The 57,671-nt window shown below is 71.8% G+C and carries 46 protein-coding genes, 1 tRNA gene, 2 rRNA genes and 1 riboswitch (2 of these 50 running past the window's edge); of the genes, 26 read left to right on the top strand and 23 right to left on the bottom strand.

Features of this window, described 5'->3' with window-relative positions:
- Positions 1–47 precede the first annotated feature (47 nt).
- From JOE38_RS08080 to JOE38_RS08060, 5 genes are all read left to right on the top strand, one after another.
- Positions 48–3,167: ribosomal RNA gene (locus tag JOE38_RS08080) — 23S ribosomal RNA — on the top strand.
- Positions 3,168–3,283: 116 nt separating this feature from the next.
- Positions 3,284–3,400: ribosomal RNA gene (rrf, locus tag JOE38_RS08075) — 5S ribosomal RNA — on the top strand.
- Between the two features lie 273 nt (positions 3,401–3,673).
- Complete coding sequence (gene ddaH / locus JOE38_RS08070; protein ID WP_307838847.1) at positions 3,674–5,002, top strand: dimethylargininase; 1,329 nt, start codon at positions 3,674–3,676, stop codon at positions 5,000–5,002.
- A 677-nt stretch (positions 5,003–5,679) separates the two neighbouring features.
- The gene (locus JOE38_RS08065) at positions 5,680–7,446 is read left to right on the top strand and encodes an ABC transporter ATP-binding protein (protein ID WP_239545321.1); all 1,767 of its coding nucleotides are present in this window, start codon (positions 5,680–5,682) and stop codon (positions 7,444–7,446) included.
- Complete coding sequence (locus tag JOE38_RS08060) at positions 7,443–9,251, top strand: ABC transporter ATP-binding protein (RefSeq protein ID WP_204575658.1); 1,809 nt, start codon at positions 7,443–7,445, stop codon at positions 9,249–9,251. Before JOE38_RS08065 ends, JOE38_RS08060 begins: the two co-directional genes overlap by 4 nt.
- Positions 9,252–9,327: 76 nt before the next feature.
- Here the strand turns inward: JOE38_RS08060 and JOE38_RS08055 are convergent, their stop codons facing one another.
- The 3 genes from JOE38_RS08055 to JOE38_RS08045 form a co-directional block, all read right to left on the bottom strand.
- Positions 9,328–9,765 carry a hypothetical protein gene (locus JOE38_RS08055; protein ID WP_239544780.1) on the bottom strand — a complete coding sequence of 146 codons (438 nt, stop codon included), beginning with the start codon at positions 9,763–9,765 and terminating at the stop codon, positions 9,328–9,330.
- A gap of 119 nt (positions 9,766–9,884) precedes the next feature.
- The gene (locus JOE38_RS08050) at positions 9,885–10,205 is read right to left on the bottom strand and encodes an MGMT family protein (protein WP_204575656.1); all 321 of its coding nucleotides are present in this window, start codon (positions 10,203–10,205) and stop codon (positions 9,885–9,887) included.
- Between the two features lie 3 nt (positions 10,206–10,208).
- On the bottom strand, positions 10,209–10,661 hold the full coding sequence (locus JOE38_RS08045) for a GNAT family N-acetyltransferase (protein WP_086517744.1): 453 nt from the start codon (positions 10,659–10,661) through the stop codon (positions 10,209–10,211).
- A 236-nt stretch (positions 10,662–10,897) separates the two neighbouring features.
- On the opposite strand from JOE38_RS08045, the gene JOE38_RS08040 reads away from it, so the two are divergent.
- The 3 genes from JOE38_RS08040 (at position 10,898) to JOE38_RS08030 (ending at position 19,884) form a co-directional block, all read left to right on the top strand.
- Positions 10,898–12,112, top strand: coding sequence for an NADP-dependent isocitrate dehydrogenase (locus tag JOE38_RS08040; RefSeq protein ID WP_204575655.1), 1,215 nt, complete (start codon positions 10,898–10,900; stop codon positions 12,110–12,112).
- A 248-nt stretch (positions 12,113–12,360) separates the two neighbouring features.
- On the top strand, positions 12,361–15,960 hold the full coding sequence (locus JOE38_RS08035) for a S8 family serine peptidase (protein ID WP_204575654.1): 3,600 nt from the start codon (positions 12,361–12,363) through the stop codon (positions 15,958–15,960).
- A gap of 309 nt (positions 15,961–16,269) precedes the next feature.
- On the top strand, positions 16,270–19,884 hold the full coding sequence (locus tag JOE38_RS08030; protein WP_204575653.1) for a S8 family serine peptidase: 3,615 nt from the start codon (positions 16,270–16,272) through the stop codon (positions 19,882–19,884).
- Positions 19,885–19,977: 93 nt separating this feature from the next.
- On the opposite strand, the gene purU is transcribed toward JOE38_RS08030, so the two are convergent.
- Entirely contained in the window at positions 19,978–20,850 is an 873-nt protein-coding gene (gene purU / locus JOE38_RS08025; protein ID WP_204575652.1) for a formyltetrahydrofolate deformylase, read from the bottom strand.
- Between the two features lie 78 nt (positions 20,851–20,928).
- Here purU and JOE38_RS08020 point away from each other — a divergent pair, with 78 nt between their 5' ends.
- The 3 genes from JOE38_RS08020 to JOE38_RS08010 all read left to right on the top strand — a co-directional run bounded on the left by JOE38_RS08020 (position 20,929) and on the right by JOE38_RS08010 (position 24,636).
- Positions 20,929–22,233, top strand: coding sequence for an MFS transporter (locus JOE38_RS08020; protein WP_204575651.1), 1,305 nt, complete (start codon positions 20,929–20,931; stop codon positions 22,231–22,233).
- A 64-nt stretch (positions 22,234–22,297) separates the two neighbouring features.
- Positions 22,298–23,227 carry a hypothetical protein gene (locus tag JOE38_RS08015; RefSeq protein WP_204575650.1) on the top strand — a complete coding sequence of 310 codons (930 nt, stop codon included), beginning with the start codon at positions 22,298–22,300 and terminating at the stop codon, positions 23,225–23,227.
- Positions 23,228–23,385: 158 nt separating this feature from the next.
- Positions 23,386–24,636, top strand: coding sequence for an Nramp family divalent metal transporter (locus JOE38_RS08010; RefSeq protein ID WP_204575649.1), 1,251 nt, complete (start codon positions 23,386–23,388; stop codon positions 24,634–24,636).
- Positions 24,637–24,668: 32 nt separating this feature from the next.
- Here the strand turns inward: JOE38_RS08010 and JOE38_RS08005 are convergent, their stop codons facing one another.
- Positions 24,669–25,349, bottom strand: a complete 681-nt coding sequence (locus JOE38_RS08005; protein ID WP_204575648.1) for a metal-dependent transcriptional regulator — start codon at positions 25,347–25,349, stop codon at positions 24,669–24,671.
- A 118-nt stretch (positions 25,350–25,467) separates the two neighbouring features.
- On the opposite strand from JOE38_RS08005, the gene JOE38_RS08000 reads away from it, so the two are divergent.
- Positions 25,468–26,499 (top strand): aldo/keto reductase, encoded by a 1,032-nt coding sequence (locus JOE38_RS08000; RefSeq protein WP_204575647.1) that lies wholly within the window; start codon positions 25,468–25,470, stop codon positions 26,497–26,499.
- On the opposite strand, the gene JOE38_RS07995 is transcribed toward JOE38_RS08000, so the two are convergent.
- On the bottom strand, positions 26,408–27,874 hold the full coding sequence (locus tag JOE38_RS07995; protein WP_204575646.1) for an MFS transporter: 1,467 nt from the start codon (positions 27,872–27,874) through the stop codon (positions 26,408–26,410). The genes JOE38_RS08000 and JOE38_RS07995 overlap by 92 nt on opposite strands.
- 156 nt (positions 27,875–28,030) lie before the next feature.
- Between JOE38_RS07995 and JOE38_RS07990 the strand changes: the two genes are divergently transcribed.
- The gene (locus JOE38_RS07990) at positions 28,031–28,888 is read left to right on the top strand and encodes a LysR substrate-binding domain-containing protein (RefSeq protein ID WP_012039214.1); all 858 of its coding nucleotides are present in this window, start codon (positions 28,031–28,033) and stop codon (positions 28,886–28,888) included.
- A gap of 8 nt (positions 28,889–28,896) precedes the next feature.
- On the opposite strand, the gene JOE38_RS07985 is transcribed toward JOE38_RS07990, so the two are convergent.
- Both JOE38_RS07985 and JOE38_RS07980 read right to left on the bottom strand, forming a co-directional pair.
- The gene (locus JOE38_RS07985) at positions 28,897–29,400 is read right to left on the bottom strand and encodes a hypothetical protein (RefSeq protein ID WP_204575645.1); all 504 of its coding nucleotides are present in this window, start codon (positions 29,398–29,400) and stop codon (positions 28,897–28,899) included.
- 40 nt (positions 29,401–29,440) lie between these two features.
- Entirely contained in the window at positions 29,441–31,081 is a 1,641-nt protein-coding gene (locus tag JOE38_RS07980) for a DUF3459 domain-containing protein (protein ID WP_204575644.1), read from the bottom strand.
- A gap of 180 nt (positions 31,082–31,261) precedes the next feature.
- Positions 31,262–31,345: riboswitch (ZMP/ZTP riboswitch) on the top strand.
- A 32-nt stretch (positions 31,346–31,377) separates the two neighbouring features.
- On the opposite strand from JOE38_RS07980, the gene glyA reads away from it, so the two are divergent.
- Both glyA and JOE38_RS07970 read left to right on the top strand, forming a co-directional pair.
- The gene (gene glyA, locus JOE38_RS07975) at positions 31,378–32,655 is read left to right on the top strand and encodes a serine hydroxymethyltransferase (RefSeq protein ID WP_043586123.1); all 1,278 of its coding nucleotides are present in this window, start codon (positions 31,378–31,380) and stop codon (positions 32,653–32,655) included.
- The gene (locus JOE38_RS07970) at positions 32,652–33,554 is read left to right on the top strand and encodes a bifunctional methylenetetrahydrofolate dehydrogenase/methenyltetrahydrofolate cyclohydrolase (RefSeq protein ID WP_204575643.1); all 903 of its coding nucleotides are present in this window, start codon (positions 32,652–32,654) and stop codon (positions 33,552–33,554) included. Before glyA ends, JOE38_RS07970 begins: the two co-directional genes overlap by 4 nt.
- A gap of 48 nt (positions 33,555–33,602) precedes the next feature.
- Here the strand turns inward: JOE38_RS07970 and JOE38_RS07965 are convergent, their stop codons facing one another.
- From JOE38_RS07965 to galT, 4 genes are read right to left on the bottom strand one after another with little or no spacing between them, the layout of a single operon-like run.
- On the bottom strand, positions 33,603–34,196 hold the full coding sequence (locus JOE38_RS07965) for a gamma carbonic anhydrase family protein (protein WP_204575642.1): 594 nt from the start codon (positions 34,194–34,196) through the stop codon (positions 33,603–33,605).
- 22 nt (positions 34,197–34,218) lie between these two features.
- Positions 34,219–35,133, bottom strand: a complete 915-nt coding sequence (locus JOE38_RS07960) for a GNAT family N-acetyltransferase (protein ID WP_204575641.1) — start codon at positions 35,131–35,133, stop codon at positions 34,219–34,221.
- Positions 35,134–35,161: 28 nt separating this feature from the next.
- Positions 35,162–36,322: a galactokinase gene (gene galK / locus JOE38_RS07955; protein ID WP_204575640.1), complete on the bottom strand. Its 1,161-nt coding sequence runs from the start codon at positions 36,320–36,322 to the stop codon at positions 35,162–35,164.
- A complete protein-coding gene (galT, locus tag JOE38_RS07950) occupies positions 36,319–37,461 on the bottom strand; it encodes a galactose-1-phosphate uridylyltransferase (protein WP_204575639.1) in 1,143 nt (380 codons plus the stop codon). Before galT ends, galK begins: the two co-directional genes overlap by 4 nt.
- A gap of 93 nt (positions 37,462–37,554) precedes the next feature.
- On the opposite strand from galT, the gene JOE38_RS07945 reads away from it, so the two are divergent.
- From JOE38_RS07945 to JOE38_RS07935, 3 genes are all read left to right on the top strand, one after another.
- Entirely contained in the window at positions 37,555–38,379 is an 825-nt protein-coding gene (locus tag JOE38_RS07945; protein ID WP_204575638.1) for a DeoR/GlpR family DNA-binding transcription regulator, read from the top strand.
- A gap of 10 nt (positions 38,380–38,389) precedes the next feature.
- Complete coding sequence (locus JOE38_RS07940; protein WP_204575637.1) at positions 38,390–39,310, top strand: aldose 1-epimerase family protein; 921 nt, start codon at positions 38,390–38,392, stop codon at positions 39,308–39,310.
- A 92-nt stretch (positions 39,311–39,402) separates the two neighbouring features.
- Entirely contained in the window at positions 39,403–40,287 is an 885-nt protein-coding gene (locus tag JOE38_RS07935; RefSeq protein ID WP_204575636.1) for a hypothetical protein, read from the top strand.
- A gap of 237 nt (positions 40,288–40,524) precedes the next feature.
- Here the strand turns inward: JOE38_RS07935 and JOE38_RS07930 are convergent, their stop codons facing one another.
- Complete coding sequence (locus JOE38_RS07930; RefSeq protein WP_239544779.1) at positions 40,525–40,773, bottom strand: hypothetical protein; 249 nt, start codon at positions 40,771–40,773, stop codon at positions 40,525–40,527.
- A 240-nt stretch (positions 40,774–41,013) separates the two neighbouring features.
- Here JOE38_RS07930 and JOE38_RS07925 point away from each other — a divergent pair, with 240 nt between their 5' ends.
- Positions 41,014–42,390 (top strand): hypothetical protein, encoded by a 1,377-nt coding sequence (locus tag JOE38_RS07925; RefSeq protein WP_204575634.1) that lies wholly within the window; start codon positions 41,014–41,016, stop codon positions 42,388–42,390.
- A 39-nt stretch (positions 42,391–42,429) separates the two neighbouring features.
- Here the strand turns inward: JOE38_RS07925 and JOE38_RS07920 are convergent, their stop codons facing one another.
- Positions 42,430–43,209, bottom strand: coding sequence for an SGNH/GDSL hydrolase family protein (locus tag JOE38_RS07920; RefSeq protein WP_204575633.1), 780 nt, complete (start codon positions 43,207–43,209; stop codon positions 42,430–42,432).
- 187 nt (positions 43,210–43,396) lie between these two features.
- Between JOE38_RS07920 and JOE38_RS07915 the strand changes: the two genes are divergently transcribed.
- The gene (locus JOE38_RS07915; RefSeq protein WP_204575632.1) at positions 43,397–44,437 is read left to right on the top strand and encodes an acyltransferase family protein; all 1,041 of its coding nucleotides are present in this window, start codon (positions 43,397–43,399) and stop codon (positions 44,435–44,437) included.
- A gap of 52 nt (positions 44,438–44,489) precedes the next feature.
- On the opposite strand, the gene JOE38_RS07910 is transcribed toward JOE38_RS07915, so the two are convergent.
- Positions 44,490–44,562 (bottom strand) — tRNA-Lys (locus tag JOE38_RS07910).
- A gap of 102 nt (positions 44,563–44,664) precedes the next feature.
- Between JOE38_RS07910 and JOE38_RS07905 the strand changes: the two genes are divergently transcribed.
- From JOE38_RS07905 to JOE38_RS07895, 3 genes are all read left to right on the top strand, one after another.
- Positions 44,665–45,297, top strand: a complete 633-nt coding sequence (locus tag JOE38_RS07905; protein ID WP_204575631.1) for a DNA-directed RNA polymerase subunit beta — start codon at positions 44,665–44,667, stop codon at positions 45,295–45,297.
- A gap of 555 nt (positions 45,298–45,852) precedes the next feature.
- Positions 45,853–46,455, top strand: a complete 603-nt coding sequence (locus JOE38_RS07900; RefSeq protein WP_086514237.1) for a sigma-70 family RNA polymerase sigma factor — start codon at positions 45,853–45,855, stop codon at positions 46,453–46,455.
- On the top strand, positions 46,452–47,315 hold the full coding sequence (locus tag JOE38_RS07895; RefSeq protein WP_204575630.1) for an anti-sigma factor: 864 nt from the start codon (positions 46,452–46,454) through the stop codon (positions 47,313–47,315). Before JOE38_RS07900 ends, JOE38_RS07895 begins: the two co-directional genes overlap by 4 nt.
- Positions 47,316–47,395: 80 nt before the next feature.
- On the opposite strand, the gene pstB is transcribed toward JOE38_RS07895, so the two are convergent.
- From pstB to JOE38_RS07855, 8 genes are all read right to left on the bottom strand, one after another.
- Positions 47,396–48,175: a phosphate ABC transporter ATP-binding protein PstB gene (gene pstB, locus JOE38_RS07890; RefSeq protein ID WP_043673462.1), complete on the bottom strand. Its 780-nt coding sequence runs from the start codon at positions 48,173–48,175 to the stop codon at positions 47,396–47,398.
- Between the two features lie 44 nt (positions 48,176–48,219).
- Entirely contained in the window at positions 48,220–49,320 is a 1,101-nt protein-coding gene (pstA, locus tag JOE38_RS07885; RefSeq protein ID WP_204575629.1) for a phosphate ABC transporter permease PstA, read from the bottom strand.
- The gene (pstC, locus tag JOE38_RS07880) at positions 49,320–50,324 is read right to left on the bottom strand and encodes a phosphate ABC transporter permease subunit PstC (protein ID WP_239544777.1); all 1,005 of its coding nucleotides are present in this window, start codon (positions 50,322–50,324) and stop codon (positions 49,320–49,322) included. The genes pstA and pstC overlap by 1 nt, the downstream gene beginning before the upstream one ends.
- A gap of 107 nt (positions 50,325–50,431) precedes the next feature.
- Positions 50,432–51,529, bottom strand: a complete 1,098-nt coding sequence (locus JOE38_RS07875) for a phosphate ABC transporter substrate-binding protein PstS (RefSeq protein ID WP_204575628.1) — start codon at positions 51,527–51,529, stop codon at positions 50,432–50,434.
- 202 nt (positions 51,530–51,731) lie between these two features.
- Entirely contained in the window at positions 51,732–52,682 is a 951-nt protein-coding gene (locus JOE38_RS07870) for an NUDIX hydrolase (protein ID WP_204575627.1), read from the bottom strand.
- A 47-nt stretch (positions 52,683–52,729) separates the two neighbouring features.
- Positions 52,730–54,913: an RNA degradosome polyphosphate kinase gene (locus JOE38_RS07865; RefSeq protein WP_086520217.1), complete on the bottom strand. Its 2,184-nt coding sequence runs from the start codon at positions 54,911–54,913 to the stop codon at positions 52,730–52,732.
- Between the two features lie 93 nt (positions 54,914–55,006).
- Entirely contained in the window at positions 55,007–55,927 is a 921-nt protein-coding gene (gene mshD / locus JOE38_RS07860) for a mycothiol synthase (protein WP_204575626.1), read from the bottom strand.
- On the bottom strand, positions 55,890–56,588 hold the full coding sequence (locus JOE38_RS07855; protein WP_204575625.1) for a response regulator transcription factor: 699 nt from the start codon (positions 56,586–56,588) through the stop codon (positions 55,890–55,892). Before JOE38_RS07855 ends, mshD begins: the two co-directional genes overlap by 38 nt.
- A 53-nt stretch (positions 56,589–56,641) precedes the next feature.
- Here JOE38_RS07855 and JOE38_RS07850 point away from each other — a divergent pair, with 53 nt between their 5' ends.
- Positions 56,642–56,908 (top strand): hypothetical protein, encoded by a 267-nt coding sequence (locus tag JOE38_RS07850; RefSeq protein ID WP_204575624.1) that lies wholly within the window; start codon positions 56,642–56,644, stop codon positions 56,906–56,908.
- Between the two features lie 171 nt (positions 56,909–57,079).
- A protein-coding gene (locus JOE38_RS07845) for an FABP family protein (protein WP_204575623.1) crosses the window boundary here: on the top strand, positions 57,080–57,671 show its 5' portion. Its footprint extends 8 nt past the window's final position; only the first 592 of its 600 coding nucleotides appear in the window; it begins with the start codon at positions 57,080–57,082; the stop codon falls past the right edge of the window.
- A protein-coding gene (gene ygfZ / locus JOE38_RS07840) for a CAF17-like 4Fe-4S cluster assembly/insertion protein YgfZ (RefSeq protein ID WP_204575622.1) crosses the window boundary here: on the top strand, positions 57,669–57,671 show its 5' end (the start). 1,152 nt of this gene lie beyond the right edge of the window; only the first 3 of its 1,155 coding nucleotides appear in the window; its start codon is at positions 57,669–57,671; its stop codon lies off the right edge, out of view. Before JOE38_RS07845 ends, ygfZ begins: the two co-directional genes overlap by 11 nt.

Raw genomic sequence — 57,671 nt, 5'->3', positions numbered from 1 at the left:
CAATTCTGTCTCCTCTAGGGGAGGCGAAACGATTCAATCTCATGTGATTTCAAGATTCTAAGAGCAAACGGTGGATGCCTTGGCATCTGGAGCCGAAGAAGGACGTATAAATCTGCGATAAGCCTCGGGGAGCTGATAATAGAGCTTTGATCCGAGGATTTCCGAATGGGGAAACCCCGCCAGGCCCTTTGGGTGACCTGGTGACTCCCGCCTGAATATATAGGGCGGGTAGAGGGAACGTGGGGAAGTGAAACATCTCAGTACCCACAGGAAGAGAAAGCAAAAGCGATTCCGTTAGTAGTGGCGAGCGAAACCGGAAGAGGCCAAACCGATCATGTGTGATATCCGGTAGGAGTTGCATGGTCGGGGTTGCGGGACTTTCCGTACAGTTCTACCGAGCTGTGAGGGCAATGAGCGCGATATAGACGAATGGTCTTGAAAGGCCAGTCACAGAGGGTGCGAACCCCGTAGTCGAAATGTCGTCGCCTGTCCGGAGAGTATCCCAAGTAGCACGGGGCCCGAGAAATCCCGTGTGAATCTGTCAGGACCACCTGATAAGCCTAAATACTCCCAGATGACCGATAGCGGACAAGTACCGTGAGGGAAAGGTGAAAAGTACCCCGGGAGGGGAGTGAAATAGTACCTGAAACCGTTTGCTTACAAACCGTTGGAGCACCCTTGTTGGTGTGACAGCGTGCCTTTTGAAGAATGAGCCTGCGAGTTAGTGATATGTGGCGAGGTTAACCCGTGAGGGGCAGCCGTAGCGAAAGCGAGTCTTAATAGGGCGTATGAGTCGCATGTTCTAGACCCGAAGCGAAGTGATCTATCCATGGCCAGGTTGAAGCGACGGTAAGACGTCGTGGAGGACCGAACCCACTTCAGTTGAAAATGGAGGGGATGAGCTGTGGATAGGGGTGAAAGGCCAATCAAACTTCGTGATAGCTGGTTCTCTCCGAAATGCATTTAGGTGCAGCGTTGCGTGTTTCTTGCCGGAGGTAGAGCTACTGGATGGACGATGGGCCCCAAAAGGTTACTGACTTCAGCCAAACTCCGAATGCCGGTAAGTGAGAGCGCAGCAGTGAGACGGTGGGGGATAAGCTTCATCGTCGAGAGGGAAACAACCCAGACCACCATCTAAGGTCCCTAAGCGCGTGCTAAGTGGGAAAGGATGTGGAGTTGCATAGACAACCAGGAGGTTGGCTTAGAAGCAGCCACCCTTGAAAGAGTGCGTAATAGCTCACTGGTCAAGTGATTCCGCGCCGACAATGTAACGGGGCTCAAGCACGCCACCGAAGTTGTGGCATTTATATTATAGGCAGGCCTTCGTGGTCCAGCCGTATGGATGGGTAGGAGAGCGTCGTGTGGCCAGCGAAGCGGCGGTGTGAACCAGCCGTGGAGGCCACACGAGTGAGAATGCAGGCATGAGTAGCGAAAGACGGGTGAGAAACCCGTCCTCCGAAAGACCAAGGGTTCCAGGGCCAGGCTAATCCGCCCTGGGTAAGTCGGGACCTAAGGCGAGGCCGACAGGCGTAGTCGATGGACAACGGGTTGATATTCCCGTACCGATGAAGAACCGCCCAAGACAATCCAGTAATGCTAAGTGTCTGAATCCTTGATTCGATCCCTTCGGGGTGACGGTCTTGGCCTAGCACACGACCCTACGCTGGCGCGTTTAGCGTATTAACAGGTGTGACGCAGGAAGGTAGCTGAGCCGGGCGATGGTTGTCCCGGTCTAAGGATGTAGGGCAGAAGATAGGCAAATCCGTCTTCTATGTAGCCTGAGACCCGATGGGTAGTCCTCACGGACGAAATCAGTGATCCTATGCTGCCGAGAAAAGCATCGACGCGAGGTTCCAATCGCCCGTACCCCAAACCGACTCAGGTGGTCAGGTAGAGAATACTAAGGAGATCGAGAGAATCGTGGTTAAGGAACTCGGCAAAATGCCCCCGTAACTTCGGGAGAAGGGGGGCCTGAGGCGTGTAGGGATTTACTCCTGAAGCGTTTGAAGGCCGCAGAGACCAGTGGGAAGCGACTGTTTACTAAAAACACAGGTCCGTGCTAAGTCGCAAGACGATGTATACGGACTGACGCCTGCCCGGTGCTGGAAGGTTAAGAGGAACGGTTAGCACGCAAGTGCGAAGCTGAGAATTTAAGCCCCAGTAAACGGCGGTGGTAACTATAACCATCCTAAGGTAGCGAAATTCCTTGTCGGGTAAGTTCCGACCTGCACGAATGGCGTAACGACTTCCCAGCTGTCTCAACCGCGAACTCGGCGAAATTGCACTACGAGTAAAGATGCTCGTTACGCGCAGCAGGACGGAAAGACCCCGTGACCTTTACTACAGCTTGGTATTGGTGTTCGGTGTGGCTTGTGTAGGATAGGTGGGAGACTGTGAAGCTCGGACGCTAGTTCGGGTGGAGTCATTGTTGAAATACCACTCTGGTCACTCTGGATATCTAACTTCGAACCGTAATCCGGTTCAGGGACAGTGCCTGGTGGGTAGTTTAACTGGGGCGGTTGCCTCCTAAAAAGTAACGGAGGCGCCCAAAGGTTCCCTCAACCTGGTTGGTAATCAGGTGTCGAGTGTAAGTGCACAAGGGAGCTTGACTGTGAGACTGACAAGTCGAGCAGGGACGAAAGTCGGGACTAGTGATCCGGCAGTGGCTTGTGGAAGCGCTGTCGCTCAACGGATAAAAGGTACCTCGGGGATAACAGGCTGATCTTGCCCAAGAGTCCATATCGACGGCATGGTTTGGCACCTCGATGTCGGCTCGTCGCATCCTGGGGCTGGAGTAGGTCCCAAGGGTTGGGCTGTTCGCCCATTAAAGCGGTACGCGAGCTGGGTTTAGAACGTCGTGAGACAGTTCGGTCCCTATCCGCTGCGCGCGTAGGAAATTTGAGAAGATCTATCCCTAGTACGAGAGGACCGGGATGGACGAACCTCTGGTGTGTCAGTTGTTCCGCCAGGAGCACCGCTGATTAGCTACGTTCGGAACGGATAACCGCTGAAAGCATCTAAGCGGGAAGCCGGCTTCGAGATGAGATTTCCATCCCTTTTAGGGTGAAGGCTCCCGGCTAGACTACCGGGTTGATAGGCAGGATGTGGAAGCGAGGACTAAAGACTCGTGGAGCTGACCTGTACTAATAAGCCGATATCTTGAAAACACTTTGCTTGCGTCCACTATGTGGTTCCCGATATACGGTCGGGTGCTAATTGAACAACCAGCTTGACTGGTCGATTCATCACAGATTTCATGCCCTGTGGGGTGTGTATGAGGTGTTTCGGCGGCCATAGCGAGAGGGAAACGCCCGGTTACATTCCGAACCCGGAAGCTAAGACTCTCAGCGCCGATGGTACTGCAGGGGGGACCCTGTGGGAGAGTAGGACACCGCCGGACTTAACTTGAGAATGATCGGGGAGGCCCGTCGCACATCGTGCGACGGGCCTTCTCGCGTTAACGAGCGGATACGGGCTCACCGGTGACGGGCCCGCGAGGCGCCTTGGCTCTGCGAACGCGGATGCCCTCTCGTCCACGCTCCCGCCGTCGCGTGCCGTCACCGCTATCGCGTACGGGATCGCGCCCGGTAGTGCTGTGGAATGCGTCCTTCCGCGCGTTGCTGTCAGCCCTCTCACATGGCGGTCATAACAGCTGCCGTTATCGTCGTCGTTCGTGACCGAATCCCGCGAGAACGACCGCACACCCGGCCAGCCCCGAGACCACGCGGCGGGGGACGCGTCCAAGACACCCGCGATCACGCGGAAGCCCGACTCGAGCTCCGCTCGACCGAGTGCCGGTGTCCCGCTCGGCAGGGCGTTGTCCGCGGCCCTCGTGTCCGCGGGTGTCTCCGCGATCCTCGGTCTCCTCTTCAGCGTGCTGACGCTCTTCAGCGCCAACCAGCCGGGCGCGGCTGTGCTGGTGACGCTGCTCGACTACTGGACCGTCCACACGCTGGTGGCCTTCGTGCTCCTCGCCGCCCTCGCGGGCGTCGGGATGCACCGCCGTCTGTGGACGTCGATCCTCGGTTCCGTGGCCGCTGCGGTGGCCGGTGCGCTGATCGGCAGCCTCGTCGGTGCCATGGGCCAGGGCGCCGCCATCTCCGGCGACATCGTCAGCCCGCTGCTGGAGACGCTCCTCGGGCTCAACCTCATGTTCGTCCTCGGGGTCTCGCTGGCGTCCGTCCTCCTCGGTCGACGTCTGTGGAACCGGCTCGGGGGCGCGGGTAGCGACGTGGTCGTCCGGGAGCGCGTGGCACTCGTGCGGATCCCCTCCTCGCGGCTCGCTGAGGGCGAGCTGACGCACCTGGACCGCCGTCCCATCGACTCCGAGCTCGCGGACCAGCAGTGGGAGCGCTACGTGCTCGCCCTCGAGGAGAGCGGATGGTCGACCCGGGAGGTCCCGCCGGCCGACGACCACCCCGACTCGGTCTTCGTGGAGGACGCCGTGCTGGTGCTCGGCAGCACGGCCGTGCTGCTCACCTCCGGGGCGGACTCCCGCCGTGGCGAGCGCGCCGGTGTGGAGCGCGCTCTGGAGGACATGGACCTGGATGTGACATCCATCGACCTGCCCGCGACGATCGACGGGGGAGACGTCCTCGAGGTCGGGCGCACGGTCTACGTGGGTGCCAGCGGACGGACCAACGCCGCGGGGATCCAGCGCCTGCGCGAGATCGCCGGCCCGCTCGGTTACGCGGTGGTGGGCGTCCCGGTCAGCCGCACCCTGCACCTCAAGTCGCAGGTCACGGCACTCCCGGACGGCACCGTCATCGGATACGAGCCGCTGGTCGACGAGCCGCGACTGTTCCCGTCGTTCCTCCCCGTCCCCGAGGCGGAGGGCACGGCCGTCGTCGCGCTCGACGCGCACACGCTGCTCCTCTCGGCTGCCGCACCCCGCACGGCTGACCTGCTCCGGAGCCTGGGCTACGAGGTCGTGGCCGTGGACATCAGCGAGTTCGAGAAGCTCGAAGGCTGCGTCACCTGCCTGTCGGTCCGCATCGGCTGACGCCGGCGACGCTCGCGGCCGCACTGCGGTCCGGCGACGCGCACGCCTCCGCCTCGCATGAGAGCCCGGCCCGCATCCTCGGATGCGGGCCGGGCTCTTGTGCGCGTGGCCCGCGCTCCATATCCTGGAAGGCTGCCTGGGGCGGCCATTCACGTGGTCGATCGGTGCGGCCCACACGTGAATCGCATACGCAGCCAGGGAGGGTGTCATGACCACGACATCGACGACAGACGCACGCACGACCTCGAGCCGGATCGGCACGGCGGCCGTCGCCGTGACCCCGGCGTCCCTCGGTCCGCTCCGCTAGCCCACCGGTCGTGCGCGACGCCGCGGCGTCCCGCGCACGGCCCACGACCGTGACCGGTCGTGCCGGCGACGCCGCTCCTCCTCCCGCATGCAGGACGTCGGGGCACCGGATCTCGATCTCCGCATCACTCGGACGCAGGCGTCCCGCGTCCGATCCACCGATCCCGAGCCGGCGGGCATCCTCTCCTGCTCCCGACCAGATCCCCCCATCCTCCGTCGCGCGCGTCCTGACGCGCGCGGCCGCCCCGCACGTCCGGCCGCGCATCGGCCGACTACCGAAGGAATGACACGTGTCCACCTCACCGCCCGCATCGCCCGACCAGGCGCCGTCCGAGCGGCACGGCCCCCGGCCCGGCACCATCGCCGTGCTCATGCGGCTGCTGCCGTTCGCCCGGCCCGCCATGCCCAGCATCATCGCGGGCATGGTGGTGGCGCTCGTCGGCTCGCTGCTGTCGCTCGTCATCCCGCAGATCCTCCGCGGTCTCGTCGACGGCCCGCTCGGCGACGGCGACTCCGCCGCCGTGGTGCCCGCCGTGCTCCTGATCCTCGGCCTCGGGATCCTCGAGGCCGCGATGATCGCCCTCCGCCGCTGGTTCGTGCTGAAGCCCGGCACGCTCATGGAGGCGGACATGCGGAACGCGTTCTACCGGAAGCTGCAGCGGCTCCCGGTCGCGTTCCACGACCGGTGGCAGAGCGGCCAGCTCCTGTCGCGCATGGTCAGCGACCTCAACCTCATCCGCCGCTGGATGGCGTTCGGCCTGGTGCTGTTCATCGTCAACATCCTCACGATCCTCGTGGGCATCGGGTTCCTGGTCTCCATCGACTGGCGCCTGGGCCTCGGCTTCCTCGTCTGCTCCATCCCGCTCTGGGTCTACGGCTACCTCTTCGAGCAGAAGTACTCCTCGGTGGCGCGGCTCAGCCAGGACCAGTCCGGCGACCTCGCCACGAGCGTCGAGCAGTCGGTGCACGGGATCCGCGTGCTCAAGGCGTTTGGTCGCGGCAAGCACATGCACGACGCGTTCGCCGAGCAGGCGGAGGAGCTGCGCGGCACGGAGATCAAGAAGGCGAAGGCCATCGCCGGCATCTGGCTGTGGCTGCTGCTGGTGCCCGACCTGACCTTCGCGCTCGCGCTGCTCGGCGGCGTGCTGCTCGCCGCGGGCGGGCAGATCTCGGTGGGCGACCTCGTGGCGTTCTTCGCCACCGCCGCGGTGCTGCGCTGGCCGATCGAGTCGGTGGGCTTCCTCCTGTCGATGACCTTCGACGCGCGGACGGCCATCGACCGCTACTTCGAGGTGATGGACGAGGAGGACGTGATCACGGATCCCACGACGCCCGTGCGCATCGCCGAGCCGCGTGGCCACCTCGTGTTCCGCGGCGCGCGCTTCCGCTACCAGGACGCCGTCCCGGGCCAGGCCGACCTGATCGACGGGGTGGACCTCGACCTGCAGCCCGGGGAGACGATGGCGCTCGTCGGCGTCACGGGCTGCGGCAAGTCGACGCTCACGGCGCTGACTACGCGGCTCTACGACGTGACGGGCGGCAGCATCGAGCTCGACGGCGTGGACATCCGCGACCTCGGGCTCGAGGAGCTGCGCCGTCGCATCGCGATGGCGTTCGAGGACGCGACGCTGTTCTCCTCGAGCGTCCGCGACAACGTGCTGCTCGGTCGCCCGGACCTCTCCGACGGCGGGCCCGAGGCGGAGCGGGTGCTGCAGGAGGCGCTCGACATCGCGCAGGCCGGCTTCGTGCACGACCTGCCCGACGGCGTCGAGACGACCGTGGGCGAGGAGGGGCTGAGCCTCTCCGGCGGACAGCGGCAGCGGCTCGCGCTCGCGCGCGCGGTCGCCGCGGCACCCGACGTGCTGGTCCTCGACGACCCGCTCTCGGCGCTCGACGTCGACACGGAGGCGCTCGTCGAGGCGGCGCTGCGCCGCGTGCTTGCATCCACCACCGCGCTGATCGTGGCGCACCGCCCCTCGACCGTGATGCTCGCGGACCGGGTGGCGCTCATGCAGGACGGCCGCATCACCGCGGTCGGCCGGCACTCCGACCTGCTCGCCACGAGCGAGCACTACCGGTTCGTCATCTCGAGCCTGGACGTGGAAGGGAACACCGTGCGCGAGGAGGCCTCAGCATGAGCGTCACCGGGGTCACCGGCGAGGAGAGGGACGACTTCTCCCGTGCCGAGAGCAAGCAGATCCGCCGTCGCTCGACCAGGCTGCTCGTCAGCACCATCCAGCCGGTCAAGCGGACGCTGATCCTCACGGCCGCGACGATCCTCGTGGCCACCGCCGCGAACGTCGCCGGCCCCGCCCTCATCGGCGTCGGCCTCGACCGCGCGCTGCCGTCGCTGCTCGACACGGGCGACGCCACGCTGCTCGCGCTCGTGATCGGCGCGTACGTGCTCGTCGCGATCACGGGCGCCGTGCTGGTGGCGAAGTACCAGGTGATGTCGGCGCGCATCGCGCAGGAGATCCTCCTCGACCTCCGCAAGCGCATGTTCCTGCACACGCAGAAGCTGAGCCTGGAGTTCCACGAGACGTACACGTCCGGCCGGATCATCTCCCGCCAGACGAGCGACCTCGACTCGATCCGGGAGCTGCTGAACGGCGGCATCAACCAGCTCGTGCAGGGCGCGCTCTACATGGCGTTCACCGCCATCGCGCTGTTCTCCTTCGACTGGGTGTCCGGCCTCGTGCTGCTCGCGGCGCTCGTGCCCCTGTTCTTCCTGAGCCTCTGGTTCGCCGTGAAGTCGCAGGCGCTGTTCCGCCAGACGCGCGTGAAGTCGGCGCGACTCATCGTGCACTTCGTGGAGACGATGACGGGCATACGCGCGGTCAAGGCCTTCCGCAAGGAGAAGCGCAACGCGGAGGAGTTCTCCGAGCACGTCGAGGGCTACCGCGACACCAACATGCGCGTGATCCAGGTCTTCGGGATCTTCGACCCGGGCCTCATCCTCATCGGCAACGTCACGGTCGCCGTGGTGCTCCTGGTCGGCGGCCTCCGCGTCGCGGACGGGCAGCTCGGCATCGGCGCGCTGCTCGCGGTCGTGCTCTACACGCGGCAGTTCTTCGGGCCGGCGCAGGACATGGCGATGTTCTACAACAGCTACCAGTCGGCGTCGGCCGCGCTCGAGAAGATCTCCGGCGTGCTCGAGGAGGAGCCGAGCGTGCCGGATCCCGTGAAGCCGGTCGACCTGTGGGAGTCCACGGGCCACGTCTCCTTCGAGGGCGTCGAGTTCGGCTACGGGAAGGGCAAGACGATCCTGCCGCGCTTCGACCTCGACATGCCGGCGGGGCAGACCATCGCGCTCGTCGGATCCACCGGAGCGGGCAAGACCACGCTCGCGAAGCTCATCTCCCGGTTCTACGACCCGTCGGGCGGGCGCGTTGCGCTCGATGGGATCGACCTCCGCGACCTGCACCCGAAGGACCTGCGCCGCGCCATCGTCATGGTGACGCAGGAGGCGTACCTCTTCTCCGGATCCGTCGCCGACAACATCGCGATCGGCAAGCCCGACGCGACGCGGGGCGAGATCCGGGAGGCGGCGGAGGCTGTGGGGGCGCACACGTTCATCGAGTCGCTGCCGGACGGCTACGACACCGACGTGAACAAGCGCGGCGGCCGGGTGTCGGCAGGGCAGCGCCAGCTGATCTCGTTCGCGCGGGCGTTCCTCGCGGACCCGGCGGTGCTGATCCTCGACGAGGCGACGAGCTCGCTCGACATCCCGAGCGAGCGGCTCGTGCAGCAGGGCCTCACGACGCTGCTCGCGGACAGGACGGCGATCATCATCGCGCACCGGCTCTCGACCGTCGCGATCGCGGATCGCGTGCTCGTGATGGAGCAGGGCCGCATCGTCGAGGACGGGACGCCGGAGTCGCTCATCCAGGGCACGGGCCGCTTCTCGCAGCTGCACGCCGCGTGGCGGGAGTCGCTGGTCTAGCGTCGGCGCGCGGACGCGGCCCGGGTGCCTCCCGTCGGGAGGCACCCGGGCCGCGTCGCGTCCGAGCGCGGCGCGATCAGAGGTCGAGCGCGGGGGAGCCCTTCGGCAGCCACGCGTGCACGGCCTCGCCGTCGGCGGCGGCCAGCCAGCCGTCGCCGCACGTCATGCTCGCGGCGGGGGAGGGATCCGGCCACCAGGTGTCCTGCACGGACGGCGCGGCAGCGTCGGCGGGCGCGGCGGCGCAGCCCAGCCGGTTGGCCGGCGTCGCGGAGCGGAACCCGAGGATCGCGCCCTCGCCGCGGAGCGACGTCTTGATGCGGACGTCGGTCGCGTCCGCGGGGATCCACGCCGGGATCCGGCCGCCGGCATCCGCCGCCGTGGCGTAGACCCGCGCGTCCGCCGGGGTGGTCATGCCGCCCACGGTGCTCGCCGCGCCGCAGCCGCCGAGTGCCAGCACGAGGAGGACGGTGAGAGGGAGGGCGACGAGCGGACGGACGGACCGGGGACGGGGCATGCTCCCAGTCCAGCGGAGCGGGGTCCGCCGCGCATCGGCCGCGAGGCCCCGGCCGTGGTCCCGGAGCATGATCCGCGCTCGGCCGCCAGGCGGACGGCGGATCGCCGGGCGTCAGCGGATCACGGGAACCAGCGGGCCGCCTCGAGGTCGACGCGGTACCCGGCGTCGGTCGGGGCGTCGAGGAGCGGGGTGCCCTCGGCCTCGTACCGGGGACGGGCCTCGTCGGCGAGACCGGTCGGCGGGTGCCCGCCCGCGCGGAGCACGCGCCACCAGGGGAGCCCCGAGCCGTGGTAGCGCAGCACCATGCCCACCGCGCGGGCACCGCGGCGGCCGAACACGGCGGCGACGTCGCCGTAGGTCATGACGCGGCCGGCGGGGATCTCGGCCACGACCTCGAGCACGCGGTCGGTGAACTCGCCCGGGGTGGCGAAGACGGCCACGCGCTAGAGCGCCAGCGCGCCGATGGCCTCGCCGTACTGGGTCTCGCCGATGACCTCGAAGCCGACGTGGGTGAAGAACTCCTCCGGGCCGTCCTCGCCCGGCTCCCACACGACCGTGAGGCGGTCGAATCCGCGCGAGCGGGCCTCGTCCGCGAGCGACAGGACCGCGAACCGGCCCACGCCGTGGCCCTGCGCGTCCGCGTCGACGTTGATGCGCCAGATGCAGCTGCGGAAGATCTCCTCGTGGGCCTCGGGGTCGAAGTTGCCCATGATGAAGCCGACGACCTCGCCGTCCTCCACGACCACGCGCGGCCAGGCGGTGGTGGGGTTGACGTAGGCCTCGGCGATGGAGTGCGACACGGGGGCGACGTAGTTCTCCTGCCCCGGCTTGAGCGTCAGCGTGTTGGCCGCCACGATCGTGCGGGCGCTCAGCTCTTCCAGTGTCATGTCGCTCATGGCCACAGGGTATCGGGCGGGCCTCCGTCGGGCCAGGAGCCGCGGGCTCCGTCGCGAGGCGGCGCCGGGAGGCGGTCCGGGGGCGCGGATCCGACCGTGACCCGCCGATGTCTCGATGTCGAGAGACAGGGGCCGCCGGGTAGGCTGGCCCACGGATCCACCGGCGACGAGCCGGACCCGGCGCGCGCCGACGGAGACGCGCACCGGAGGCGACCGACGAGCATGAGGAGGACTTCGTGGAGAAGATCAAGGTAGAGGGGACCGTCGTCGAGCTCGACGGCGACGAGATGACGCGCATCATCTGGCAGTCCATCAAGGACACGCTCATCCACCCGTACCTCGACATCGACCTCGAGTACTACGACCTGGGCATCGAGAAGCGCGACGAGACCGACGACCAGATCACGGTCGACGCGGCCAACGCCATCAAGAAGCACGGCGTCGGCGTCAAGTGCGCCACGATCACGCCCGACGAGGCGCGCGTCGAGGAGTTCGGCCTGAAGAAGATGTGGCGCTCGCCGAACGGCACCATCCGCAACATCCTGGGCGGCACGATCTTCCGCGAGCCCATCATCATCAGCAACATCCCGCGCCTCGTGCCCGGCTGGAACAAGCCGATCATCGTCGGCCGCCACGCGTTCGGCGACCAGTACCGCGCCACCGACTTCCGCTTCGAGGGCGAGGGCACGCTCACGATGACCTTCACGCCGAAGGACGGCTCCGAGCCGCAGCAGTTCGAGGTGTTCCAGAGCCCCGGATCCGGCGTCGCGATGGGCATGTACAACCTCGACGACTCGATCCGCGACTTCGCGCGCGCGTCGCTCTCCTACGGCCTCGCCCGGAACTACCCCGTCTACCTCTCCACCAAGAACACGATCCTCAAGGCCTACGACGGCCGCTTCAAGGACCTGTTCCAGGAGGTCTTCGAGGCCGAATACAAGGAGCAGTTCGACGCCGCCGGCCTCACCTACGAGCACCGCCTCATCGACGACATGGTCGCCGCCTCGCTCAAGTGGGAGGGCGGCTACGTCTGGGCCTGCAAGAACTACGACGGCGACGTGCAGTCGGACACCGTCGCGCAGGGCTTCGGCTCGCTCGGCCTCATGACCAGCGTGCTCACCACGCCCGACGGCAAGGTCGTCGAGGCGGAGGCCGCGCACGGCACCGTCACGCGCCACTACCGCCAGCACCAGCAGGGCAAGCCCACGTCGACGAACCCGATCGCGTCGATCTACGCCTGGACGCGGGGCCTCGCGCACCGCGCCAAGCTCGACGGCAACGACGCGCTGAAGACCTTCGCGGACACGCTCGAGGACGTCGTCATCACGACGGTCGAGAGCGGCAAGATGACGAAGGACCTCGCGCTGCTCGTCGGACCGGACCAGCCGTACCAGACGACCGAGGAGTTCCTCGCGTCGCTCGCGGAGAACCTGCAGACGCGACTGGCCTGATCCCGCGGGCGTCGATTCGACGCCGCCGCACGCCGAGAGGCCCCGCCCCCGTTCCGGGGGCGGGGCCTCTCGCATGCTCGCGTGACCGTCACGTGTGCAGAGGGTCGACGGGGGCCGTGGATTCCTCCCTACGGTTCTCCCCATCGCGTCGACGACGCGACTCCGCGACGGGGGCTCGTGCCGTCCTGCGCATCTCGGGCTCCGCGGATCCACGAGCCGGCCGACGCCGGCGACAGGAGGGAACAGCCATGCCCATCCACCGAGACCCGCTCCGGCCCGATCGGAGGCGGCGCCTCCGCGCGTCCCGCCCGATCGCCGCCTGCGTCGTCGCGTTCGCGCTCGTCGCGGCCGGCACCACGACGGCCAGCGCGGCCGACGCTCCGACCGCCACCCTCCCCGTCGGCGCCGGGGACGGCAGCTACCTCGTGACCCTGCGGGATCAGCCCGCCTCCGCGTACGACGGGACCCTCGACGGGCTCGCCCCCACGCGGGTCGAGCCGGGCGCGCGGCTCGACGCGCAGTCGGACGCCGTGCAGCGCTACTCCGACCACCTCACCCAGCGTCAGGACTCGGCCGCGGAGGCGGCGGGCGTCACGCCGACCAATCGGTACTCCCTCACCGTGAACGGCTTCTCGGCCAAGCTGACGGCGGCCCAGGTCCAGGCGCTCGGCCACGATCGCGACGTGCTGAGCGTGGAGCCCGACCGGACCCTGCACACGACGTCGACGCCGGACTCCCGCTTCCTCGGGCTCGAGGGCGACGGCGGTCTCTGGTCCAAGGTGGGCGGCGTCGACAAGGCCGGCCAGGGCACCGTGGTGGGCGTGATCGACACCGGCATCGCCCCGGACAACCCCTCCTTCGCCGGGAAGCCCCTCGGGTCGGCGCCCGGGGCGGATCCGTACCTCGACGGCTCCCGCATCGACTTCCGGAAGGGCGACGGCACCGTCTTCCACGGGACGTGCCAGACGGGCGACGGGTTCACCGCCGCCGACTGCTCCACCAAGATCGTGGCAGCGCGCTCGTTCGAGGCCGGCCGAGCCGCCTCAGGCGATCCCAACGGGCCGCAGGAGAAGGTGTCCCCCCTCGACACCGCGGGGCACGGGAGCCACACCGCGAGCACGGCCGCGGGCGACGCGGGCGTGGCGGCGACCGCGGGCACCATCCAGCAGACCATCGCGGGCATCGCCCCCGCCGCGAAGATCGCGGCCTACAAGGTGTGCTGGAGCGGACCCGACCCGACGAAGGAGACGGACGACGGCTGCGAGCTGTCCGACATCGTCGCCGGCATCGAGCAGGCCACGGCCGACGGCGTCGACGTGATCAACATGTCGCTCGGCGGCGACGGCAAGCCGGAGGACGCGTTCCAGCGCGCCCTCCTCGGAGCAGCGGACGCCGGCGTCTTCGTCGCGGCGTCAGCGGGCAACAGCGGCCCCGACGCCGGCACGGTCGCGAACACCGAGCCGTGGATCACCACCGTCGCGGCCAGCAGCGTGCCGCGCAACTACTCCGGCACGGTCACGCTCGGGAGCGGGGCGACCTTCGCCGGGGCCTCCGCGACCGTGGGATCGCCCGTGTCGGGCCCCCTCGTGCGCGCGGTGGACTCCGGGGTCACGGGCGCCGCGTCCCCCGAGCTGTGCGGTGCCGGGACCCTGGATCCCGCCAAGGTGCGCGGCCGCATCGTGCAGTGCGACCGCGGCACCGTCACCCGCATGGACAAGAGCACCGAGGTCAAGCGCGCGGGCGGCATCGGCATGGTGCTCACCAACGTCAAGCCCGACTCCCAGGACGACGACCTCCACGCCGTCCCCACGGTGCACCTCGATGCCGACGCCCGTCAGGCGATCGTCGACTACGCGGCGAAGGCGGGCGCCACGGTGACCCTGACGAACGGGAACACGACGGGCGTCGAGCGCCCCGCGCCGCAGGTCGCGGGGTTCAGCTCGCGCGGCGCCTCCGAGGAGGTCGACGGCGGCGACACCATCAAGCCCGACATCACCGCTCCCGGCGTGGGGATCCTGGCCGCGGTCAGCGACGCGGGCGGCAAGCCCGCCTTCGCCCCGTACTCGGGCACGTCCATGTCCTCGCCGCACATCGCGGGATTCGGGCTCGTCTACCTCGGCGTCCACCCCAAGGCGTCCCCTGCCGAGGTCAAGTCGGCGCTCATGACCACCGCGACCGACACGCTCGACGCGAACGGCAAGCCCGCCACGGATCCCTTCGCGCAGGGAGCGGGGCAGATCGCGCCGGACCGGTTCCTGAACCCGGGCCTCTACTACCCGAGCGGCGCGAAGGACTGGGCCGGCTACGCCGCGGCCACGGGGCTCGCGCTGCCGAACCCGGTGGCGCCGGTGGCGCCGTCCCAGCTGAACCTGCCGAGCATCGGCGTCGGCAAGCTCCTGGGATCCACGACCGTCACGCGCACCGTGACGTCGCTGACCGCGGGTACCTGGACGGCATCCGTGCAGGGCGTGTCCCAGGCTGATGTGAAGGTCACGCCCGCCCGGCTGACGTTCACGGCCCCCGGCCAGACGAAGTCCTTCCAGGTGCGCATCACGGCGAAGCGCGGTGCGCCGTCCGACGAGTGGTCCACCGGTTCGCTGACCTGGACGGGATCCGCCGGCACCGTCCGCAGCCCCATCGCGGTGCGGCCCACCGCGATCGTCGCCCCGGCGTCGGTCGACGGCACCGGCACGAGCGGGAAGGCCGACGTGTCGGTCGACGCGGGCACCACGGGCCGGATCCCGCTCACGGCCTCCGGGCTCGCGGCCGGTGAGCTGCTGAGCGACGGCGACACCGGCCACCCCGGCCACTCCGGCAGCGTCACCGCCACCGACGCCGACGGGGCCGAGATCACGGTGAAGGCGGGCGAGAAGGCGCTGGTCCTCGACGCGGCGCCGGTCGACGGGGCATCCGACCTCCTGCTGTACCTCCAGAAGGTGGGCAAGACCGACGACGACCGGAAGCTCATCAGCCTGCAGCAGACGTCCTCGCTGTCGGAGCGCATCGTCGTGCAGGCGCCGGAGGCGGGCGACTACATCGTCGGCGTGCAGGCCTCGAAGCTCGCGGGTTCGGCGACGAGCGTCGACTTCGACCTCACGCGGTACGACGTGCAGGGCACGGGCGGGGAGGGATCCTTCGCGGTCTCGCCGGCTCAGCTCCCCGTCACCGCGGGGAAGAAGGCCACCTACACGGCCTCGTGGTCGGGTCTCGCCGCCGGGAGGTCGTACGTCGGGCTCGTGGGCTACGGCGGCTCGACCGCCACCACGATCGTGGGCGTCACCACGCCCGCGGCCTCCGCGGCTCCCACGGCGACCACGGCTCCCGCCATCACGGGAACGCCGGACGTCGGGCAGACGCTCACGGCGTCGACGGGCACGTGGACGCCGCAGGGCGTCACGCTCGCGACGCAGTGGCTGTCGAACGGCACGCCGATCGCCGGGGCGACGGGATCCACGTTCCGCGTGACCTCCGCGGTCGCGGGCACGGCGCTCGCCGTCCAGGTCACGGCCACCGCATCCGACGGGCAGAAGGGCGTGGCCACCAGCCCGACCATCACCGCCCGGGACGCGGCGACGGTGCACCTGCAGGCGACGCAACCCCAGGGCGCGGCGAGCGGCACCGTGCACGTGCAGGTGTCGGTGACCTCGGCCGCGAAGCAGGCCGCCACGGGCGTGGTGCGCGTCACCGTGGACGGCACGGAGCACGACGTGCCGCTCGACGGCTCCGGCGCGGGCTGCGCGGACCTCACGGGCGTCGCTCCGGGGACCCGCACGGTGCAGGCCTCCTACGCGGGCGACCACCTCGTCGGCGGGGGCACGAGCCGCGCGCAGAGGATCCTCGTGCGCTGATCGTCGTGGGAGACGCGCGGAGGGCGGGTGCCGGCTGGCACCCGCCCTCCGTCGTGCGTGCGGAGCCCGTCACTACACGAGGGGGAGCGGTGGATCCTGAAAGGCTGCCGCACGGTAGGGGATCGCGCTCGGGCTTCGGGGACGCGCGATCGGGCGGGAGCGCTGTCATCGCGGGCTTCCGAGCGCGGCGGGCAACTGTTACACGGCGGTAACAACCGGCCGGTCTCAGGGCGAATACCCGGGGTATGTTGAGGATTCGCGCGTGTCGCATAGGGGTACGCGCGGGCCACTCATCCCCACTCGAAGGACGTGTTCGTGATCCCACGCTCCCCCAGGCTCCGCTCGGAGTCCGACCGCGCATCATCCCTGCGCAGGGCGACGGCCTCCGTCGCCGCCACCGCCCTCGTCGCCGCCGGCCTCGTCACGTTCGGAGCGGGCGGCGCCTTCGCCGCCCCGGCGCCGAACACCGCGACGCCGGCGTCCGAGCTGGAGGACGGCCGCTACATCGTGACCCTCGCCGACGAGGCCGCCGCGACCTACCAGGGCGGGGTCTCCGGCCTCGCCGCCACCGAGGCACGCTCGGGCACGCAGCTCGACGCGCGGTCCGCTCCCGTCTCGGAGTACACGGACTACCTCGAGGGCCAGCAGGAGGAGGTCGCCGCCAGCGTCGGCGCCGACATCGACTACTCGTACTCCCTGACGGTCAACGGCTTCTCGGCCGACCTCACCGCCGAGCAGGCCGCCGAGCTCACGAGCGACCGGAAGGTCCTGAGCGTCGAGCCCGACCGGATCTACCACCCCACCTCCACCCCCGCGGCCGACTTCCTCGGGCTCACCGGCCCGGACGGGGTCTGGGCGAAGACGGGCGGCCAGGAGAACGCGGGCGAGGGCGCCGTCATCGGCGTCATCGACACGGGCATCGCGCCCGAGAACCCGTCCTTCGCGGGCGAGCCCCTCGGGACCGCCGCGGGCGACGAGCCCTACCGCGACGGATCCACGATCCGCTTCGACAAGGGCGACGGCACCCAGTTCGCCGGCGTCTGCCAGACCGGCGAGCAGTTCACCGCGGACGACTGCAGCACCAAGATCGTCGGCGCGCGCTACTTCGTGGACGGCTTCGGCAAGGCGAACATCGGCAACGCGTCGACGGGCGAGTACGTCTCCCCGCGCGACGGCGACGGCCACGGCTCGCACACCGCGTCCACCGCGGCGGGCGAGGCCGGCGTGGAGGCCACCATCGACGGCAACCCGCTCGGCGAGATCTCGGGCGTCGCGCCGGCGTCGAAGATCGCCGCGTACAAGGTCTGCTGGTCGGGCCCCGACAACTCCGTGCAGACCGACGACGGCTGCGCGGGTGCGGACCTCGTCGCCGCCATCGAGCAGGCGACGGAGGACGGCGTCGACGTCATCAACTACTCCATCGGCGGCGGATCCGCGGAGACCACCTTCTCCGCGACCGACGCGGCGTTCCTCGGCGCCGCCAGCGCGGGCATCTTCGTCTCCGCCTCCGCGGGCAACTCCGGCCCCGGCGCCTCCACGCTCGACAACGCGTCGCCGTGGATCACCACGGTCGGCGCGAGCACGGTCGCGGGCAACTTCGAGGCGACCGCGAAGCTCGGCGACGGGCAGCAGTTCGCGGGCTCGTCCATCACCGTGACCGAGCCGGTCTCGGGCGCGTTCGTCACGGCGGCCTCCGTCGCCGCGGCCGGCGCCGTCACGCCGGCCCTCTGCGGTCCCGGCGTCCTGGATCCCGCGAAGACCGCGGGGAAGATCGTGCTGTGCGAGCGCGGCACGTTCGACCGGGTCGCGAAGTCGGCCGAGGTCGAGCGCGCGGGCGGCATCGGCATGGTGCTCGTCAACCCGACGCCCAACTCGATCGACGCCGACACGCACTCCGTGCCGACCGTCCACCTCGACGCCGACGTCTACGCCGCGGTCTCCGCGTACGCGTCCACGCCCGGCGCGACCGTCACCCTGGTGCCCGACAACACGACGGGCGTCTCCGCCCCGACCCCGCAGGTCGCCGGCTTCAGCTCGCGCGGACCGGTCCTCGCGGACGGCAGCGACATCCTCAAGCCCGACGTGACGGCGCCCGGCGTCTCGATCATCGCGGCGACGAACAACGCCGAGGGCGAGGAGCCGACCTTCGCGCTCCTCTCCGGCACCTCGATGGCGGCCCCGCACGTGGCCGGCCTCGCGCTGCTGTACCTGGGCGAGCGTCCGAACGCGTCGGTGTCCGAGATCAAGTCCGCGCTCATGACGACCGCGTACGACACGAAGGACGCGGACGGCGGCACGGTGACGGATCCCTTCACCCAGGGCGCCGGCCACGTCGACCCGACCCGCTACCTCGACGCGGGCCTGCTGTACCTCAACGACCGCAGCGACTGGGTCGCCTACCTCGTGGCCCTCGGCTACGGCACGGGCGTCGACCCCGTCGACCCGTCGGAGCTCAACCTGGCGAGCATCGCGATCGGCACCCTCACGGGCTCCGAGACCGTGACCCGCGAGGTCACCTCCACCGGACCCGGCACCTACACGGCCAGCGTGCAGGGCCTCGCGGGCGTCCAGACGGACGTCACGCCGTCCACGCTCGAGTTCACCGAGGCGGGCCAGACCAAGTCGTTCGAGGTGGCGTTCACGCGCACCACGGCGACGGTCGACGAGTACGCCACCGGCTCGCTCACCTGGACGAGCGCCGACCACGTCGTGCGCAGCCCCGTGGCCGTCAACCCCGTCTCCATCGCGGCCCCGGCCGAGGTGGATGGCACCGGGATCGACGGATCCGTGGACGTCACGGTCACGCCCGGCACCACCGGGCCCATCGCGCTCACCGCCGAGGGCCTCGCCCGCGGCGTCGTGATCCCGGACCCGAAGGACGCCTCGTCCCCGTACACCGGCTCCGGACCCGCGAAGACGTCGGCGACCTACACGGTCACCGTGCCGGAGGGGCAGCTCGCCACGCGGATCGACCTCGACTCCGCGGACGACGCCGCCGACCTCGACCTCACGGTGACGCACGTCGCCGACGGGAAGACGTCGACGTACACGTCGGCCACCGCGTCGGCCGACGAGTCCGTGACCATCGAGACGCCGGCGCCCGGCGACTACGTGGTCAAGGTGGACGTCTTCTCGATCCCGGCGGGCACGACGACGGCGGCCTACACGGTCACGCAGTTCGACCTCTCCACGACGTCGGACGAGGGCGCCTTCACGGTGTCCCCGAACCCGATCGACGCCGTGCAGAGCCGGCCCGTGACCTACACGGCCTCGTGGAGCGACCTCGCCCCCGAGACCGCGTACCTCGGCCGCGTCGCGTACTCGGGCTCCGGCTCCACGACCTACGTGCGCGTCGAGTCCGGCGCGATCCCGGCCCCGGTCGCGACCGCGCCGCCCGTGATCACCGGGACCCCCGTCGCCGGCCAGACGCTCACCGCGTCGCCCGGCACGTGGGACCAGGAGGGCCTGAAGTACTCGTACCAGTGGTTCGCGGACGGCAAGGCGCTCGCCGGCCAGACGCGCGCGACCTACAGGGTCTCGCCGTCGGTCTCGGGCAAGGCGATCACCGTCGTCGTGACGGCGAAGCCGGCCGAGGGCCCCACGGGCACAGCGACCAGCGAGCCCGTCGTGGTCAAGCTGGCCAGCACGGTCACGGTGAGCGTCAAGCCGCCCGTGCTGACGAGCGCGCAGAAGGCGGTCGTCACGGTCAAGGTCGACAGCGCAGCGAAGGCGGCGCCCACGGGCACCGTCACCGTGAAGGTCGGGGCGGACTCGTTCGAGGTCACGCTGGACGCGGCGGGCACCGGCCGCGTCGAGCTGCCGGCGTACGCGAAGGGCCGCTACGCGGTCACCGCGACGTACGCGGGCGACACGGCCAACGCGGCCAAGACCAGCTCGCCGAAGTACCTCTACGTGAGCCGCTGATCCGCGGCTGACCCGGAGTGACCGCCGAGGGGGCGGGTGCCGCGAGGCGCCCGCCCCCTCGTGGCGTCCGCGGCGCGATCCCCGCCGCGCGCGTCAGCGGAAGATGATCGTGCGCGCGCCGTCGAGCAGCACGCGGTGCTCCGCGAACCAGCGCACGGCCTGCGTGAGGGTGCGCGACTCCTCGTCCTGGCCGATCGCCATGAGCTCGCGGGCGCTGCGCGAGTGGTCGACCCGCACGACGTTCTGCTCCACGATCGGGCCCTCGTCGAGGTCGCTCGTGACGAAGTGGGCGGTCGCGCCGATGAGCTTCACGCCGCGCGCGTGCGCCTGCTTGTAGGGATTCGCGCCCTTGAAGCCGGGCAGGAAGGAGTGGTGGATGTTGATGATCCGGCCGCTGAGCCGCGCGCAGAGCTCGGGGGAGAGGATCTGCATGTAGCGCGCGAGCACCACCAGCTCGATGTCGTGCTCCTCCACCGCCCGGATCACGCGCTCCTCGAACGCCCGCTTCGACGCGTCGTCGGCCACGGGCACGTGCTCGAACGGCACGCCGTAGAAGCCCGCGAGGTCGGCCAGCCTCCCGTGGTTGCTCAGCACGAGCGGGATCTCGACGGGCAGCTGGCCCGCGCGCTGCCGGAACAGCAGGTCGTTCACGCAGTGCTCGGCGGTGGATCCCAGCACGAGCGTGCGCAGCGGCCGTCCCACCTCGTCGAGGTGCCACGTGGCGTCGTAGCGCTCGACCACGGCGGCGAGCGCGTCGGCCAGCCGGTCGTCGTCGGCCCCGCTCTGGATCTGCAGGCGCATGAAGAACCGGCCCGTGTCGGCGCTCGAGAACTGCTGCGACTCGGTGATGTCGCCGCCGGCCTCGACGATCGCGCCCGCGATGGCGTGCACGATGCCCGGGCGGTCGTCGCAGGAGAAGCTGAGGACGCGGTGCGGCGGACGCGCGCGGGTGGCCTGGTCGGTCATCCGTCTAGGCTATCGACTGGCCGCGCGGGTCCCGCCGGCCCCGGGAGCACTCCCGCCGTCGACGTCCTGTGGGTCTCCATGACGAACACCTCCCCCATCTTCCTGCCCGACCTCGAGCGCGCCGAGCGCTCCGGCCGCCGCCGCCCGCGGCCCGGGGTCGACCCGTCGTTCCGCTTCCCCTGGGTCGGGATCCTCACGCTCGCCGCGTGCGTGTTCCTCAGCGTCACGAGCGAGATGCTGCCCACGGGCCTCCTCAGCGAGATGAGCGGCGACCTCGGCGTCGAGGAGTCGCGCGTCGGCCTCCTCGTCTCCGTGTTCGCAGTGGCCGTGGTCGTCTCCAGCGCGCCGCTCGCGGCCCTCACGCGCCGGGTCCCGCGGCACGCGCTGCTGCTCGCGGTGCTCGCCGTCTTCGCGACGAGCAACCTCCTCACGGCCATCGCGCCCACCTTCGAGCTCGTCACCGCGACGCGCGTGCTCGGCGGCCTCGCGCACGGCCTGTTCTGGGCGGTCGTCGGCGCGTACTCGGCGCACCTCGTGCCTCCCGCGCTCATCGGCCGGGCGGTCGCGCTCACGGTCGGCGGCGGCAGCCTCGCGTTCGTGCTCGGCGTCCCGCTCGGCACCGCGGCCGGGCAGGCGTTCGGCTGGCGGGCGGCGTTCGCGGGGATCGGCGTGCTCACGATCCTCGGGATCCTGCTCACCTGGCGCTTCCTGCCGGCGGTCGGGCGTCCCGAGAGGGACGCTCCCGTCCACGCCCCCGCGGGAGGTCGCGTCGGGATCCGGCAGCGCATGGCCGGGCAGGGCCTCGGCGGCGTGCTGCTCGTGTGCCTCACCGCGATGGTCATCATGATCGGCCACTACGGCCTCTACACGTACGTCGACCCGTTCGTCACGCGCGTGATGCGGATCCCCGAGCAGCAGCTCAGCGCCATGCTCTTCGGCTACGGGATCGCCGGCGCGGTCGGGCTCCTCATCGCCGGCACCGTGTTCGCGAGCCGACCGCAGCTGGGCGTGCTCGCGGGGCTCGCGGCGGCGGCGCTGGGCGTCAGCGCGCTGGCGTTCGTGCCCGGCCTCTGGGTCGTCGCGATCCCCGGCTTCCTCCTCTGGGGCCTCGCGTTCGGCGCGATCCCGACCCTGCTCCAGACGCGCATGCTGCACGCCGCGCACCCGTCGTTCCGCGACACGGCCAGCTCCTTCTACACGACCGCGTTCAACGTCGGGATCGGCGGCGGCGCGCTCGTGGGCGGGGCGCTGCTCGACGGGCTCGGCATCGCCGCGCTGCCGGGCGCGTTCCTCGCGGTGATGGCGGTGTCGGTCGTGCTCGTCGTGGGATCCGCCGGTCGGGCCGCCCGGGGTCGCGCGGCTGCGGCGCGCTCCGCCGCCTGATCGCCGCCGGCGGGATTCCGTCGGTGTCCCCAGTCGCATCGGGGCGCCTCGTGCCTGCGGGAGGATGGGAGCCGTGACCACGACCCCCGCGCCCCTCGGCCTCCTCCTCGACGTCGACGGCCCCATCGCCAGCCCGATCACCCGCACCCTCGCCATCCCGAGCATCGCCGCCGACCTCGTGGAGCTCGCGGCCGCCGGTGTCCCCGTCGTCTTCAACACCGGGCGCTCCGACGCCTTCATCCGCGAGCAGGTCGTGGGTCCGCTGCTGGCGGCCGGCCTCCCTGCGGGCGCGCGCGTGCACGCCGTGTGCGAGAAGGGCGCGTCGTGGTTCTCCATCACGCCCGAGGGCGCGGGGGAGGTGCACGTCGACCGGTCGCTCGCGCTGCCCGAGGCGTACATGCGCGACATGGAGCGGCTCGTCGCCGAGCGCTTCGCCGAGTGGATGTTCTTCGACGCCACCAAGCACGCGATGGTCTCGCTCGAGCAGCTCACGAGCGTCTCCTCGGCCGAGTACCTCCGGGTGCAGCCCGACCTCGACGCGCTCGCGGTGGAGATGCTCACGGCGCACGGGCTCGGCTCGGTGCTCGAGGGCGTGGAGGTGCCCGACGCGGAGGGGAACGTGCAGGTGCGCGTGGATCCCACGATCATCTCGACCGACGTCGAGTCGATCCGCCTCGGCAAGGACCTGGGCGCCGCGCGCGCCCTGGAGCTCCTCGCGGACAGCGGCCCGCTGCCGCTGCGCTGGCGCACGGTCGGCGACTCGCGCACCGACTACGCGATGGCCACCTGGCTGCACGAGAACGGCCACGAGGTCGCGCACGTCGACGTGCGGCCGGCCGACGGGATCCCCGCGACGCCGTACGACGTGCTCACGGCCGGCGACCTCATCCACGACGAGGCCGGCGCCGCGCTCCTCGCGCAGTGGGTGCGCATCGTCCGCGGCGAGGCGGAGGACGACTCCGCGTTCCTCGCGCCGGGGCGCTCCGCGAGCTGATCCGCGCGGCTGCCTGCTGCGCTCCTCGCGTGGTCGGCGCCTCCCGCACCGCCCGCGCTCGCCGCACCGTCCGAGGGCCCGTCCGCATCCGGACGGCCCCTTCCGCGTGTGCGCGAACGGATGTTAGCCTCGGCTAACACTTCGACGGAGAGGCCGCCATGACCCGCACCGACCCCGAGCGCACGCGCGCGCGTCGGCCCGTCTCGGGCCCGCGGCTCGTGCTCCTGCTCGGCCCGGCGTTCGTCGCGGCCATCGCGTACGTGGATCCCGGCAACGTCGCCGCCAACCTCACCGCGGGCGCGCGCTACGGCTACCTGCTGGTGTGGGTGCTCGTCGCGGCGAACCTCATCGCCGTGCTCGTGCAGTACCAGTCGGCGAAGCTCGGGCTCGTCACGGGCCGGAGCCTCCCGGAGCTGCTGGGGCAGCGGCTGCCCACCGCGCGGCGCCGCGCGTTCTGGGTGCAGGCGGAGCTGATCGCCGCGGCGACCGACCTCGCGGAGGTCATCGGCGGGGCCATCGCGCTGCACCTGCTGTTCGGGATCCCGCTCGTCGCGGGCGGCGTGATCGTCGGCCTCGTCTCCATCGGCCTCCTCGCCGTGCAGTCGCGGCACGGGCAGCGGCCGTTCGAGCTCGTGATCGGCGCGCTGCTCCTCGTGATCACGGTCGGGTTCCTGACGGGCCTCGTCGTGAGCCCGCTGTCGGGATCCGGCATCGCGGGCGGCCTCGTGCCGCGGTTCGACGGGCCGGACAGCGTGCTGCTCGCCGCGAGCATGCTCGGCGCGACCGTGATGCCGCACGCCGTGTACCTGCACTCGTCGCTCAGCCGCGACCGGCACGGCGTGCAGACCGACGACGGCGTGCTCCGGCGGCTCCTCCGCGCGACGCGCTGGGACGTGATCACGGCGCTCGCCGTGGCCGGCGCCGTCAACATCTCCATGCTCCTCATCGCGGCCGCGAGCCTCGGCGGCGTGCCCGGCACCGACTCCATCGAGGGCGCGCACGCGGCCATCACGGCGTCTCTCGGGCCGGTCGTCGGCGTGGTCTTCGCGGTCGGGCTGCTCGCGTCGGGCCTCGCGTCGACGTCGGTCGGCGCCTACGCGGGCGCGGCGATCATGGGCGGGCTGCTGCACGTGCGGGTGCCGCTGCTCGCGCGCCGCGTGGTGACGCTGATCCCCGCGCTCGCGATCCTCGCCATCGGCGTCGACCCGACCACCGCGCTCGTCGTGAGCCAGGTCGTGCTGAGCCTCGGGATCCCGTTCGCGCTCGTGCCGCTCATCCGCCTGACGGGCGACCGCCGCGTGATGGGCGACCACGTCGACCGTCCGCTCACGCGCGTCGCGGCGTGGGTCGCGGTGTCGCTCGTGGTGGTGCTGAACGTCGCGCTCGTGGTGCTGACCTTCACGGGCTGAGCGCGGGGCCGCGGGCCGGGTGCGGCCGGGCGTCAGCCCGCGTCGGAGACCCAGACGGCGGACGCCGCGGCGGCCGTGAGCGGGCGGCGCGCGGATCCGTCGACCGTCACGACCACGGCGGCCGCATCGTCCGCGTCCCCGCGCGCGGCGCGCACGAGCGTCGCGTCCAGCCCGATCCCGTGCTCGGCGAGCTCGCGCAGCAGCCGCGGGTCCTCGTCGGAGATGCGGCGCACGCGCATCGGCCGGTCGGCGACGGCGTCCGCGAGCACGGTCGCGTCGGGCAGGTGCGGCTCGCCGTCGGCCGAGGGGATGGGGTCGCCGTGCGGATCCCGCGACGGGTGCCCGAGGTGCGCGTCGATGCGCGCCACGAAGCCGTCGGAGACCGCGTGCTCGAGCACCTCGGCCTCGTCGTGCACCTCGTCCCAGCCGTAGCCGAGGACCTCCACGAGGAACGTCTCGAGCAGCCGGTGGCGGCGCACCATCTGGATCGCGTGGCGCCGCCCGTCGTCCGTGAGCTCGATGCTGCCGTACGGCCGGTGCTCCACGAGGCCCTGCGCGGTGAGGCGGCGGATCCCGTCGGAGGCCGTGGCCGGACGGATCCCGAGCCGCTCGGCGAGGCGGCTGACGGTCATCGGCTGGTCGGTCCACTCGGTGGCGGTCCAGATGAGCTTGAGGTAGTCCTGGGCGGCGCTGGAGAGCTCGTCGACGGACATGCCGCCATGGTACCGAGAGGCCTCGCGCGCACCGCGGCCGATGCCGCCCGGCCGCGCGGTGCATGCTGGACGGGACCGCGGGCAGGGACGCCCGCGGCGGATCCGATGGAGGAACCACATGCACTACCGGAATCTCGGGAACAGCGGCGCGGTCGTCTCGACCTACGCGCTCGGCACCATGACCTTCGGCGCGGAGGCGGACGAGGAGACGTCGGGACGCATCCTCGAGGCGTACGTCGCGGGCGGCGGCACGTTCATCGACACCGCGGACGTCTATACCTCGGGCGTCTCGGAGGAGATCGTCGGCCGCTGGCTGAAGGCCCACCCTGCCGAGGCCGACCAGCTCGTCGTCGCCACGAAGGGCCGCTTCCCGATGGGGGAGGGCAACAACGACGTCGGCACCTCACGCCGCCACCTCACCCGCGCGCTCGACGACTCGCTGCGCCGCCTCGGCGTGGACACGATCGACCTGTACCAGATGCACGCCTGGGACGCCCTGACCCCGCTCGAGGAGACCCTGCGCTTCCTCGACGACGCCGTGCGGGCCGGCAAGATCTCGTACTACGGCTTCTCGAACTACCTCGGCTGGCAGCTGACGAAGGCCGTCGGGCTCGCGAAGGCGCTCGGGTACACGCCGCCCGTGACGCTGCAGCCGCAGTACTCGCTGCTCGTGCGGGAGATCGAGTCGGAGATCGTGCCCGCGTCGCTCGACGCCGGCATCGGCCTGCTGCCCTGGTCGCCGCTCGCGGGCGGCTGGCTCACCGGCAAGTACCGCCGCGACGAGACGCCCACCGGCGCCACCCGCCTCGGCGAGGACCCGGAGCGCGGCATGGAGGCGTTCACGCCGCGGAACGGCCAGGAGCGCACGTGGGCGATCCTCGACGAGGTGCGCCGCATCGCGGACGCGCACGGATCCAGCTCCGCCCGCGTCTCGCTCGCGTGGCTCGAGGCGCAGCCGGCGGTGACCAGCGTGATCCTCGGCGCCCGCACCGTGGAGCAGCTCGAGGACAACATGGCCTCGGCCGACCTGGAGCTCACGGCCGACGAGATCGCGTCGCTCAGCGCGGTGAGCGCGCCCGTGGTGTCCGACTACCCGTACGGCCCGGCCGGCGTGCAGCAGCGCCACCGCGCGATCGACGTGCGCGCCTGAGCCCGCCGCCGGTCGTCCCCTCGCCCGCTCCGGCGACGCGGGGACGGCCGGCCCCCGGCTCCCGGGGCGTGATCCGCACGCGCGGCACGTGCCGGCGCACCACGACCTCGAGGGTCAGCTGGCCGCGCCGGGCGAGGATCACGGCGACGACCGCGGCGGCCAGCGCCGGCATCCCGCCGGAGACGACCATGCCGGCGTGCACGCCCCACGCCTCGACGATCCCGCCCATGAGCGGCCCGCCGATGGCCTGGCCACCGAGCAGCACGAGCACGTAGACGCTCATCACCCGCCCGCGGATGGCCACGTTGCTGGAGAGCTGCACGAGCGAGTTCGCCGCGGTCTGGAACAGCAGCGACGCCATGCCGACCGTCACGAGCAGCACCGCGAACGGCGCGATGCCGGGCATGAGCCCCGCGGCCGCCTGCAGCAGCCCGGTGATCCCGGCGCCGACCACGATGGTCCGCAGCCGCACGGTCGCGCGGCGGGTCGACAGCAGCGCGCCGGTGAGCGCGCCGATCGCGACCATCGAGTTGAAGAAGCCGTAGCCGCCCGCGCCGACGTCGTACACGTCGCTCGCGAAGGCGGCGAGCAGCACGGGCATCGTGAGGCCGAAGACGCTGAAGACGGCGACGAGAACGACGGGCCAGAGGATGGTCGGCTTCGAGCGTGCGTACCGGAGGCCCTCCGCGAGCTGGCCGCGGCGGCGCGGGGCGGGCGGGATGCGGATCAGGTCGCGCGTCTTCAGGCTCCAGAGGGTGAGCACGACGACGACGCACGCGAGCGCGTTGATCGCGAACGACCAGCCGGCGCCGACGGCGAGCAGCAGGATCCCGCTGAGCGCGGGCCCCACCATGCCGCCGAGCTGGAACACCGACGAGTTGACGCTGATCGCGTTCCGGAGGTGCTGCTGCCCGACGATCTCGGTCACGAACACCTGGCGCGCCGGGTTGTCGATGACCGTGACGAGCCCGGTCGCGAACGCGATGGCGAAGATGTGCCAGGCCTCCACCGCGCCCGAGAGCGTGAGCACGGCGAGCAGCGCGCTGAGGAGCGCGTAGGTGCCCTGCGTGATCATCATCAGCATGCGCTTCGAGCACCGGTCGACGATGACGCCGCCGAGCAGGCCGAAGAACAGCATCGGCGCGAACTGCATGGCGACCGTGATGCCGACCGCCGTGACGCTGCCGGTGAGCTCGAGCACGAGCCAGTCCTGGGCGATGCGCTGCATCCAGCCCGAGGTCATGGCGATGACGTTGGAGGCCGTGAACCGGCGGAAGTTCGGCACGCTCAGGGCGATGAGCGTGTGGCGCCACGGCGGGCGCTGGGTCTGGATCGGGAGCGGGGCGGTCGGGGGGAAGGCGTTCGGCGGGGTCACGGTGTTCCTGCGGTGGCGGTTGCGTATGGGTGGCGTCGGTTCTGCATGGATGCGGCTCGGCGTCGAGCCGCGACCGACGCTACCCGCGGGCTTCCCATTCGGATCCCGTCTCGACATGATGAGTGGCATCACGTTCTCGAATGGCCGGGAGGCGCCGTGCTCGACCCGACCCTGCTCGCGACCTTCCTCGCCGTCGCCGACACCCGCAGCTTCACGCAGGCGGCCGCGCGGCTCGGGATCAGCCAGCCGACCGTGAGCCAGCAGGTGCGCCGGCTGGAGCGGGCCGTCGACCGCACGCTCATCGCGCGCGACACCCGGGCCATGCGCCTCACCGACGCGGGCGACGCCATGGCCGGGTTCGCGCGCACGATCCTCGCGGCGCACCGCGCGGCGGAGAGCTACTTCGGCGGATCCGAGGTGAGCGGCCGCCTGCGCTTCGGCACCGCGGACGACCTCGCCATCACGCAGCTCCCGCGGATCCTGCGCCACTTCCGGCAGCTGCACCCGCAGATCGAGCTGGAGCTCACGGTGACGCAGAGCGGCCCGCTGCACCGGCGGCTGCTCGCGGGCCAGCTCGACCTGATCCTCACCAAGACCACCGTCGACGAGCAGCCGACCGCGCGGCTCGTGGGGCGCGACCGCATGGTGTGGGTGGGCCTCGAGCGCACGCTCGTGGAGCCGGGCGCGACCGTGCCGCTCATCGCGTACCGCGCGCCGAGCATCAGCAGGCAGATGGCGATGGACGCGCTCGAGCGGGAGGGCCGCACCTGGCGGATCACGTGCAGCACGCGCGACGTGAACGGCGTGCTCGCGGCGGTGCGCGCGGGCATGGGCGTCGCGGTGCTGCCGCAGGCGCTGATCCCCACCGACCTCGTGAAGGTGACCTCGCGCCTCGGCCTGCCCGAGCTCGACGAGGTCGACTACGTGCTGATGGACAACCCGGCCGGGCCGCGCGCGTCCATCGAGGCGCTGACGTCGGCGATCATGTCGCGCGGGGTGACGCGCGCGAGCTGACCGCCGGCCTACCAGCGGGCGACGGGAGGCAGGTCGTCGTCGGGCCAGACCTCGCGGGCGCGGTCCTTCCGACCCCGACCGCGGCCACGCCCGGTGGGCTGGTGCGGCGGCTCGGGCTTGTCGGGATCCGCGGTCGGATCGCCGGGCCGCTCGAGCTGCATGGCGAGCGCGCGGAGCCGGGCGTCCATCTCCGCGTGGGCGGCCGCCGCCTCGTCGAGCCGGGCGCGCTCCTCGTCGACGTCGGCCGGGATCCGGGTGACCTCGTCGAGCGGCAGGGCGTCGGCCTCCGCCTCGGCGAGACGGCGGGCACGGCGGCGCGAGGCGAGGATGCCGAACGCGCCCACGCCGATCTGGAACAGGCCGAGCCAGCCGGACGCGTCGTTGACCGGCGCGAGCACGTGCCAGGCGCCGAGCGCGATCCAGCCGATGTTGACCCACATGGGCCAGGCGAACCCGGATGCGGCGCGCGCGCCCTCCGGGGGCTCGTGCGTCCCGCGTCCCTCGTCGCTCATGCCGTTCCTCCGTGCCGACCCGTCGATGACTGCGAGTGTGTCACGCGAGGTCGTGAGCCGCCTGGAGCCAGACGAACGTGCGCGGACTCAGGACGATGCCCTTCGTGAGGCGGAGCCGCTCGTCGCGCACGAGGTCCACGGCGTGCTCCGCGAAGCCGCCGAGCGTCTCCGCGGACACCGTCGCGGGCTCGTCGCCGAGGTTCGCGAGCACCAGGACCGTGCCGTCGTCGTGCGGGCGCTGGTAGCCGAGCACGTGCGGGTCGTTCGCGTCGAAGCCGACGACGCGCGTGCCGCCGAGCGCGGGGGTGGCGCGGCGGACCGCGATGAGCCGCCGGATCCCGGCGTGGATGACGCCCGTGCTCGTGGTGCGGTCGTCGCGCTCGCCGTAGCGCTCGAACGGGTACAGCGGGCGGTTCACCCACCTGCTGTCGTCGGCGTGGGCGGGGACGTCGTCGTATCCGTAGTCGTTGAGCTGGCCGACCTCGTCGCCGAGCACGATCAGCGGCAGGCCGCCGGTGCTGAGGGCGATGGAGTGGGCCAGCAGGATCCGCTCGACCGCGCCCGGGTCGTCCTGCTCGAGGCCCGCGAGGGACGCCGTGGTGCCGGCGACCGCGCCGTCCGGGTGCCGGATCCCGCGCGCGTGGCTGCCGGGGAAGCCGCCCACGTGGTACTCGGCGAGGAAGCGGCGGTGCTCGTCGGGGTCGATGCCGAGGGCGCGCGCGTCGTCGTCGTCGAAGGCGAAGCGGAGCGCGTCGTGGCTGCGGACGCGCGCGGTGCGGACGGCGCCGGCGGGCACGTCGCCGCGGCGCTGGAGGGCGCGGGAGAGGAGGGCGGCGGACCGGGTGGCGAGCGCCTCCCAGACGAGCGCGGTGAGCGCGGGGTCGTCGGCGAGGCGCACGGCGTCGCCGTCGAGGAGGTCGGCGGACCCGCGCGGATCCGTGTCGGCCGCGACGGCCAGCGCGAACGCGGGAGAGACGCGGCGGCCGAGGACGGCGATCACGCGGAGGAGGGCGGGCCGGTCGGCATCGTGCGCGCCGAGGACGGCGGCGGGATCCACGCGGACCACGTCCATCCCGACGGCGGCGAGGGCGACGGACTCGCGGACGGCGTCGCGGATCCGGTCGACGAGGGGCGCGTCGGCGTCCGCGCCGGAGAGGTCGACCGCGAGCGTGAGGCCCGCGTCGTGGAGGGCGTCGGCGAGGTCGCCCAGGTCGGCCGCGGATCCGAGGCCGGCGCGCACGCGCACCCCTGGCGCCAGGAGGGCGTCCGCGTCGTCGTCGTCCGCGCGTTCGGCGACCGGCGTGATCTGCAGGTGGGTGAGCCCGAGGTCGCGGAGGGCGGGGATCCGCGCGGCGAGGCCCCGCAGGTCGTCGGCGTACCGGTCGACGTAGCAGACGCCGCCCGTGCGGAGGTCGAGGTCGAGGCCGTCGGGGGATGCGCCGGTCGGGGCGCGGCGGGCGCGCACGTCGCGGAGATCCGCGGCCAGCGCGTCGGCGAGGGAGTCGGCGTCGTCGTCCACGAGCGGGCGGAGGTCGGCGGCGAGGGCGTCGCGGTCGAGCGGGGGCGCGGCGGGCGCGTCGCCGTGGGCGCGGTCGTCGCCGGCGGCCGGGTCGTCGGCGCGCGCGCCGTCGCGGTCGTGTCCGCCTGCCGCGGGATCGGTCGTGAGCGCTGCGCTCCCCATGCTCGGTCCTTCCTCCGCATCCGGCGGGCACCGTCGCCCGACCCCCTGATCCTACGGGCGGGCGGCGCGCGCGACCCCCTGAACCGTTCGTGCGCAGCGGATCTCCTCGCCCGGCGGCCATCCCGCGACCGTCCGGGCACGGGCGCGCGCCTCGCGGGCGCGCGCCCGCCCGGGTAGGATCGGACCCGTCGCGACTGGCGTTCGGATGGGTCACCATCGGGGAGCGACTCACACGGTTGGTGGCCGTACGCCTGGGCCACGACGCATCCATTCGTCCACCGTGCTCAAGGAGTCCCATGCCCGTCGACCAGTCCTTCAACGCCCCCCTCTCCGAGGTCGACCCGGAGATCGCGGCCGTCCTCGAGCAGGAGCTCGGCCGTCAGCGCGGCACCCTCGAGATGATCGCCAGCGAGAACTTCGTGCCGCGCGCGGTGCTGCAGTCGCAGGGATCCGTGCTCACCAACAAGTACGCCGAGGGCTACCCGGGCCGCCGCTACTACGGCGGCTGCGAGTTCGTGGACGTCGCCGAGCAGCTCGCCATCGACCGCGCCAAGAGCCTCTTCGGCGCCGAGTTCGCCAACGTCCAGCCGCACTCCGGCGCCACCGCGAACGCCGCCGTCCTCGCCGCCATCGCGCAGCCGGGCGACACGATCCTCGGCCTCGAGCTCGCGCACGGCGGCCACCTCACGCACGGCATGAAGCTCAACTTCTCCGGCAAGCTCTACGACGCGGCCGCGTACGGCGTCGATCCCGACACCTTCCTCATCGACATGGACGTCGTGCGCGAGAAGGCGCTCGCGCACCGCCCGCAGGTCATCATCGCCGGCTGGTCGGCGTACCCCCGCCACCTCGACTTCGCCGCGTTCCGCTCCATCGCGGACGAGGTCGGCGCGAAGCTCTGGGTCGACATGGCGCACTTCGCGGGCCTCGTCGCCGCGGGCGTGCACCCCTCGCCCGTCCCGTACGCGGACGTCGTCTCCTCCACCGTGCACAAGACCCTCGCGGGCCCCCGGTCCGGCGTGATCCTCAGCCGCGACACCGCGCTCGCCAAGAAGCTCAACTCGGCCGTGTTCCCGGGCCAGCAGGGCGGCCCGCTCATGCACGTCATCGCGGCCAAGGCCACGGCGTTCAAGATCGCGGCCACCGAGGAGTTCGCGGACCGCCAGCGCCGCACCATCCAGGGCGCGCAGATCCTCGCCGAGCGCCTCGTCGCGGCCGACTCCACCGAGGCCGGCGTCTCCGTGCTCACGGGCGGCACCGACGTGCACCTCGTGCTCGCCGACCTGCGGAACTCGCCCATCGACGGCAAGCAGGCGGAGGACGCGCTGCACGAGGTCGGCATCACCGTCAACCGCAACTCGGTGCCTTTCGACCCGCGCCCGCCGATGGTCACGTCCGGCGTCCGCATCGGCACGTCCGCGCTCGCGACCCGCGGCTTCGGCGAGACCGAGTTCACCGAGGTGGCGGACATCATCGCCGAGACCCTCAAGCCCGGCAGCGACCTCGCCGCCCTGCGTGCGCGCGTGCTGACGCTCACCGACGGCTTCCCGCTCTACGAGGGCCTCACCCAGTGACCGCGGTCGTGCTCGACGGCGTCGCCACCGCGTCGGCCGTCAAGTCGGAGCTCGCCGTGCGGATCCGCGCCCTCCGCGAGCAGGGCCTCGTGCCCGGGCTCGGCACGCTCCTCGTGGGCGACGACCCGGGATCCCGGTCGTACGTCGCGGGCAAGCACCGCGACTGCGCCGAGGTGGGCATCGAGTCCATCCGCGTCGACCTCCCCGCCGACGCCACCGAGGCCGACGTGCGCCAGGCCATCGAGCGGCTCAACTCGGATCCGGCCGTCACGGGCTACATCGTGCAGCTGCCGCTCCCCGCGGGCATCGACGAGAACGCCATGCTCGAGCTCATCGACCCGTCCAAGGACGCGGACGGCCTGCACCCGACCAACCTCGGGCGCCTCGTGCTCGGCGTGCAGGGCGAGCTGACCTCGCCGCTGCCCTGCACCCCGGCCGGCATCGTCGAGATGCTCGAGCGCTACGAGGTGCCGATCGCCGGCCAGCACGTGGTCGTGGTCGGCCGCGGCCTCACGGTCGGGCGGCCGCTCGGGCTGCTGCTCACGCGCAAGGGCCTCGACGCCACCGTCACGCTCACGCACTCGCGCACGCGCGACCTCGAGCAGGAGGTCCGCCGCGCGGACATCGTGGTCGCGGCCGTCGGCGTCGCGCACCTGATCAAGCCGGAATGGGTCAAGCCGGGCGCCGCGGTGCTCGACGTGGGGATCACGCGCGTCGTGGATCCCGAGACCGGGAAAGCGCGCCTCACGGGCGACGTCGACCCGGCCGTCGCCGAGGTCGCCGGCCACCTGTCGCCGAACCCGCGCGGCGTCGGGCCGATGACGCGGGCGATGCTGCTGGTGAACGTGGTGCTGGCCGCCGAGCGCGACGCGCGCCTGGCCGCCGAGCTGCGCGGCTGACGGCGCTCGCCGCGTCGCCGTGGCGCGGATCGAGGAGGGGACGGCCGGTCAGGCCGTCCCCTCCTCGCGTCCGGGGGCCATCGTCGTGCCCAGCAGGACCGCGGGCATCGGGATCGCCCCCGCGTGCAGCCGCGCGTTCTCGACGTAGCGCTCGGCGTTCCCGCGGAGCCCCGCGACCTCCTCGTCGGTGAGCTCGCGCCGCACCTTGCCGGGCACGCCCGCGACGAGCGAGCGCGGCGGGATCACCTGCCCCTCGAGCACGACCGTCCCGCCCGCGAGCAGCGACTCCCGTCCGACGACCGCGCCGTTCATCACGGTGGCGGACATGCCGACGATGCAGTCGTCCTCGATCGTGCAGCCGTGCAGCACCGCGTTGTGTCCGACGCTCACCCCCGCGCCCACCGTGAGCGGGAAGCCCGCGTCGACGTGGCAGCTCACGTTGTCCTGCAGGTTGGAGCCCGCGCCGATCCGGATGTCGGCGGTCTCCGCGCGCAGCACGGCGTTGAACCACACGCTGGATCCCGCGGCGAGCGTCACCCGTCCCACGATGCGCGCGCCCGCCGCCACCAGGGCGTCGGGCGCGATGTCGGGCGCGGGGGATCCGGGGAGCACGCGGACGGTGGCCTGGGGATCGACGGTCATGCCGCCAGGGTAGGCCGCGCGGTCAGGCGCGCGGGCTCATCCGCGTGCCGCGCTCCATGGGCGCGAAGCCGGCGGCGACGTAGGCGTCCCACGGCGCGCGGTAGTAGGGGAGCGGCGAGGCGTTGATGAAGACGTCCCGCCCGCCCAGCTCGCCGACCCGACGGCAGACGTCGAGCGCGAGGATCTGCGCCAGGCCCCGTCGGCGGTGCTCCGGCACGATGCCGAGCGGCTCGAGCTCCGCCCATCCGCTCGCGGGGTCGAGCCAGGCGGTGCAGGTGCCAGCCAGAGTGCCGTCGGGCGCCTCGATCACGAGGTCGAGCTCGCGCCGGTACACGGCGGCGGTCTGCATGGCCGCGTAGCCGACCGCGTCGAACCGGCTCTCGGCGTCGGGGTCGATGCCGTCGCCGGATCCGTCGGTGAAGGGCAGCTCGACCGGCTTCCACGCCCGGCGGTGCGCGTCGACCTTGGCCTGCTCCTCGCCCTGCGCGACCGGGCGGATGCGGTACCCGGCGGGCGGCCGCGCGCCCGTGTCGCGGGCCGGGTGGCGGAGCCCGGCGAGCGGGACGGCCTCGTCGACGAAGCCGCGGGCCGCGAGGATCCCGCGGAGCCGCTCCTGCCCGCGGTGCACGGCCACGCTCACGCGCCCGTCGCCGGCCGCGTCGAGGAGCCACGCGGCCAGCAGGTCGGAGGTGGCGTCGTCGCCGGGCGCGCACTCGACGCGCGCGTCGTCCGGCGAGGACGCGGCCCATCCGGTCAGCGCGCCGGCGTCGTCGCGGGCCACGGCGATCCGCTCGGGCAGCTGCCCGGTGGACGCCTCCCACGCGAAGCCGCCGGGGTGCGTCGACGCGGGGAACCACGCGGAGAGCGCACGCGCGATGTCGCGGACCGCCGCGTCCCGGTCGTCGGCGATCTCGGTCAGGCCCACGGGTGGTCGCATTCCGCCGAGCCTAGGGGGATGCCCGTCCCTACTGCTCCGCCTTCGCCCCGTCCGACGGCGTGACCGTGAAGACGGTCGGTCCCGTGTAGCCGTGCTCCGCGAACGCGCCGTCGATGGCGACCTGCAGGCGTGAGAGGGAGTCGACGTCGATGAGCGCGATGGCCGATCCGCCGAAGCCGCCGCCCGTCATCCGCGCGCCGATCGCGCCCTCGTTCTGCGCGACCTCGACCGCGAGGTCGAGCTCCGGGACGCTGATCTCGAAGTCGTCGCGCATCGAGCGATGGCTCGCGTCGAGCAGCTCGCCGATGGCGCGCGGGCCCTCCTCGCGGAGCGCGCGCACGGTGTCGAGCACGCGCTGGTTCTCCGTGACGATGTGGCGCACGCGGCGGAACGTCTCGTCGTCGAGCACCTCGCGAGCGCGCACGAGGTCGTCGACCGCGAGGTCCCGCAGCGAGGAGACGCCCATGAGGCGCGCGCCCTGCTCGCACGACTCGCGGCGTGCGCGGTAGCCGCCGTCGGCGTGCGCGTGGGCCACGTGGGTGTCGATCACGGCGATGGTGAGGCCGGCCGCCTCGAGCCCGAGCGGGATGACCTCGGCGTCGAGCGAGCGGCAGTCGAGGAACACGCCCGCATCCTGGCGGCCGAGCAGGCTCGCGGACTGGTCCATGATCCCGGTGGGCGCGCCCACGATCTCGTTCTCGGCGAGCTGGCCCACCGCGGCGAGGGTCGGGCGGTCGAGCCCGAGGCGCCAGATGTCGTCGAGCGCGAGGGCGATGGATCCCTCGAGCGCGGCCGACGACGACAGCCCCGCACCCACGGGCACGTCGCTGTCGATGAACACGTCGAAGCCGGGCACGGCGGCGAGGTCGGCCCCGCGCTGACCGAGCGCCCACGCGACGCCGAGCGGGTAGGCCTGCCAGCCGTCGATGCGCTCGCCCGTGAGGTCGGCGAGGCGCGCCTCCACGACCTCCTCGGAGAAGGAGCTGGCGAGGCGGATCCGGTCGTCGTCCCGCGGCGCGAGCGCGATGACCGTGCGGCGGTCGATCGCGAACGGGAACACGAAGCCCTCGTTGTAGTCGGTGTGCTCGCCGATGAGGTTCACGCGCCCGGGCGAGGACCACACGCCGTGCGGCTCGCGCTCGAAGCGGGCGCGGAATCCCTCGCGCACGTCGTCTCGGATGTCGGTCATGCGTCCTCCACTGCCTTCCGGATCATCTCGGCCGCCTTCTCCGGCGGCACGTCGCCGATCCAGGCGCCCATGGCCGCCTCGGATCCGGCCAGGAACTTGAGCTTGTCGGCCGCGCGGCGCGGGGACGTGATCTGCAGCATCAGCCGGATCTCGTCGCGGTGCGCGTCCACGGGCGCCTGGTGCCAGGCGGCGATGTACGGCGTCGGGGTGTCGTACAGCCGGTCCATCCCCTGCAGCAGCCTCAGGTACATCGTCGCCAGCTCGTCGCGCTCGGCCTCGGTCGTCTCGGCGAGGTCGGGCACGTGGCGGTGCGGCAGCAGGTGGATCTCCACGGGCCAGCGCGCCGCGAACGGCACGAACGCCGTGAAGTGCTCGCCGCGGAGCACGACGCGCTCGGACGCCTGCTCGGTCTCGAGGATCCGCTGGAACAGGCCCGGCCCGAACCGCTCGATCGACTCGACGAGCCGGCGGGTGCGCGGCGTGATGTAGGGGTACGAGTAGATCTGCCCGTGCGGGTGGTGCAGGGTGACGCCGATGGCCTCGCCGCGGTTCTCGAACGGGAACACCTGGCGGATCCCGGGCATCGCCGAGAGGGCGCGCGTGCGCTCGGCCCACGCCTCCACCACCGTGCGGGCGCGCGACGGCGTGAGGCCGCTGAACGAGCCGGTGTGCGCGGGGCTGAAGCAGACGACCTCGCAGCGGCCGACGGAGGTGCGGGTGCGCTCCAGGCCGATGGAGGTGAGGTCGTCGTCGTCGACGGGCGCGTCCACGCCTGCGGTGTCCGCGAGCGCGGGCCCGAAGGACGGGGACTTGTTCTCGAAGACCGCGACGTCGTACATGCTCGGGATCTCGGACGGGTTGGTCGGGCTCGCGGGGGCGAGGGGATCCAGCTCCGCCGGCGGCAGGAACGCGCGGTTCTGGCGCGCGGCCGCGATGGAGACCCACTCGCCCGTGAGCACGTCCTGCCGCATCGTCGCGGTGGGCGGGCGGGGCGCGGCGGGGCGGGCGTCGGCGGCGCGCTCGGGCGGCAGGGTCGTGTCGGCGTCGTCGAAGTAGACGAGCTCGCGGCCGTCGGACAGCAGCGTGCGGCGCTGCGTGATCCCGGACGGCGACGTCGTGACGGTCTGGTCGGCATGCATGATGCCCCGATCCTACGGGCTCGCGTGCGTCACATCTGCGTCCGCGAAAGGTCCGGCTTGCGTTCCAGCAACCACGTGCGGGAGGCTCGCGGCATGGCCGACGACTCCGCTCCCGTCCCCGCGGCGACCCGCCGGTCGCGCATCCTCGAGCGGCTCGGCGACCGCGGCTTCGCGACCGTCGCCGAGCTCGCGGCCGACGCGGGCGTCTCCGCCGTCACGATCCGCGCCGACCTCGACGCGCTCGCCGACTCCGCCGCCGTCCAGCGCGTGCACGGCGGCGCCGTCCTCCGCTCCGGCCTGGCCGCCCGCGAGCAGAGCCTCGAGGTGACGCTCGAGTCCGCCGCCGACGCCAAGCGCGCCATCGGCCGGGCCGCCGCCGAGCTCGTGGAGAGCGGCCAGAGCGTGCTGCTCGACGTCGGCAGCACGACGCTCCAGGTGGCCCGCGCGCTCGTCGCCCGCGAGGACCTCGTCGACGTCACCGTCATCACGAACGGCCTCACGCTCGCGCTCGAGCTCGAGCGCGCCATGCCGCGCTTCACCGTGGTCGTGACGGGCGGCACGCTCCGGGCGCTGCAGCACAGCCTCGTGGATCCGCTCGTCACCGTCGTGCTCGACCGCCTCCACCCGGACCTCGCGATCATCGGCTGCAACGGGATCGACGTCGACCGCGGCATCACCAACGTCAACCTGCCGGAGGCCGAGGTGAAGCGGCGGATGGTCGCGGCCAGCGCCCGCACGGTGGTCGTCGCCGACGGGGCCAAGCTCGGGCGCACGCACCTCGGATCCGTCGCGCCGCTCGACCTCGTCGACACGCTGCTCACGGACGCCGACGCCGACCCGCACGAGGTCGGCCGGCTGCGCGACGCGGGCCTGCGCGTCGTCGAGGCAGGCGGGTCGCCCGGGGCCGGGCGGCCGTAACGTGGATCCCATGAGACCCGTCACCGGAGAGCAGCACCACCTCGTCCACGCCGGCCCGTCGGGCGAGCTCCGCGCCACCGTCGTGCAGCTCGCGGCCGCCATCCGCGGCCTGACCCTCGACGGCGTCGACCTCGTCGAGCCCTACGGCGACGACGTCGTGGCCCCGATGGGCGCCGGCATGGTCCTCGTGCCGTGGCCGAACCGGATCCGCGGCGCCCGCTACGAGCTCGACGGGAAGGCCCAGGCGCTCGACGTCTCCGAGCCGTCGCTCGGCAACGCGTCCCACGGCCTGCTCCGCAACACGGGCTACACGGCCTCCGACCGCGCCGACGACCGCGTGACCCTCTCCGCCACCGTCTTCCCGCAGCACGGCTACCCGTTCCTCCTCGACACCTCCGTCACGTACCGGCTCACCGACGACGGGCTCGTGGTCACGCACCGGATCCGCAACGACTCCGCGGCCGCCGCCCCCGTCGCGGTCGGCGCGCACCCGTACCTCGCGATCGGCGGCGTCCCGTCCGCCGACCTCACCCTCACCGTCCGCGCGGACACGTGGTCCGAGGTCGACGACGCGCTGATCCCCGTCGCCGACCACCCGGTCGACGGCGCCGCCGAGGACCTCCGCCAGGGCCGCGTCGTCGGCGAGCTCGACCTCAACACGGGCTACGGCGACGTGCACGTGGACGGCGGCACGAGCCGCCACGGCCTCACCGCTCCCGACGGCCGCGGCGTCGAGCTCTGGGCCGACGCGTCCTTCCGGTTCCTGCAGGTCTACACGCCGCGCGAGTTCCCGACCCACGGCCGCCAGGCGGTCGCCATCGAGCCCATGACCGCGCCGGCCGACGCCTTCAACTCCGGTCGCGGCGTCCGCCGCCTCGCGCCCGGCGAGGAGTGGACGCTGAGCTGGGGGATCCGCGCGACGGGCTTCTAACGCATCGGGGGTCGGCAGACCCACCCCCGAAGTGGGTGGGGGAGCGCGGGCGTCGTGACCCTACGGTGAGGGTGATTACCCAACCGAAGGAAATGATGCGCCCGATTCCCCTCGTGACGGCGGCCGTGCTCGCCGTCGCGCTGCTCCTCCCGGCCCAGGCGGCGACCGCGTCCGTCCCGGCGTCGTCCGCCCCCACGACCACGCGGGTCTCTGCGGCCGCCTACCCCACCGACTACGTCAAGTACCCGTGGTCGTCGACGGTGTACTCCGTGACCTTCTATCCGGGGGGCGAGAACGCTTGGCGCTGGTCGCGGATCGACTTCGCGCAGTACGCGGACGCGGGCTTCCCCGCGGTGCGCAACGCCGGCTACATCGCCGGCAGCTACCTCTACAAGTGGGGCACCAGCCCGGAGATCCTCGTCGAGGGCCCCGACGGCGTCAACCATAAGCTGTCCGCGGCGGAGTGGCGGGACATGGGCTACCGCCGGTTCGCGGACCGCGGCAACGAAGGCTTCCAGCGCCTGTCCTGGACGAGCGACATCGTGCGCATGAGCGACCTCCGAGGCGGCCAGGGTCGCGCCATCGGCTTCGGTGAGTGGCAGGAGGAGGCGTTCCCGACCCCGCAGGTCGTGCAACGCATCACGGGCGACCAGTTCTACCGCTACGACGGCAGCGACCAGATCTGGTACGCGGGTCCCGGGATGAACCGCGTGGTGAGCTACTCGGAGTGGGCCGCGGCCGGATTCCCCTACGCGAGCATCCGCGGAGGAGGGGACGGCGGGGGCGGGCAGCCCGTTCCGCCGCCCTCGAACGGCGGTGGCGGACAGCCGCCCCGTCCTGGCGATCGGAACTGCGGTGACTTCGGATCGCAGGCGGAAGCGCAGGCGTTCTTCGACCAGTGGTATCCGCTGTATGGCGACTTCGCCGGCCTCGACGGCGACGGCGACAGGCGCGCCTGCAACGGCTACTTCGGGTGAGCGGAGGGGGATCCTCGACGCCGCTGGGCGGCGACGGGGATTGACCCCCGCGGTGGACGGGGTCGCGCGAGACCCCTTGGTCCTGACGAGGTCGACGATGAGGCCCCGGGTCCCCCGCCATCCGTCCTGGTCGCGCCAGTCGGCGATCGACGCGGGCCCGGGCGGGGGCCCATCTGACATGCGGTTCACGACAGCTGCCCACGATCCCGGCGCACGATGCGTCCGACGTGTTCAGCGTCAGGCCTCCTCGTCCTCCTGCGCCCACTGCAGCGCCACCCGCTGCGTGTACCGCTCCAGCGCGATCCGGTTCTCCTCCGGCTCGCGGAGCCCGTCGATGTAGGCGAGCAGCCGCCCGACGACGCCCGAGAGGTACTGCACGCCCCGGTCGTCGTGCTCCTCGAGCGCGGACTTCAGCAGGTCGTAGCGCTCGCTCGTCTCCTCGGCGGTCAGCATCGCGATCACGAGTTCGTCGGCCTGCATGCTCATGCGACCCAGCATCGCATCGGCGCTGCCGTCGCCCGCGCCGAGGAGGGCGTCCGCACCCGCGCGGCCATGCGGATCCGGGCCCGGTGGAGACCGCGGCCGCGCCTCCCCGAACTGGGGGTACGCTCCGGGCGGCAGCAGGACCGACCCTTGGCGTATCCAGCGTGGGGCGTCCGGTGCTCGGGGGAGCGGATCGACGCCGCCCGACTGCGCCCGTCAGCACGGCCCACCGGAAGGCTCCCCTTGTCCCAGTCACGCGCGCGTGCGCACGCGCCCACCCCCGACCCGCCCGCCGAGGCCCTCGCCCAGGACGCGCCGGCGCCCGCCGAGCGGCCGCCGCTCCTCGGTCGCCGCTCCGTCTTCCTCGCCGCCGTCGGCGCCACCGCGGGCGCGGCCGTCGTCGTGGCACCTGCCGCCGTACCGCCCGCCTCCGCCGCCGTCGTGGGCGACCAGTCGCGCGTCTACTACCCGGAGCAGTTCGGCTTCGTGCCGTCAGCCGCGGACCACACCAAGGCCATGACCGCCTTCTTCGCGGCGCTGCAGAAGACCGGCGGGCGGGGGATCCTGCCGCCGTGCGAGATCCGCGTCACGTCGACGGGGATCGACTACTCGAGCGCCGCGTGGCCCAAGCAGCCCCTCTCGGGAGCGCCGTACGGCTACCCGGCCATCTCGATCGAGGGCTACGGGCGGCGCGTCACGACCATCCGGCAGATCGCGGGATCCACGGGCGACGTCTTCAAGGTGCAGGGCAAGATCGGCGCGGACGCCGGGCCCGCCGCGAACAACAAGGCGACGGTGTCGCTCACGGGCTTCAGCATCACCGGCACGCGCACGGGCCGCCACGGGCTGTACCTGCGCTCGCTGCTGCACTGCCGGATCACCGACATCGAGCTGAACTCCACCGGCGCGGCCGGGGTCTTCTTCGCGCGCGCGGCCTTCACCGCGGCCAGCGACGAGTACTCCTACGCGAACGTCATCGAGGGCCTGCGCGTGATCACGGCGGGCACCTGGGGCGTCGACTGCGACGGCGTCAACGCGATCGACATCGTCATGCGCGACACCGAGATCGTGAACTGCACGGCGGGCGGGATCCGCATCGCCCCCACCAACGCGCGCTTCGAGAACACGCGCGTCATCGGCTGCGGGGCCGGCAACAAGGCGGCGCGCGGCTTCCTCGCCATCCCCACGAGCAACGCGTCGTCCATGGTCTCCGAGCTCGGCATCAACGGGATGCGCCTCGAGGGCAACTCGGGCGCGGGCGGCTACCAGCTGGAGATCGGGGCGGGCGTCGGCGCCACTGTCGTCGGCTACAACATCGTGACGGGCGGCGACGGCGGCGCCCACGGCATCGGCGTGGGCCTCGTCGACCAGGGCGGACGGCTCGCCCAGGACACGTTCGTCGGCCGCGGCACCATGTTCATGACCCCGAGCAAGTACCCGTCCCAGCGCGTGGTCGTGGTGGGCGCGTTCGCACGCGACACCCGCGTCGAGCGCCCGTCGCTCCCGAACAACCCCGACACGCCCTTCGCCTCGGTCATCACGGACCGTGGCGTCCGCAGCCTCGACGGCTTCGGCCGCCCGCTCACGGACCCGGGGACGGGCTCGGCCCCGGCGGCCTGAGCGGTCCGGGGCGCGGACGCCGCCGCGCGTCCCTCCGGCTCAGCCGGCGAGGGACGTGAGCGCCGCCTGGAGCCCGGCGGCGATCGCCTCGTGCCCGGTCGCGCTGGGATGCCACTCGTCCTCCGTGCGGAGGTCCGGACGGTCCACCGGCAACCAGCTCTCCGGCCCCGTCGCGTCGATGACGTGCGCCTTGCCGAGGGCGGGCCCTGTGTACGCGGTCGCGAGCTTCTCGTAGCTCTGCACGCCCGTCATCGGCGTGATGATCACGGTCTGGGCATCGGGCCAGCGCTCGGCGATGTCGGCGAGGGTCCGCGTCACGCCGCTGCGCACCGCGACCTCGCCGGGCTTGATGTCGTTGACGCTGCCCTGCAGGATCACGAGGTCGGGCGTGAAGTCGTCGCCCATCGCGTCCAGGCGGTCGGGGTAGTCCGGCTGATCGGAGGTGGCCGCGAAGCCGGTGCCGGCCGCCGCGTTCAGGCGGACGTCGCTCCAGCCCTCGCGCTCGGCGAGGAGCGCGGGATAGGCGGGCCGCCCCGACGTCTCGATGCCGTGACCCAGGATGAACGAGTCGCCGAACATGAGGACGGCCGGGTCCTCGGGGAGCGCCAAGGGCGCCACCGGCGCGATCGTGGTGCCCGGCCCGGACACGAAGCCCGACTCCGCGACGGCGCCCGCGTTCGCGACGGGTGCCCCGCCGCTGCCGATCGCCGCGACGACCAGGCCGACCGAGCACGCCGCGACCGCGGCGGCGGCCGTCCAGCCGGCGATCCGCCATGCTGCCCGCGCCTTCGCGCCCGCCCGGTATCCGTATTTCCCCACCCGTGAACCGTACGTTCGATCGCGGTCGACGGTGGCGCCCGAGTCCCACCCCGTTCGGGGGACCCCGTACCCCGGACGACGCACGGCCGCACCCCGATCACCCGACCACTGGGATCACCACTGGATCCCCCTCCCGCCGTCGCCCTCCGACACGAGCCGGACACATCGACCCGATACCGTGCCGAGCATGTCTGGGGGAGACGGAACGACGGTCACTGCTGCGCGCGCGGACTGGGTGGATGCGGCCAGGGCGATGGCCATCCTGCTGGTCGCGCTCTTCCATGCGGGCCTCCTGCTGATGCAGGAGGACCTCGCGTCACCGGTCTGGGCGACCGTCAACAGCGCCTTCGTCACCTTCCGGATGCCGATCTTCTTCCTCGCCTCGGGGCTCCTCGCGGGATCCGCCGTGCGCCGCTCCTGGCCGGAGCTCTGGAACTCGCGCATCGCGGTCCTCGTGTGGGCGCTCGCGATCTGGTCGGTGCTGCGCTTCCTCTACTTCTCGGTGGTGCCGCTCGACTCGCGTCCGCACGAGGGCGATCCGCGGGCGCTGCTGCTCGCGTTCGTGTTCCCCGCGACGGGCCTGTGGTTCCTGCACGCGCTCGCCGTGTTCCTCGTGCTGGCGAAGGTCGCGCACGGGCGGGTGCCGCCGTGGATCCAGCTGGCGGTCGCGGCCGTCGTCTCCGCCCTGTTCCTCAGCGTGCTGCGCATCGGCAGCCTGAGCTGGGACGGCATGGCGAAGTACCTCGTCTTCTTCCTCATCGGGCTGCACGCCAAGGACCTCGTGTTCCGTGTCGCGTCGCGCCCGCGGCCCATCGCGGCGGCGGCGGCCCTGGTCGCGTTCGGCGCCGCGGGCGCGGTCGTGGAGCTGACCGGCATCAGCCGCATCCCCGGCGTGCTCCTGGTCGTGTCGGGCCTCGCGATGGCGGTCGGGGTGCTGTGGGCGGCCCTGCTCGCGCGCACGCGGCTGGTGCGCCCGCTGCGCTTCCTCGGGCGCAACACGCTGCCGATCTACGTGGCGCACGTGCTCGTGATCGCCGCGGCCTGCGCCGTGCTCGACGCCGTCGGCTTCGAGCCGTCCGGGGCCGTCCCCTACCTGCTGCCGCTGGTGGTGAGCGTGGTCGCGATCGCCGCGTCGCTGGCGATCCACGCGGTGGCGATGCGCACGCCGCTGCGGTTCCTCTACCGCACGCCGCCGTTCCTCGTGCTGGACCGGGGTGCTCGGAGCTGATCCCGGGCGCCGGCCTCCGGGCGCCGGCCTCCGGCCGGCCGATCGACGGCGGTGGGCCCCGTCGGGCTCGAACCGACGACCCAGGGATTAAAAGTCCCTTGCTCTACCAACTGAGCTAGAGGCCCGCGCCCCCGATGCTACGGGATGGGCGGCGGCGCTCTCGGAGCGGACGGCGTCGACGCCCGGGGCCCGGATGGGGAGGGCCCGCCCGGCGTACGCTTGCCGGGATGTCCGGCGATTACCACAAGCCCACCAAGTTCTCCGGGGCCAAGTTCGAGAGCATGCTCGGCGGCGACGACCCCGCCACGATCAGCCGCGTGGCCCACGAGACCGCGTCGGCCCTGCTGGCACGCGTGCGGGCGGATCCCGACCCGGCGGTCGTCGAGCGCCTCATCGCGTACACCGACGAGCACGGCATCGACGCGGTCGCCGAGCTCTGGTCGCGCGCCAGCCCGCGCAGCCTGCCGGGCGCCCTCTGGCGGCTGTACCTCATGCGCGCGCTCATCCGCCAGGATCCCGACGGCATCAGCCTCCTCTACCAGCGCGGCACCGAGGTCGCCACGACCATCGACCCGGTGGTCGCCGGCGCCACCGCGCCCACGGGGCCGACGGAGATCGTCGAGCTCGCCGACAGCATCCTCCGCGGCCTCTTCACGGGCGACTTCGCCGTCGCCCTCGACCGGGCGGGCGCGTTCAGCCGACTGGCCGCGCTCGGTGCCACCAGCGTCGCGGACGACCTCGACGCGACGGCGTCGCCGGAGCGCGCGGGCGACCTGACCACGCGCGCCCTCCGCCTCTCGCAGATGGCCGCCGACCTCGTGCAGTGCGCCCGGCTCTGGCGGAGCTACCGCCTCGACTGACCCGTCGCGGCGGCGGATCCGCTCGTTCGCTGTGAGCGCGACCCCCGGGACGACAGCCCGCGCCGACTCGGTTACAGTGGATGCTGGTCGGGCCGCAGTACTCCCGGGTACCAATATTCGCCGCTCCGAGCGGCCTCGCGCCGAGAGGCGTCCTGCGGCCCGGCTCCTCACTTCCTTCCCCTCCTCCACGGAGGGACGGCCCCCGTGCGAGCGGCCGAGCGGCTCGCGTGGGCCCCGCCGAATCCCCATCGCCTGTGACCAATCCGTGACGCGACCGGCGCCGAAGAGTCATCGTGAGGCGCTCACCCGCCTCATGTCCGTCACCCGCGAGGGTGCGACCCGCATCGGTCGGGTCCTGCCCGCGTGGCAGGCCGCCCGGCCATCCCAGATGTCCCGCGACGCGAGATCCCGGCTGATGCGGGGCACCGCACACCCGCAGGCCGGCTCCCCATCCCGCCGCACCACGACCCGGAAGCGCCACATGACCTCCCCGCAGCACCGCCCCAGCTCGCCGGGCCCCGCCCTGCCTGCATGCGGTTCGCACGCGGGTCTGGGATGCTGGGGCTCGTGCCTTCATCGATCGAGCGTCCCGACCTCCCCGGGCCGGCGGACCCCGAGTCGAAGGAAGCCCTCCTCGGCCGCGTCGCCCAGGGCGACAAGCGCGCCTTCTCGGAGCTCTACGACCAGCTCGCGCCGCGCGTCCTCGGTCTCGTCCGCCGTCTCCTCGTCGACCACGCGCAGTCGGAGGAGGTCACGCAGGAGATCTTCTTGGAGATCTGGCAGTCCGCTTCCCGCTTCGATCCCGCCAAGGGCGCAGCGACCACGTGGGTGCTCACCATGGCCCACCGCCGCGCGGTCGACCGTGTGCGCGCCTCCCAGTCCAGCCGTGATCGCGACGTCCGCATCGGCATCCGCGACCACGAGCACGGCTACGACCAGGTGTCCGAGACCGTCGAGATCAGCATCGAGCACGAGAGGGTCAAGAAGGCCATGACGAAGCTCACCGAGATCCAACGCCAGGCCGTCTCCCTCGCCTACTACGGCGGGTACAGCCACAGCGAGGTCGCGTCGATGCTCGACGTGCCCATCGGCACCGTGAAGACACGTCTGCGCGACGGCATGATCCGCCTGCGCGACGAGATGGGGGTCGCATCATGACCACCGACGACGACATCCGCATGCTCACCGCGGCGTACGCGCTCGGCGCCGTCGACCCCGAGGAGGCCGCCGAGTTCGAGGCGCTCCTCGAGCGCGATCCCGTGCTGCGCGCCGAGGTCGAGGAGCTGCGGGCCACCGCGGCCGACCTCGCTTGGACGACCGAGCCGGTGGATCCCTCGCCGCGCCTCAAGGTTGACCTCATGTCGATGCTCGACGCCACCCCGCAGCTGCCGCCGCTGACCGCGCCGACCGCCGTGGCGGACGACGACCGCCGTCCGGCTCCGGTCACCGAGCTGCGTCCCGCGGCGTCCGCGGACGCGGCCACCGGTGCCGCGGCGCCGTCGTCCGCCGCGCCGCGCGAGCGCCTCGGATCGGCATCCGCCCGCGCCTCCGGGCGCTGGTTCCGCCGTCCGGGCACCCTCATCGGCGTCGCCGCGGCAGCCGTCGTGCTCGTCGTCGGCGGCGTGGTCGTCGGCACGAACGTGGGTGGCCCCGGCACCTCGCAGACGCCCGTCGCCTCGGCCTACGAGCAGGTGACCACGGCCTCGGACGTCGTCATCGACAAGCGCGACGTCGTCGGCGGCGGCACGGCCACGGTCTACTTCTCCGCCTCCGAGGCGAAGACGGCGGTCGTGCTGAACGACGCGTCCCCGCTGCCCGAGGGCCGCGTGCTCCAGATGTGGTACGTCGGCGCGTCCGGCCCCGTGTCCGCCGGCGTCATGTCCGCATCGGACGGGGCGGGTCACGCCGTGCTCGAGGGCAGCTACACGCCCGGCGACACCGTGGCCATCACGGTCGAGCCCGAGGGCGGATCCGAGCAGCCCACGACCGAGCCCATCGTGGCGGTCACCAGCACCTGATCGGCGCCGCACGACCCGCAATGTGCAGAAGGCCCCCGCATCCCTGAGGATGCGGGGGCCTTCCCCGTGCGCGGGGCGGATCAGCCGAAGCGGCCGCTGACGTAGTCCTCGGTCGCCTGCACGCTGGGCTTCGAGAACATGGTGGTGGTGTCGTCGTACTCGATGAGCTTGCCGGGCTTGCCGGTGCCGGCGATGTTGAAGAACGCCGTGCGGTCGGAGACGCGGCTCGCCTGCTGCATGTTGTGGGTCACGATGACGATCGTGTACTGCGCCTTGAGCTCCTCGATGAGGTCCTCGATGGCGAGCGTGGAGATGGGGTCGAGCGCGGAGCACGGCTCGTCCATCAGCACGACGTCCGGCTGCACCGCGATGGCGCGCGCGATGCAGAGGCGCTGCTGCTGGCCGCCCGAGAGGCCGGATCCCGGCAGCGCGAGGCGATCCTTCACCTCGTTCCAGAGGTTCGCGCCCATGAGCGACTGCTCGACGAGCGCGTCGGCGTCCGACTTGGAGATCTTGCGGTTGTTGAGCTTCACGCCCGCCAGCACGTTGTCGCGGATCGACATGGTGGGGAAGGGGTTCGGCCGCTGGAAGACCATGCCGACCTGGCGGCGCACGAGCACCGGGTCGACGCCGGGGCCGTAGAGGTCGTTGCCGTCCACGAGGACCTCGCCCTCGACGTAGGCGCCGGGGATCACCTCGTGCATGCGGTTGAGCGTGCGGAGGAAGGTCGACTTGCCGCAGCCGGACGGGCCGATGAAGGCGGTGACGGTGCGCGGCTCGATCCGCAGGTTGACGTCCTCGACCGCCTTGAACTTGCCGTAGTAGACGTTCAGGTCGTTGACTTCGATGCTCTTGGACAAGGGGTGTTCCTAACCGTTCGGGTTCGTGGCCGGGGGAGCGGGCGCTAGCGGCCGAGCTTGGGGGCGAAGATGCGGGCGATGAGCCGCGCGACGATGTTCAGCACCATGACGATGAGGATCAGCACGAGCGCGCCGGTCCACGCGCGGTCGACGTAGGCCGCCGCGTCCGAGCCCTGGTCGGCGTACTGCCGGAAGACGAACACCGGCAGGGTCATCATCTGGTCCTTGAAGGGGTTGTAGTTCATGCTCTGCGTGAAGCCGGCGACGATGAGCAGCGGCGCGGTCTCGCCGATGACGCGGGCGATCGCGAGCATCACGCCCGTGACGATGCCGGCGAGCGACGTCGGCAGCACGATCTTCACGATCGTGAGCCACTTCGGCACGCCGAGCGCGTAGGACGCCTCGCGGAGCTCGTTCGGCACCAGCTTCAGCATCTCCTCGGCGCTGCGCACGACCACGGGGATCATCAGCACGGAGAGCGCGAGCGCCCCGCCGAAGCCCAGGCGGATGCCGGGCCCGAGGAAGATCACGAGCAGGGCGTAGGCGAAGAGGCCCGCGACGATGGACGGGATGCCCGTCATGACGTCGACGAAGAACGTGATGGCGCGGGCCAGACGTCCGCGCCCGTACTCGACGAGGTAGATGGCCGCCATGAGGCCCACCGGGATGGAGATCACCGCGGCGATGGCCGTGACGATCAGCGTGCCGATGATGGCGTGCAGGCCGCCGCCGCCCGCGCCCACCACGTTGCGGAGGCTGGAGTTGAAGAACAGCGGGTCGAAGCGGCCGGAGCCGTTGGTGACGGCCGTGAACACGAGCGAGATGAGCGGGATGAGCGCGAGCACGAAGGCGACCGTGACGAGGATCGTGATGACCCGGTCCTTCGCCTTGCGCTCGCCCTCCACGGCGAGCGAGAAGCAGAAGAGCGCGATGCCGAACAGGATCGTGCCGAACACGGCCGTGCCGACGATGTTGAAGCTGTCGGCGGCGCCCGAGAGCTCGAGGACCAGGAAGACGGCCGCCATCACGAGCCAGGACACGAGGAAGATCGCGGGGGCGGTGAAGCGGTGCAGCTTGCCGGCGGTGAGGGAGTTGGGCAGGGTGCTCGCGACGGGCCGCGTGCGGGAGGGGGCTGTCGTCGCCATTAGTTCGCTCCGGAGAAGGCCTTGCGGCGGCTGATGATGTAGCGGGCCAGCATGTTCACGGCCAGCGTGATGACGAAGAGCATGAGGCCGGAGGCGATGAGCTCGTTGATCTTGAGCCCGTACGCCTCGGGGAAGCTCAGCGCGATGTTCGCGGCGATGGTGTTCGAGTTCGTCGACTGGAACCACGCGAAGTTCACGACCGCGGCGGGGGAGAGCACGATCGCGACCGCCATCGTCTCGCCGAGGGCGCGACCGAGGCCGAGCATGGCGGCCGAGATGATGCCGGGGCGGCCGAAGGGCAGCACGGCGGTCTGGATCATCTCCCAGCGCGTCGCGCCGAGGGCCAGCGCCGCCTCCTCGTGCAGCTTCGGCGTCTGGAGGAAGACCTCGCGGGAGAGCGCGGTGACGATCGGCAGGATCATGACGGCGAGCACGACGGCGACCGTGAAGATCGTGCGGCCGGTGCCCGAGACGGGGCCCGCGAAGAGCGGGAACCAGCCGAACGCCTCGGTGAGGAACTCGTAGAACGGCTGCAGGAACTTCGCCAGCACCGCGATGCCCCAGAGGCCGAACACCACCGACGGCACGGCCGCGAGCAGGTCGATGATGTACCCGAGGCCCTGCGCGAGGCGGCGGGGCGCGTAGTGCGAGATGAAGAGCGCGATGCCGATGGCCACGGGGACGGCCATGAGCATGGCGAGCGCCGCGGCGTAGACCGTGCCGAACATCAGCGGGCCGACGTAGGCCCAGAAGCCGGCGCCGCCGGAGACCTCGGCGGGAGGCGCGGTGAGCGCGGGGATGCTCTGCACGACGAGGAACAGCGCGACGGCCGCGAGGATCACGAGGATGAGCGTGCCGGACCCGCGGGAGAGGCCGGAGAAGACGCGGTCGCCCACGCGGGCCTTGGGCTTGGCGTCCTGGGAGCTGCGGGGAGCTGCGGCGGCGGCGTCGCGCGGCGGTTCGGTCTCGGGAGCCTGGGGAGGCTGCGGGGCGGCGGTCGTCATGGGTCGGGTTCCCTTGCGGTCGAGATGGTGGGGCTGGGGACGGCGGGCCGCCCGTGGGAGCGCCCCCTGACCCGCGCGTGCGCGGATCAGGGGGCGGACGGCGGGTGCTACTTGATCGACTCGACCGCGGTCTTGACCTGCGCGGCGACCGTGTCGGACAGCGGCGCGGCGCCGGCCTTCTCGGCGGCGAGCTGCTGGCCCTCGGTGCTGGTCACGTAGCCGACGTAGGCCTTGACGAGCTCGCCGACGGCCGGGTCCTTGTACTCCTGGCAGGTGATGAGGTAGCTGACGAGGACGATCGGGTAGACGCCCGACTCGGTGGTCGAGTAGTCGATGTCGAAGACGACGTCGTTCGCCTCGCGGCCCGAGGCCTCGGGCGACGCCTCGACGACGGCGGCTGCGGCCTCCGGCGAGTAGCCGACGAACTCGTCGCCGACCTTGATCTTCGCGACGCCGAGGGTGCCGGCCTTGGACGCGTCGGCGTAGCCGATGATGTTGCTGCCGCCCTTGACGGCGTCGACGACGCCGGTCGTGCCCTGGGCCGCCTCGCCGCCCTGGTAGGGCCAGACGCCCTTGGGCTCCGCGTCCCAGACCGTCTTGGCCGTGGTGTTGAGGTACTTGGCGAAGTTCTCGGTGGTGCCCGAGTCGTCCGAGCGGTGCACGGCGGTGATGCTGGCGTCGGGCATCGTGGCGTCGGGGTTGAGCGCGACGATGGCCGGGTCGTTCCACTTCGTGATGGTGCCCTTGAAGATGCCCGCCGTGGTGGCGGCGTCGAGGTGCAGCTCCTTCACGCCGTCGACCTGGAAGATCAGCGCGATGGGGGAGATGTAGGCGGGGAGGTCGATCGGCTTGACGCCGTCGGCGCACTGGCCGAACGTGCCCGTCAGCTCGTCGGTCTTGAGCGCGCGGTCCGAGCCGGCGAAGGCCGCGTTCTGGCCGCCGGCCATGAACGCCTCGCGCCCGGCGCCGGAACCCTCGCCGGCGTAAGTGACGGTGACGCCGGGGTTGGCGGTCTGGAAGGCGGCGTTCCATGCCTCCTGGGCCGCGCCCTGGGAGGTGGCGCCGATGCCGTTGAGCGTGCCGGACAGGGTGGACGCCGAGGCGTCGCCCCCCTCGGCGGGTGCCTCGTTGGAGGCGCAGGAGGAGAGTGCGATGGCGGTGACGGCGGCGAGCGCTGCTGCGCTGCCGAGACGCGAGATCTTCACGTGATGGAGCCTTCCGGGTATTTCGTGCTGTGAGGGGGGCAGGTGCATGCCCCTCGACGAAGCTATGTCGGGCCATTGACCGGATTGGCCGGAACCGGTGAACGGGAGGTGAACAGACCGCGTGGATCGGCACGGCCTCGAGCGCGCGGGCGCACAGTGGTCGGTCAGGCCGCGTTCGCCGTGCCGCGACTCGCGGGCGTCGTCACGCCGACGGCCCGTACGTCTCCACCGCGAGGATCCCCGCCTCCGGGTCCGACGCCGACAGGTGCACCACCGAGAACTCGGCGGGCGACAGCATCCCGGCCCGCGGCATGCGGCTCGCGCGCGGGGTCTCCGTGGCGAGGGCGATCTCGTGCAGGATCTCCGGCAGGACCGGGCTGTGGCTGCAGAGCACGGCGCTGCGGGCCTTGCGCACGCGCTTCGCCACGGTCTCGCGCACGGATCCGCCGTCGGTCTCGTACGCGTCCTGGCTGATCCCCGCGTCCTCCTTCACCCGTCGGCCGAGGGCCTCGGCGAGGGGCGCGACCGTCTCCAGGCACCGCACGGCGGTGCTGCTCGTGACGACCCGGGGCCCGAACGCGAGCAGCGTCGGCACGATCGACCGCGCCTCGTCCCGTCCGCGCGCGCTGAGCGGCCGGGACGCGTCGGCCCCGTCCCACTCGTACGGCTGCACGGCGTGGCCGTGGCGCAGCGCGATGAGGGCGAACGACCGGTGCGAGCCCGTCTCCACGAGCCCGGCGAAGAGGTCGAGGATCTGCACCTCGCCCGGGTAGTCGAGGCGCTTGCGGGCGTTGGGGATGGAGACCCACTCGACGCTCTCGACCTCGTCGTCCGGCTCGAAGCGGCCGGCCTCGACCATGGCGTCCGTGGCCTCCGCCGCCCAGTAGCTCACGGACTTGCGGCGGCCGCCGGAGATGCCGTACTCGATGGCGCCGAGCGGCACGCCGAGCGCGACCCGGAGGCCGGTCTCCTCGTGCACCTCGCGGACGGCGGTCTGCGGGAGCGTCTCGCCGGGATCCACCTTGCCCTTGGGCAAGGAGGTGTCGCGGCGCCGCGTGCGGTGGATGATGAGCACCCGGATTCGGCCCTCGAGCACCCGCCAGACGACGGCGCCGGCGGCGAAGACGGAGGGGGCGGGTGGCACGTCCCCCACGCTAGCGGGGTCGGCACCCCGTGGAGCGCCGCTCAGGGGGCCGGCGCTCAGCGGAGCACGCGCCGCTTGCGCTTGGACACGATGCCCATCACCGCGGTCTGGAGGTCCTCCAGCGTGGTGCCGTCGGCACCCTTGTTGCGGCGCGTCCACTCGCCGTCGGAGTCGAGGACCCAGGCGGAGGTGGTGTCGGCCATGGCGCGGTCGAACAGGTCCTCGATCTCCTGCAGGTGCGCGGGATCCACGAGGCGCACGAGCGCCTCGACGCGGCGGTCGAGGTTGCGGTGCATCATGTCGGCGCTGCCGATGTAGGTGGCCTGGTCGCCGTCGTTGACGAACGAGAACACGCGGCTGTGCTCGAGGTAGCGGCCGAGGATCGACCGCACCTCGATGTTCTCGCTGAGTCCCGGCTGCCCCGGCGTGAGCGAGCAGATGCCGCGCACCCAGACCTGCACGGGCACGCCCGCGTTGCTGGCCCGGTACAGCGCGTCGATGATCTTCTCGTCGACGATGGAGTTGACCTTGATGCGGATGCCGCTCGGCTTGCCGTCGAGCGCGTTCTGCGTCTCCACGGCGATGCGCTTGAGCAGGCCCTTCCGCAGGTGCAGCGGCGCGACGAGCAGGCGCTTGAACTTCTTCTCGATGCCGTAGCCGGAGAGCTCGTTGAACAGGCGTGTGAGGTCCTTGCCCACGACGTCGTCCGCGGTGAGGAGACCGAGGTCCTCGTAGATGCGGCTCGTCTTGGGGTTGTAGTTGCCCGTGCCGATGTGGCTGTAGTGCCGGAGCACCCCGCCCTTCTCCTGGCGGATGACGAGCGCGAGCTTGCAGTGGGTCTTGAGCCCCGCGACGCCGTAGACGACGTGCACGCCGGCCTTCTCGAGCTTGCGGGCCCACGTGATGTTGGCCTGCTCGTCGAAGCGCGCCTTGATCTCCACCAGCGCGAGCACCTGCTTGCCCGCCTCGGCCGCGTCGATGAGCGCCTCGACGATGGGGCTGTCGCCGCTCGTGCGGTAGAGGGTCTGCTTGATGGCGAGCACGTGGGGATCCGCCGCCGCCTGCTCCAGGAACGCCTGCACGCTCGTGGTGAACGACTCGTAGGGGTGGTGGAGCAGGATGTCTTGCTGCGCGATGGAGCGGAAGATGTCGGCGCGCGAGTTGTCCTCGGCCGGCTTCAGCGCGACGGCCGTGGTGGGCACGTTGTTCGGGTAGTGCAGCGCCGGGCGGTCGAGCTTCGCGAGGTCGAACAGGCCGCCGAGGTCGAGCGGGGACGGGAGCGTGAACACCTCCTGCTCGGTGATGTCGAGCTCGCGCATGAGGAGGTCGAGCGTGACCGCGTCCATGTCGTCCGAGATCTCGAGACGGATGGGCGGACCGAAGCGGCGTCGAAGCAGCTCCTTCTCGAGGGCCTGGATGAGGTTCTCGGTCTCGTCCTCCTCGATCTGCACGTCCTCGTTGCGCGTGACGCGGAACACGTGGTGCTCGACGATCTCCATCCCCGGGAACAGCGTCTGCAGCTGGTTCGCGATGAGGTCCTCGAGGGCGATGAAGTCGATGGGGCCGGAGCGCGTGTCGGGCGTGAGCGGCATGAATCGCGGCAGCATCTGCGGGACCTTGATGCGCGCGAACTCCTGGCGGTTCGTCTTCGGGTTGCGGATGCGCACCGAGAGGTTGAGCGACAGGCCGGAGATGTACGGGAAGGGGTGCGCGGGATCCACCGCGAGCGGCATGAGCACGGGGAACACCTGCTCGGAGAACAGCTCGTGCAGGCGGTCCTGCTGGGCCTCGTCGAGCGAGTCCCAGCGCACGACGCGGATGCCGTGCTCCTCGAGCGCCGGGCGCACGCTGTCGTTGAAGGCGGCCGCGTGACGGACCTGGAGGCGGTACGCGGTCTCGTTGATGGCCGAGAGAACCTCGGCGGGGGTGCGGCCGATGTTCGTGGGGACGGCGAGGCCCGTCGCGATGCGGCGCTTGAGGCCGGCGACGCGGACCATGAAGAACTCGTCGAGGTTGCTGGCGAAGATGGCGAGGAAGTTGGCGCGCTCGAGGACGGGCAGCTCGGGATCCTCCGCCAGCTCGAGCACGCGGCGGTTGAACGCCAGCCAGCTCAGCTCCCGGTCGAGGAAGCGCCCCTCGGGGAGGGTCCCGTCGTCCTCGAGGAGCTCGTCCTCCTCGTCGAAGTCGTCCAGGGATTCGGCGACCGCCTTCGCATCGCCGATGTACGTCTCGCTGTCCATCCGCCCATCATGGCATCGCGGTGTGCGCTCCGCCCTCCGGCAGGTGAACGCACGGTGAACCGCATCGGGAGGAGCGCTGGGGAGGCGCGGGGATCAGGCCAGGCGGTACTGGACGTCGACCGCGGCGTCGCGGAAGGCGGCCCGTCGGTAGAGCGCCAGGGCGGGCGCGTTGTCGGCCTCGACGTAGAGGTCGACCTCCTCGAGCCCGCGCTCGGCGAGCAGGTCGAGGCCGGCGGCGAGGAGGGCGGATCCGAGTCCGCGGGCCGCGCGGTCGGGATCCACGCCCAGCACGTACACCTCCGCCTGACCGCCCTCCACCTTGAGCCAGTGGAAGCCGGCGAGCCGGCCGTCCGCGTCGCGGGCCAGGAGCAGCAGCGCCGGGTCGAACCACGCCTCGGCGACGCGGTCGTCGAGGTCGCCGCGCGTCATGCGGCCCTGCTCGGGGTGGCTCGCGAAGGCGCGCGCGTTGAGCGCGACCCAGCCGTCGGCGTCCTCGGCGGCGAAGGAGGAGAGCGCGAGGCCCGCCGGCATCGGGCGCTCGCCGAGGCCCGTGCGCGCCTCGGTGACCGCCGCGCGCAGCTGCAGGAGCTCGCGGGCCCGGTCGAGGCCCGTCGCGACGGCGAGGGCGCGGGCCGCGGGGTGGTCGCCGTGCGCCCAGACGGAGACGGAGGATCCCGCGGCCTCCGCGAGCACGGCGGCGAGGAGCGCGCGGCCGACGCCCCGGCGGCGGTGGGTCGGATCCACGACGAGCTCGGCCTCGATGCCACCGTCGCCGCGCGCGACGACGGCCGCGCCGATCGGGCGGTCGTCCGTCCCGACGACGACGAGGAGGGCGGGTCCGCCGTCGGAGCCGAGCGTGAGGCGGGTCTGCTCGTTGAACGGGGCGACGCCGTCGGCGTCGCGGGCGCGGTCCCCGAGCGCGAGGATCCCGCGGACGACGTCGGGGGTGGGCTCGACGCGGGCGACGCGCGAGGCGTCAGGCTCCGGGATCGGCGGGGGCGGGAACGCGCTCACTGTCCTCCTCGTACACGTTGAAGCGGTAGCCGACGTTGCGCACCGTGCCGATGAGCGACTCGAGGTCGCCGAGCTTCGCCCGCAGGCGCCGCACGTGCACGTCGACCGTGCGCGTGCCGCCGAAGTAGTCGTAGCCCCACACCTCGCTGAGCAGCTGCTCGCGCGTGAATACCCGCGACGGGTGGCTCGCGAAGAAGCGGAGCAGCTCGAACTCCTTGAAGGTGAGGTCGAGCGGCTTGCCGTGCACCTTGGCGGAGTAGCTGGCCTCGTCGATGACGACGCCGGACGCCTGGATCTTGCTGCCCGTGTGCTCGAGGGCCGCGCGGCCGATGACGAGGCGCACGCGCGCGTCCACCTCGGCGGGGCCGGCGGAGTCGAGGATCACGTCGGTCGCGCCCCAGTCGGCGCTGACCGCGGTGAGGCCGCCCTCGGTGAGCACGAGGATGAGGGGCGTGCCGCCGCCCGTGGTGGTGAGGATCTTGCAGAGGGACTTGGCGCTGGCGAGGTCGCGGCGCGCGTCGACGAGCACGAGGTCGGCGGAGGGGGCGTTCACGAGGCTCGCCGCATCCGCCTGGATGTGCCGCGTCCGGTGGCTGAGGAGCCCGAGCGCCGGGAGCACGTCGGTGTCCGCGGACGAGGTCAGGATCAACAGCTGGGCCACAGGGATCCTCCATGGATGAATTCCCCCCATGATACGTGGGGCAGGATTGCGGGGTGACCTCCCCCCTGCGCAGCCTCGTCCCCGTCTGGCTGGCCGCCGCCGTCGGCGCGGTCGTGGTGGCGGTGGCCGTCGGTCCCGACGCGGCCCCGCGGTGGTTCCCGCTCGTGCTCGCCACGTGCGTCGTCGCCACGTTCGTGATCCAGCTGGCCCTGCCCCGCAAGACCGGCTTCGTCGACCGCGCCGTCGGCAGCGTCGTGGGGGCCGTGCTCGTGCTCGCCGCGGCCACGGCCGTCGTGCTCCTCGTGCCCGTCGCCGCCTAGACCGGCCGGTCGGATCCGGTCGCCCGTGGGGTAGATTGGGCCCATGTCGTCGCTGCTTGCTCTGGAACTCTTCTTCACCGGACTGCTGGTCCTGGCGAGCCTCTCCATCGGCTGGGTGTCGCTCGTCGTGGTCTACAACCTCTTCCGCGGCCAGCGCTGACCGCGCGCCGCATGATCGAGATCCCGACCGGCCTCCCCGCCGAGCTCGTCCCCCTGTCCTGGCTCCTCGGCGTCTGGGAGGGCTCGGGCGTCGTCGAGTACGCCGTCGGGGACGAGATCGTCCGCCGCGAGTTCGGCCAGCGCATCAGCTTCAGTCACGACGGCCTGCCGCACCTCAACTACTCCTCGTACGCGTGGGTCGAGGGCGACGACGGCCCCGTGCCCTTCGTCACCGAGACCGGCTACTGGCGACTGCGACGCCAGGTCACCGATGGCGACCCGGGGCCGGCGATGCTGCCGCCCACCGGCGAGCGTCCGTTCACGACGGCCGAGGAGGTCGAGACGCTGCGCAACGCCGAGGGCGGGTTCGACGTCGAGGTCGCGCTCGTCCATCCAGGCGGCGTGAGCGAGCTCTACGTCGGCCAGGTGAAGAGCGCCCGCATCGACCTCGCGACCGACGCCGTGATGCGCACCGAGGGCGCCAAGGCCTACACGGGCGCGACGCGGCTCTACGGGCTCGTCGAGCGCGACCTGCTCTGGGCGTGGGACATCGCGGCGCTCGGCCAGCCGCTGCGCACGCACGCCTCCGGGCGGGTGTCGCATG

This window comes from Clavibacter michiganensis, from assembly GCF_016907085.1.
GTDB classification, from domain to species: Bacteria; Actinomycetota; Actinomycetes; order Actinomycetales; family Microbacteriaceae; genus Clavibacter; species Clavibacter michiganensis_O.
Note: the sequence above shows the minus strand (reverse complement) of the source record. Positions and strands in the feature narration are given on the sequence as shown.

Excerpts from the sequence above, each read along its gene's own strand:
- JOE38_RS08005 (WP_204575648.1), bottom strand. The coding sequence starts at position 25,349 with ATGTCCGTCGACGAGCTCTCCAGCGCCGCCCAGGACTACCTCAAGCTC.
- JOE38_RS08055 (WP_239544780.1), bottom strand. The coding sequence starts at position 9,765 with ATGCCCCGTCCCCGGTCCGTCCGTCCGCTCGTCGCCCTCCCTCTCACC.
- JOE38_RS08045 (WP_086517744.1), bottom strand. The coding sequence starts at position 10,661 with ATGAGCGACATGACACTGGAAGAGCTGAGCGCCCGCACGATCGTGGCG.
- JOE38_RS08015 (WP_204575650.1), top strand. The coding sequence starts at position 22,298 with ATGGGAGCCGTGACCACGACCCCCGCGCCCCTCGGCCTCCTCCTCGAC.
- JOE38_RS08060 (WP_204575658.1), top strand. The coding sequence starts at position 7,443 with ATGAGCGTCACCGGGGTCACCGGCGAGGAGAGGGACGACTTCTCCCGT.
- JOE38_RS08010 (WP_204575649.1), top strand. The coding sequence starts at position 23,386 with ATGACCCGCACCGACCCCGAGCGCACGCGCGCGCGTCGGCCCGTCTCG.
- JOE38_RS07915 (WP_204575632.1), top strand. The coding sequence starts at position 43,397 with ATGTCTGGGGGAGACGGAACGACGGTCACTGCTGCGCGCGCGGACTGG.
- galT (WP_204575639.1), bottom strand. The coding sequence starts at position 37,461 with ATGCATGCCGACCAGACCGTCACGACGTCGCCGTCCGGGATCACGCAG.
- JOE38_RS07965 (WP_204575642.1), bottom strand. The coding sequence starts at position 34,196 with ATGACCGTCGATCCCCAGGCCACCGTCCGCGTGCTCCCCGGATCCCCC.
- JOE38_RS08000 (WP_204575647.1), top strand. The coding sequence starts at position 25,468 with ATGCACTACCGGAATCTCGGGAACAGCGGCGCGGTCGTCTCGACCTAC.
- JOE38_RS07900 (WP_086514237.1), top strand. The coding sequence starts at position 45,853 with ATGCTGGGGCTCGTGCCTTCATCGATCGAGCGTCCCGACCTCCCCGGG.
- pstA (WP_204575629.1), bottom strand. The coding sequence starts at position 49,320 with ATGGCGACGACAGCCCCCTCCCGCACGCGGCCCGTCGCGAGCACCCTG.
- JOE38_RS08020 (WP_204575651.1), top strand. The coding sequence starts at position 20,929 with ATGACGAACACCTCCCCCATCTTCCTGCCCGACCTCGAGCGCGCCGAG.
- JOE38_RS07985 (WP_204575645.1), bottom strand. The coding sequence starts at position 29,400 with ATGAGCGACGAGGGACGCGGGACGCACGAGCCCCCGGAGGGCGCGCGC.
- JOE38_RS07945 (WP_204575638.1), top strand. The coding sequence starts at position 37,555 with ATGGCCGACGACTCCGCTCCCGTCCCCGCGGCGACCCGCCGGTCGCGC.
- glyA (WP_043586123.1), top strand. The coding sequence starts at position 31,378 with ATGCCCGTCGACCAGTCCTTCAACGCCCCCCTCTCCGAGGTCGACCCG.
- JOE38_RS07865 (WP_086520217.1), bottom strand. The coding sequence starts at position 54,913 with ATGGACAGCGAGACGTACATCGGCGATGCGAAGGCGGTCGCCGAATCC.
- JOE38_RS08065 (WP_239545321.1), top strand. The coding sequence starts at position 5,680 with ATGCGGCTGCTGCCGTTCGCCCGGCCCGCCATGCCCAGCATCATCGCG.
- JOE38_RS07905 (WP_204575631.1), top strand. The coding sequence starts at position 44,665 with ATGTCCGGCGATTACCACAAGCCCACCAAGTTCTCCGGGGCCAAGTTC.
- JOE38_RS07935 (WP_204575636.1), top strand. The coding sequence starts at position 39,403 with ATGATGCGCCCGATTCCCCTCGTGACGGCGGCCGTGCTCGCCGTCGCG.
- JOE38_RS07960 (WP_204575641.1), bottom strand. The coding sequence starts at position 35,133 with ATGCGACCACCCGTGGGCCTGACCGAGATCGCCGACGACCGGGACGCG.
- JOE38_RS07980 (WP_204575644.1), bottom strand. The coding sequence starts at position 31,081 with ATGGGGAGCGCAGCGCTCACGACCGATCCCGCGGCAGGCGGACACGAC.
- JOE38_RS07895 (WP_204575630.1), top strand. The coding sequence starts at position 46,452 with ATGACCACCGACGACGACATCCGCATGCTCACCGCGGCGTACGCGCTC.
- JOE38_RS07940 (WP_204575637.1), top strand. The coding sequence starts at position 38,390 with ATGAGACCCGTCACCGGAGAGCAGCACCACCTCGTCCACGCCGGCCCG.
- JOE38_RS07930 (WP_239544779.1), bottom strand. The coding sequence starts at position 40,773 with ATGAGCATGCAGGCCGACGAACTCGTGATCGCGATGCTGACCGCCGAG.
- JOE38_RS08035 (WP_204575654.1), top strand. The coding sequence starts at position 12,361 with ATGCCCATCCACCGAGACCCGCTCCGGCCCGATCGGAGGCGGCGCCTC.
- galK (WP_204575640.1), bottom strand. The coding sequence starts at position 36,322 with ATGACCGACATCCGAGACGACGTGCGCGAGGGATTCCGCGCCCGCTTC.
- pstC (WP_239544777.1), bottom strand. The coding sequence starts at position 50,324 with ATGACGACCGCCGCCCCGCAGCCTCCCCAGGCTCCCGAGACCGAACCG.
- purU (WP_204575652.1), bottom strand. The coding sequence starts at position 20,850 with ATGACCGACCAGGCCACCCGCGCGCGTCCGCCGCACCGCGTCCTCAGC.